The sequence below is a fragment of the Actinoplanes sp. NPDC049598 genome, from assembly GCF_040675435.1.
In the GTDB taxonomy this organism is placed as follows: domain Bacteria; phylum Actinomycetota; class Actinomycetes; order Mycobacteriales; family Micromonosporaceae; genus Actinoplanes.
On record NZ_JBFAOX010000045.1, the window covers coordinates 1 to 51813 of the forward strand.

42 protein-coding genes, 1 pseudogene and 1 riboswitch are annotated in these 51813 nt (G+C 71.2%); of the genes and pseudogenes, 21 read left to right on the forward strand and 22 right to left on the reverse strand.

The genetic code is table 11. The annotated features are described in order from the left end of the window. Positions 1-269 precede the first annotated feature (269 nt). A riboswitch (guanidine-III (ykkC-III) riboswitch) is annotated at positions 270-333 on the forward strand. A gap of 10 nt (positions 334-343) precedes the next feature. Further along, on the forward strand, positions 344-658 hold the full coding sequence (locus AB0J66_RS47785) for a multidrug efflux SMR transporter (RefSeq protein ID WP_364675624.1): 315 nt from the start codon (positions 344-346) through the stop codon (positions 656-658). 306 nt (positions 659-964) lie between these two features. On the opposite strand, the gene AB0J66_RS47790 is transcribed toward AB0J66_RS47785, so the two are convergent. Together AB0J66_RS47790 and AB0J66_RS47795 are read right to left on the reverse strand one after the other, a co-directional pair. Continuing rightward, positions 965-1795 (reverse strand): helix-turn-helix domain-containing protein, encoded by an 831-nt coding sequence (locus AB0J66_RS47790; protein ID WP_364675627.1) that lies wholly within the window; start codon positions 1793-1795, stop codon positions 965-967. Between the two features lie 69 nt (positions 1796-1864). After that, complete coding sequence (locus AB0J66_RS47795) at positions 1865-4804, reverse strand: glycine--tRNA ligase (RefSeq protein ID WP_364675630.1); 2940 nt, start codon at positions 4802-4804, stop codon at positions 1865-1867. A 45-nt stretch (positions 4805-4849) separates the two neighbouring features. On the opposite strand from AB0J66_RS47795, the gene AB0J66_RS47800 reads away from it, so the two are divergent. From AB0J66_RS47800 to AB0J66_RS47810, 3 genes are all read left to right on the forward strand, one after another. Further along, positions 4850-5992: an acyl-CoA dehydrogenase family protein gene (locus tag AB0J66_RS47800; RefSeq protein WP_364675632.1), complete on the forward strand. Its 1143-nt coding sequence runs from the start codon at positions 4850-4852 to the stop codon at positions 5990-5992. A gap of 10 nt (positions 5993-6002) precedes the next feature. Then, positions 6003-8126 carry an FUSC family protein gene (locus AB0J66_RS47805; protein WP_364675635.1) on the forward strand — a complete coding sequence of 708 codons (2124 nt, stop codon included), beginning with the start codon at positions 6003-6005 and terminating at the stop codon, positions 8124-8126. Positions 8127-8260: 134 nt separating this feature from the next. After that, on the forward strand, positions 8261-8881 hold the full coding sequence (locus tag AB0J66_RS47810; protein ID WP_364675638.1) for a hypothetical protein: 621 nt from the start codon (positions 8261-8263) through the stop codon (positions 8879-8881). Here AB0J66_RS47810 and AB0J66_RS47815 read toward each other — a convergent pair. Then, positions 8874-10382, reverse strand: coding sequence for a sensor domain-containing diguanylate cyclase (locus tag AB0J66_RS47815; protein ID WP_364675641.1), 1509 nt, complete (start codon positions 10380-10382; stop codon positions 8874-8876). The two genes, AB0J66_RS47810 and AB0J66_RS47815, sit on opposite strands and share 8 nt — an antisense overlap. Before the next feature lie 230 nt (positions 10383-10612). Between AB0J66_RS47815 and AB0J66_RS47820 the strand changes: the two genes are divergently transcribed. Next, positions 10613-13054: a LamG-like jellyroll fold domain-containing protein gene (locus AB0J66_RS47820; RefSeq protein WP_364675643.1), complete on the forward strand. Its 2442-nt coding sequence runs from the start codon at positions 10613-10615 to the stop codon at positions 13052-13054. Positions 13055-13061: 7 nt separating this feature from the next. Here the strand turns inward: AB0J66_RS47820 and AB0J66_RS47825 are convergent, their stop codons facing one another. The 3 genes from AB0J66_RS47825 to AB0J66_RS47835 form a co-directional block, all read right to left on the reverse strand. Beyond that, positions 13062-16358 (reverse strand): hypothetical protein, encoded by a 3297-nt coding sequence (locus tag AB0J66_RS47825; RefSeq protein ID WP_364675646.1) that lies wholly within the window; start codon positions 16356-16358, stop codon positions 13062-13064. 144 nt (positions 16359-16502) lie between these two features. Continuing rightward, on the reverse strand, positions 16503-17264 hold the full coding sequence (locus AB0J66_RS47830) for a protein phosphatase 2C domain-containing protein (RefSeq protein ID WP_364675649.1): 762 nt from the start codon (positions 17262-17264) through the stop codon (positions 16503-16505). Between the two features lie 102 nt (positions 17265-17366). Then, the gene (locus AB0J66_RS47835) at positions 17367-19139 is read right to left on the reverse strand and encodes a glycoside hydrolase family 6 protein (protein ID WP_364675652.1); all 1773 of its coding nucleotides are present in this window, start codon (positions 19137-19139) and stop codon (positions 17367-17369) included. A gap of 179 nt (positions 19140-19318) precedes the next feature. On the opposite strand from AB0J66_RS47835, the gene AB0J66_RS47840 reads away from it, so the two are divergent. Continuing rightward, positions 19319-19933, forward strand: coding sequence for a hypothetical protein (locus AB0J66_RS47840; protein WP_364675654.1), 615 nt, complete (start codon positions 19319-19321; stop codon positions 19931-19933). 63 nt (positions 19934-19996) lie between these two features. Here AB0J66_RS47840 and AB0J66_RS47845 read toward each other — a convergent pair whose 3' ends face one another. After that, the gene (locus AB0J66_RS47845; RefSeq protein ID WP_364675657.1) at positions 19997-20629 is read right to left on the reverse strand and encodes a hypothetical protein; all 633 of its coding nucleotides are present in this window, start codon (positions 20627-20629) and stop codon (positions 19997-19999) included. 55 nt (positions 20630-20684) lie between these two features. On the opposite strand from AB0J66_RS47845, the gene AB0J66_RS47850 reads away from it, so the two are divergent. Next, positions 20685-20882, forward strand: coding sequence for a hypothetical protein (locus AB0J66_RS47850; protein WP_364675659.1), 198 nt, complete (start codon positions 20685-20687; stop codon positions 20880-20882). Positions 20883-20952: 70 nt separating this feature from the next. On the opposite strand, the gene AB0J66_RS47855 is transcribed toward AB0J66_RS47850, so the two are convergent. Beyond that, positions 20953-21462, reverse strand: coding sequence for a hypothetical protein (locus tag AB0J66_RS47855; RefSeq protein WP_364675662.1), 510 nt, complete (start codon positions 21460-21462; stop codon positions 20953-20955). Positions 21463-21552: 90 nt separating this feature from the next. Further along, on the reverse strand, positions 21553-22335 hold the full coding sequence (locus AB0J66_RS47860; protein ID WP_364675665.1) for a hypothetical protein: 783 nt from the start codon (positions 22333-22335) through the stop codon (positions 21553-21555). Positions 22336-22738: 403 nt separating this feature from the next. On the opposite strand from AB0J66_RS47860, the gene AB0J66_RS47865 reads away from it, so the two are divergent. The 4 genes and pseudogenes from AB0J66_RS47865 to AB0J66_RS47880 form a co-directional block, all read left to right on the forward strand. Next, positions 22739-24331 carry a translation initiation factor III gene (locus AB0J66_RS47865; protein ID WP_364675668.1) on the forward strand — a complete coding sequence of 531 codons (1593 nt, stop codon included), beginning with the start codon at positions 22739-22741 and terminating at the stop codon, positions 24329-24331. Beyond that, positions 24328-25797: an NADH-ubiquinone oxidoreductase-F iron-sulfur binding region domain-containing protein gene (locus tag AB0J66_RS47870; RefSeq protein ID WP_364675671.1), complete on the forward strand. Its 1470-nt coding sequence runs from the start codon at positions 24328-24330 to the stop codon at positions 25795-25797. The genes AB0J66_RS47865 and AB0J66_RS47870 overlap by 4 nt, the downstream gene beginning before the upstream one ends. Then, complete coding sequence (locus AB0J66_RS47875; RefSeq protein ID WP_364675673.1) at positions 25794-26309, forward strand: thioredoxin-like domain-containing protein; 516 nt, start codon at positions 25794-25796, stop codon at positions 26307-26309. The genes AB0J66_RS47870 and AB0J66_RS47875 overlap by 4 nt, the downstream gene beginning before the upstream one ends. A 37-nt stretch (positions 26310-26346) precedes the next feature. After that, positions 26347-26940: pseudogene (locus tag AB0J66_RS47880) on the forward strand (cytochrome c biogenesis protein CcdA); the annotation flags it as partial. A gap of 222 nt (positions 26941-27162) precedes the next feature. Here AB0J66_RS47880 and AB0J66_RS47885 read toward each other — a convergent pair. Next, positions 27163-27408: a PspC domain-containing protein gene (locus AB0J66_RS47885; protein WP_364675721.1), complete on the reverse strand. Its 246-nt coding sequence runs from the start codon at positions 27406-27408 to the stop codon at positions 27163-27165. Positions 27409-27576: 168 nt separating this feature from the next. Here AB0J66_RS47885 and AB0J66_RS47890 point away from each other — a divergent pair, with 168 nt between their 5' ends. Then, on the forward strand, positions 27577-28302 hold the full coding sequence (locus AB0J66_RS47890; protein ID WP_364675675.1) for a helix-turn-helix domain-containing protein: 726 nt from the start codon (positions 27577-27579) through the stop codon (positions 28300-28302). Continuing rightward, on the forward strand, positions 28299-29654 hold the full coding sequence (locus tag AB0J66_RS47895; RefSeq protein ID WP_364675677.1) for an MFS transporter: 1356 nt from the start codon (positions 28299-28301) through the stop codon (positions 29652-29654). The genes AB0J66_RS47890 and AB0J66_RS47895 overlap by 4 nt, the downstream gene beginning before the upstream one ends. Here the strand turns inward: AB0J66_RS47895 and AB0J66_RS47900 are convergent. Further along, positions 29641-30360, reverse strand: coding sequence for a protein phosphatase 2C domain-containing protein (locus AB0J66_RS47900; RefSeq protein WP_364675680.1), 720 nt, complete (start codon positions 30358-30360; stop codon positions 29641-29643). The two genes, AB0J66_RS47895 and AB0J66_RS47900, sit on opposite strands and share 14 nt — an antisense overlap. 189 nt (positions 30361-30549) lie before the next feature. On the opposite strand from AB0J66_RS47900, the gene AB0J66_RS47905 reads away from it, so the two are divergent. Beyond that, a complete protein-coding gene (locus AB0J66_RS47905; RefSeq protein WP_364675681.1) occupies positions 30550-32940 on the forward strand; it encodes a Tex family protein in 2391 nt (796 codons plus the stop codon). On the opposite strand, the gene AB0J66_RS47910 is transcribed toward AB0J66_RS47905, so the two are convergent. Then, positions 32930-34612: a serine/threonine-protein kinase gene (locus AB0J66_RS47910; RefSeq protein WP_364675684.1), complete on the reverse strand. Its 1683-nt coding sequence runs from the start codon at positions 34610-34612 to the stop codon at positions 32930-32932. The genes AB0J66_RS47905 and AB0J66_RS47910 overlap by 11 nt on opposite strands. 55 nt (positions 34613-34667) lie before the next feature. On the opposite strand from AB0J66_RS47910, the gene AB0J66_RS47915 reads away from it, so the two are divergent. The 4 genes from AB0J66_RS47915 to AB0J66_RS47930 all read left to right on the forward strand — a co-directional run bounded on the left by AB0J66_RS47915 (position 34668) and on the right by AB0J66_RS47930 (position 37374). Then, positions 34668-35204 carry a GNAT family protein gene (locus AB0J66_RS47915; protein ID WP_364675686.1) on the forward strand — a complete coding sequence of 179 codons (537 nt, stop codon included), beginning with the start codon at positions 34668-34670 and terminating at the stop codon, positions 35202-35204. 58 nt (positions 35205-35262) lie between these two features. Then, entirely contained in the window at positions 35263-36246 is a 984-nt protein-coding gene (locus AB0J66_RS47920; RefSeq protein ID WP_364675688.1) for a hypothetical protein, read from the forward strand. Positions 36247-36403: 157 nt separating this feature from the next. Beyond that, positions 36404-36781, forward strand: coding sequence for a VOC family protein (locus AB0J66_RS47925; protein WP_364675690.1), 378 nt, complete (start codon positions 36404-36406; stop codon positions 36779-36781). An 83-nt stretch (positions 36782-36864) separates the two neighbouring features. Then, positions 36865-37374, forward strand: a complete 510-nt coding sequence (locus tag AB0J66_RS47930) for a PepSY domain-containing protein (protein ID WP_364675693.1) — start codon at positions 36865-36867, stop codon at positions 37372-37374. 347 nt (positions 37375-37721) lie between these two features. Here AB0J66_RS47930 and AB0J66_RS47935 read toward each other — a convergent pair whose 3' ends face one another. Next, a complete protein-coding gene (locus AB0J66_RS47935; RefSeq protein ID WP_364675695.1) occupies positions 37722-38972 on the reverse strand; it encodes a HAMP domain-containing sensor histidine kinase in 1251 nt (416 codons plus the stop codon). Beyond that, positions 38969-39652: a response regulator transcription factor gene (locus tag AB0J66_RS47940; RefSeq protein WP_364675698.1), complete on the reverse strand. Its 684-nt coding sequence runs from the start codon at positions 39650-39652 to the stop codon at positions 38969-38971. The genes AB0J66_RS47935 and AB0J66_RS47940 overlap by 4 nt, the downstream gene beginning before the upstream one ends. A 100-nt stretch (positions 39653-39752) precedes the next feature. On the opposite strand from AB0J66_RS47940, the gene AB0J66_RS47945 reads away from it, so the two are divergent. Beyond that, positions 39753-40169 (forward strand): hypothetical protein, encoded by a 417-nt coding sequence (locus tag AB0J66_RS47945; RefSeq protein WP_364675700.1) that lies wholly within the window; start codon positions 39753-39755, stop codon positions 40167-40169. On the opposite strand, the gene AB0J66_RS47950 is transcribed toward AB0J66_RS47945, so the two are convergent. From AB0J66_RS47950 to AB0J66_RS47975, 6 genes are all read right to left on the reverse strand, one after another. After that, the gene (locus AB0J66_RS47950) at positions 40166-41170 is read right to left on the reverse strand and encodes a hypothetical protein (protein ID WP_364675703.1); all 1005 of its coding nucleotides are present in this window, start codon (positions 41168-41170) and stop codon (positions 40166-40168) included. The genes AB0J66_RS47945 and AB0J66_RS47950 overlap by 4 nt on opposite strands. Positions 41171-41241: 71 nt before the next feature. Continuing rightward, complete coding sequence (glgB, locus tag AB0J66_RS47955) at positions 41242-43347, reverse strand: 1,4-alpha-glucan branching protein GlgB (RefSeq protein WP_364675724.1); 2106 nt, start codon at positions 43345-43347, stop codon at positions 41242-41244. A gap of 72 nt (positions 43348-43419) precedes the next feature. Then, complete coding sequence (locus AB0J66_RS47960; protein ID WP_364675704.1) at positions 43420-44730, reverse strand: maltokinase; 1311 nt, start codon at positions 44728-44730, stop codon at positions 43420-43422. Continuing rightward, on the reverse strand, positions 44727-46490 hold the full coding sequence (gene treS / locus AB0J66_RS47965; protein ID WP_364675706.1) for a maltose alpha-D-glucosyltransferase: 1764 nt from the start codon (positions 46488-46490) through the stop codon (positions 44727-44729). The genes AB0J66_RS47960 and treS overlap by 4 nt, the downstream gene beginning before the upstream one ends. A 40-nt stretch (positions 46491-46530) precedes the next feature. Then, complete coding sequence (locus tag AB0J66_RS47970) at positions 46531-48498, reverse strand: alpha-1,4-glucan--maltose-1-phosphate maltosyltransferase (protein WP_364675708.1); 1968 nt, start codon at positions 48496-48498, stop codon at positions 46531-46533. A gap of 128 nt (positions 48499-48626) precedes the next feature. After that, entirely contained in the window at positions 48627-49361 is a 735-nt protein-coding gene (locus AB0J66_RS47975; protein WP_364675710.1) for a fused MFS/spermidine synthase, read from the reverse strand. 128 nt (positions 49362-49489) lie between these two features. On the opposite strand from AB0J66_RS47975, the gene AB0J66_RS47980 reads away from it, so the two are divergent. Continuing rightward, a complete protein-coding gene (locus AB0J66_RS47980; protein ID WP_364675712.1) occupies positions 49490-50065 on the forward strand; it encodes a hypothetical protein in 576 nt (191 codons plus the stop codon). A gap of 44 nt (positions 50066-50109) precedes the next feature. Here the strand turns inward: AB0J66_RS47980 and AB0J66_RS47985 are convergent, their stop codons facing one another. Together AB0J66_RS47985 and ppgK are read right to left on the reverse strand one after the other, a co-directional pair. Then, positions 50110-50571 carry a PPOX class F420-dependent oxidoreductase gene (locus tag AB0J66_RS47985; protein ID WP_364675715.1) on the reverse strand — a complete coding sequence of 154 codons (462 nt, stop codon included), beginning with the start codon at positions 50569-50571 and terminating at the stop codon, positions 50110-50112. Further along, complete coding sequence (gene ppgK, locus AB0J66_RS47990) at positions 50571-51365, reverse strand: polyphosphate--glucose phosphotransferase (protein WP_364675717.1); 795 nt, start codon at positions 51363-51365, stop codon at positions 50571-50573. The genes AB0J66_RS47985 and ppgK overlap by 1 nt, the downstream gene beginning before the upstream one ends. Positions 51366-51580: 215 nt before the next feature. Here ppgK and AB0J66_RS47995 point away from each other — a divergent pair. Next, positions 51581-51813: sigma factor (locus tag AB0J66_RS47995; RefSeq protein WP_364675719.1), on the forward strand; the 233-nt coding region annotated here is incomplete at its 3' end.

Here is a 51813-nt window from a genome sequence, read left to right on the forward strand (position 1 = left end):
GTGCTGAATGCCTTCGCCATCACCTTCGGTGACCGCTGGCCGGCCGCCGAAACCTACTAACCAAGCGCCGGAAACACCGATCTTGGTACGGACCCACTTGAACACGTTCAACCATGACCGAGGTTGAGCCGGGGCCGGGTTGGTGCCGGGGCCGGGGCGGGGTTGAGCCGGCGCTGGGGCCGTCGGGGCGGAGTTGAGGTGGGCGGGTGGAGAGATGAAGCACCACCGCGGGTGTTGCCGCTAAGGGGCGGGGTTTGCCACGATTCAGGGGTGAGCCCGGCGGGGCTCCCGGACGAGGGGTGCCGTACCCGGTGTGCGCAAAGACGGTGCCAGGGAGATTGTCATGTCCTGGCTCGTTCTCGTCATGTCCGGTGTTCTTGAGGCCGTCTGGGCGACTGCCCTCGGTAAGTCCGAAGGCTTCAGCCGGCCGGTTCCCACGATCGTCTTCGGGGTGGCCATTGTCGCCAGCATGGGTGGGCTTGCCTACGCCATGCGTGACCTGCCGGTCGGGACCGCCTACGCCGTCTGGGTGGGCATCGGCGCCGTCCTCACTGTGGTTTACGCCATGGCCACCGGCACCGAATCGGCGTCCCTGCTGAAGATCCTGCTCCTGGCGGGCATCATCGCCTGCGTGGCCGGGCTCAAGTTCCTCCACTGACCGGATCGCAGGGTCGGCGGCGAGACGGGCTCGGCGAGCAGGCGGTGCGGGCTTGTGTGCGGTCCACCGAAGGGTGAGCCTGCAGGGCATGGCCGCCCAGGTCCTCCAGCACGATCACGCCGGATCCGTAGTGGGATGACCAGCTCCCGGTAGCGCTGTCCCTCGTGGGCCAGTTCCCGGGGCCCCGCTTGACGATCACCGAGGCGGGGCCGGGCCTGTCCAGGCGGTTCCGCCAGACTTCGGACAGGCCCCAGCCGCGCAACAGCTCACCGCCGGTGATCGTGCCTTCGAGGTCGGGGACCCAGGTCAGGTTGCCTCGACCGGGAGCCACAGTTCCCAGGTGCCGGGGTCGATCACGGCGACGATCTCGGGGCCGGGGCGTAGTCGCCACGGGTTCGAGGGGAACCACTCGGTGGCGGTGGCGGCCCAGGTCTCCTGCAACGAGGTGGTACGGAACACCGCCCACGTCCCGGACGCCACGTCGATGGTGTCGAGATCTTCGGGGACGGGTGTCGCGGCCGTGACGGCGACGCCGTGCAGGTAGGTGAGCGGGCTGCCCTCCGTACGGTCGGGGTCCAGGTCGTCGCTGACCTGGAGCAGACCCGCCGGGTCGGTGTCGCCGAGGTCCTTGAGGCGTTGATGCTCCGAGGCCGGCAGGGCCGTGATGTGCTGCTGGATGTGCGGGTTGACGCCGTGGTGGATCAGCGGGACGCGGGCGGCGTGCCCGGCGAGCCGGAACGCGGGGCGGTGGGCGATGCGGGTGTCCATGGGGGTGCTCCCTTCGACGGTCAGGCGGAACCTGAGCTGGGGTTGTGACCGCAGGGGGCCGCCGTCGCGGCGGACGTCGCCGGGGGAGGCCCCGTGCACGGCCCGGAACGCGCGGCCGAACGCCTCCGCCGAGCTGTAGCCGTAGCGGACGGCGATGCTCAACAGGTCGTCCCGGCCGCGCACCACGTCGGCGGCGGCGACCGTCATGCGGCGCCGGCGGATGTACTCCGACAGCGGCATGCCGGCCAGCGAGGAGAACATCCGGCGCAGGTGGTGCTCGGTGGTGCCGAGCTTCCGGGCCACTTCGCCGACGTCCAGTTCCTCGAGCGATTCGACCAGGACGACCAGTTGATTCAATGCCGCGATCACGGGATCCACTCTGGCCGAGACAGCACGGGCCGCGCCCGATCGGCGCGGCCCGTTGTGATCGGATGAAACCTAGAGGCGGAGCTCGGGCCAGTCGAGCAGGCCCGCGCCCAGGTCGCGGACCGTGGCCAGCAGGCCGAGGCGGGCCGCGCGCAGGGCCGGGTCGTCGGCCATCACGAAGACCTCGTCGAAGAAGCGGGCCAGCGGCGACACGAGCGGGCCGACGGCCGTGGTGAAGGCGACCAGGTCGGGGCCGAAGTCGGCCTTCACCGCCGAGACGGCCTCGTGCAGGGCCAGCTCGGCCGGCTCCTGCAGGACGGCCGGGTCGTAGCCGGCGACGGTCTCGGCGGGCACGATGCGGCGGGCCCGCTGAATGGCCGCGGCCACCGCGACGAAGTCGGCGTTGCCGACAAGAGAGGCGAGTTGGGCGAGCAAGCCGTCCACCACCGACGGACGGTCGTAGTGGATCAGGGCGGCGCGGACCCGGTCGACCGGGGCGCCCTCCTCGACCAGCGCCTGCTCGAGACGCCGGGCCAGGAACTCGCCGGCCGCGGTCAGCACCTCGGCCGAGACGGGCACCGGCTGCTGCTCCGCCGCCGCCGCCAGGCCCGAGGTCAGCGAGAAGTCCGACAGGGCCGGGTGGGCCCGGTGCACGGCGAGCAGGCCCAGCACCGCCCGGCGGACGGCGAACGGGTCGCTGCTACCGGTGGGCAGCCCAACGGTGGCCGCCAGTCCGGCGACCAGATCGAGCCGGTCGGCCAGCGACAGCAACGCCCCCGGGATCGAGGCGGGCAGGGCGTCGCCGGTGTTGCGCGGCAGCTCGGCCTCGTAGACGGCCTCGGCGACGTCGCGCGGCTCACCCGCGTGCAGCGCGTAATCGCGCGCCATCACACCGGCCAGCGAGGTCATCTCGGTGACGAGCTGCGAGCCGAGGTCGAACTTCACGAGGCGGGCGGCTCGGCCCAGAGTGGCCGACGACAGGCCGAGCGACGAGGCGATCGAGGAGGCGAGCGTGGCGATCCGGGCCGAGCGGTCGGCCATCGAGCCCAGCTTGTCGGTGAAAGTGAGCCGGTCCAACCGGGAGCGCATGTCGGCCAGCGACGTTGACCGGTCGGCCCGGTAGAAGAACGCGGCGTCCTCGTAGCGGGCCCGCAGCACGGCCTCGTTGCCGGCCCGGACCAGCTCGACGTCCACCGGCCCGTTGGCCACGGTCACGAACATCGGCAGCAGGGCGCCCGACGAGTCCCGCACCGGCAGGTACCGCTGGTGCTTCTTCATCACGGTGGTCAGCACCGCGTCCGGCAGCGACAGGTAGCTCTCGTCGAACGTGCCCAGCAGCGGCGTCGGCGCCTCGACGAGATAGCTGATCTGCTCGATCAGCGCCGCCTCGCCGGCCACGTCGACCCGGCCCTCCGGATAGACGTGGTCCTGGGCGCCGGTCACGATCAGGTCGTGCCGGTCCTCCGGGTCGGCCACGATGCCGGCCAGCGCGAGCGTCTCCATGAACGTCTCGGCCGACGCGATCTCCACCACAGGCGTCTCGGACGTCCGCAGCAGCCGCGTCTGCCGTCCGGCGGCGAGCGTGCCGAGGGCCACCGGCACCACGTCGTCGCCCCACAGCGCGGTCAGCCAGCGGACGGGCCGGCTGAACGACAGCTGCGGGTCGTTCCACCGCATGTTCTTGGCCCCGCGCAGGCCCGAGACGACCTTCGCGAGCACGGCGGCCAGCACGGTGGCGGCCGCGCCACCGGCTTCGTGCTTCTCCACGACATGGTGCTGTACGCCGTTGACGTCGCCTACGGCCAGCGATTCGACGGGGATGCCCTGGCTGCGGGCGAACCCCTCCACGGCCTTGGCCGGCGCGCCGACCTTGGGGCCCTTCACGGTCCGTACATGGTCGGTCTCACGCGCCGCGACGGAGGCGACCACCGCGACCAGCCGCCGGGGTGTGGCGAAGGTCCGGATCTCATCATGGGCCAGGCGGGTGCCGGCGAGGCCCTCGGTCAGCGCCTTCTGCAGGTAGGCCAGCGCGGCCCGGGCCTCGGACGGCGGCAGCTCCTCGGTGCCGATCTCGAAGACGAGGGTGCGCGGCTGGGTGCGCTCGGCCGGGGTGGAGTACGGCGTGGCCGGCGGCAGCGGCTCGACGAGACCGAGCGGATGGCCCTGCTCGTCGCGGCGGGCCACCCACAGCTTGGCCACGTCACCGGCGAGGCGGCGCATCCGGGCGAACTCGGCGGCCCGGTCGGCGGTGGAGACGGCGCCGCGCGAGTCGAGCACATTGAATGCTTGGGAGCACTTGAGCACGTACGTGTGGGCGGGCACCGGCAGGCCGGCGTCGATCAGCCGCTGGGCCTCGGCCGCGTAGATCTCCAGCAGCTGCCGGTTGGCGGCCACGTCGGCGTCGTCGAGGTAGTACCGCGACATCTCGTACTCGCTCTGGCCGAACACCTCGCCGTAGGAGATGCCGTCGGCGTACTCGATGTCCTTGAAGTGGGTCTTGTCCTGCAGCGCCATGATGATGCGCTCGATGCCGTACGTGATCTCGACCGACACCGGGTCGAGGTTGAGCCCGCCGGCCTGCTGGAAGTAGGTGAACTGGGTGATCTCGAGGCCGTCGAGCCACACCTCCCAGCCCAGGCCCCAGGCGCCGAGCGCGGGGGAGGCCCAGTTGTCCTCGACGAAACGGACGTCGTGCGCGTTCACGTCGATGCCGATGGCGGCCAGGCTGCCCAGGTAGAGCTCCTGCGGGTTGCCCGGGTCGGGCTTGAGGATCACCTGGAGCTGGGTGTGGGTCTGCAGGCGGTTCGGGTTCTCGCCGTAGCGGGAGTCGTCGGGCCGCACGGACGGCTCGGTGTACACGACCCGCCACGGCTCGGGGCCGAGCACGCGCAGGAAGGTCGCCGGGTTCAGCGTCCCCGCACCGACCTCCGTGTTCATCGGCTGGACGGTCAGGCAACCCTGAGCGGTCCAGTACGCGGTCAACCGGGCCAGTGCGTCCTGCATGGTGAGCATGGGTCCGAAGTCTAGGACCCGGCCGATGAGGGTAGGGAGTCAAATATGCTCGACGGTGATCTTTACGCCTTTCAGGACCTGCTACCCGAGGACGAGGCCGCCGTCGTGCGGCGGGTCCACGATTTCCTCGACGCCGAGGTCGTGCCGATCGCGAACGACCACTGGGCCCGCGCCGAGTTCCCGCACCACCTGATCAAGCGGTACGCGGATCTCGACATCGCCGGCCGCCAGGGCTCGAACCTGCTCAACGGCTGGCTCGCGCTGGAGATGGCCCGGGCCGACGCGTCGATGGCCACCTTCTACGGGGTGCACGCCGGTTTGGCCATGGGCAGCATCCGTACCTGTGGGTCGGCCGAGCAGCAGGCCCGCTGGCTGCCCCCGATGGCCGCGTTCGACAAGATCGGGGCGTTCGCGCTGACCGAGCCCACCGGCGGCTCCGACGTGGCGGCCGGCCTGCGCACGACGGCCCGGCGCGACGGGGACGAGTGGGTTCTCGACGGCAACAAGCGCTGGATCGGCAACGCCACGTTCGCCGACCTGATCATGGTCTGGGCCCGCGACGTCGAGGACGACAAGGTCAAGGGCTTCGTCGTCCCGCGGGAGACGCCCGGCCTGACCGCCACCAAGATCGAGAACAAGATCGCCCTGCGTACGGTGCAGAACGCGGACATCGTCCTCGAGGGCGTCCGCGTGCCCGAGGCCGACCGGCTGCAGAACGCGAACTCCTTCAAGGACACCGCGAAAGTGCTGCGGCAGACCCGCAGCGGCGTGGCCTGGGAGGCGGTCGGGGTCATGCTGGCCGCGTACGAGATCGCCCTGAACTACGCCAAGGAGCGCCAGCAGTTCGGCAAGCCGATCGCCTCGTTCCAGCTGATTCAAGACCTGCTGGTACGGATGGTCGGCAACGTGACCGGCTCCCTGGGGATGTGCGTGCGGCTGGCCCAGCTGCAGGACGCCGGGCAGTACCGCGACGAACACTCGGCGCTGGCCAAGGCGTACTGCACGACCCGCATGCGCGAGGTGGTCGGCTGGGCCCGGGAGATCCTGGCCGGCAACGGGATCGTCCTCGATTACGACATCGGGCGCTTCGTGGCCGACTCCGAGGCCCTCTACTCGTACGAGGGCACCCGGGAAATCAATACCTTAATTGTGGGGCGGGCCATCACCGGCGAGAGTTCCTTCGTCTGATAATCCCTGGATGGACTGGTTACGGCGCCGGGATCCCACCTTCACGGTGATCCGGCGGGCGGCCCGCGTCACGCTGGTCGCCTGCCTCGGCTTCTACCTCTGCGAGTACGTCTTCGGCCTACCGGCCATGGCGCCGTACGCGCTCTTCGGCGCCGTGGCCCTCGGGGCGCTCTCCACCATCCCGGGCAGCCCCCGCCAGCGGGCCAAGACGCTGATCGCCGTCCTGCCGGTCGTCTGGCTGCTCGTCACCATCGGCACGCTGCTGTCGGTCAGCAACTGGGCGGCCGCGGCCGGGATGTTCGTGCTCGGCTTCACGGTCAGCTTCGTCGGGGTCGGCGGCCCGCGCCTGGTCGGGCTGGCGGCCGGGATGCAGCTGCTCTACATTCTGCCGTGCTTCCCGCCGTACGACCCGGGCTCGCTGGGGCAGCGGCTGGCCGGCGTGACGATGGCCGTCGTCCTGCTCGCAGTGGCCGAGCTGGTGCTCTGGCCCGATCCCACCCCCACGCCGTACCGCGAGCGCCTCGCCCTGGCCGTCTCCCGGCTGGCCGCCTGCTTCGACGCGCTCGCCGACGACTGGTCGGGCCAGGACGGGCGCTCCCGGCTGGCCGCGCTGCTGCCCGAGGTCACCGAGGCAGCCGAGGCGCTGCGGCCCTCCCACCTGCCGCCCGGCCTGCGCCCGGCCTCGGCGAGCCGGCGCGACCGGGCCCTGAGCGCGGCCGCCGGCACCACCCGGCTGCTGGTCGGGCGGGCCGCGGACCTCTACTTCCAGCCGGACCGGGAAGCGGTCACCCGCCCCGCGTCGGCCCGGCTGCTGCGGGCGGCGGCCGGCTGCACCGACACGGTGGCCGGCTGGCTGTACGGCACGGGGCCGCTGCCCGACACCGACCGGCTGCGGGCCGCCCTGGCCGACTTCCGAAAAGCGCGTACCGAGACCGACCCGAGCGGCCTGCCACCGGAACGGCTCGAGCTCGGCGCCCTCGCCCTGTCGCTCGGCGAGTGGACCAAGACGCTCGTCGTCGCCATCCGGATCGCGGGCGGGGAGCGGCCCACCTCGCTGCTCGAGCCCAGCGCGTTCTGGTACGCGTCGCGGAGCACCCCGTACCTCTGGTGGCACCGCCTCAAGGAGAACCTGACACCCCGCTCGGTCGCCTTCCAGGGCGCGCTGCGGCTGGCGGCGGCGCTGGCCGTGGCCCGGCTCGTGGCCGGTGAGCTCGACCTGTCGCACGGCTTCTGGGTCCTCCTGACGATCATGACGGTGCTCCGGGCGTCGGCCGCGGAGACCCGCTCGGCGCTGAAACCGGCCCTGATCGGCACGATCGCCGGGTCCGTGGTGGCGGCCGGCTTGCTGCTGCTCGGCCTCGACCCCACGGTGTACGCCGTACTCCTGCCGCTCGTGATGCTTCTCGGCCAGTCGGCTGGCCCGCTGCTCGGCCTGGGCTGGTCCCAGGCGCTGTTCACGCTGGTCATCACGCTCGTCTTCGCCCAGGTGACGCCGGTCGACTGGCGCCTGGCCGAGGTCCGCGTGCTCGACGTGGTGATCGGGGCGATCGTCGGCGTGCTGATCGGGTTGTTCGCCTGGCCGCGGGGCGGCGCGGGGGAGCTGCGCCGGGCCGCGGCGAACTTCATGGCGGCCTCGGCCGGCGTCGTCCGCGAAACGGTCGCGGTGATGGCCCGCGGCTCGCATCAGGGAAGCGCGCTGCCCGAGGCCCGGGGCGCGAGCCTGCTGGCCGAGGCGTCGTTCGCCCTCTACCAGAGCGAACGCCACCCGGACTCCCCGGTCGACTGGCAGGCGACGTTGCTGGCCGGCCACCACGCCGTACGCGGCGCGGAGGCCCTGGTCCGCTCGTGCCCGGCCGGCGGCCTGCTGCCATGCGACGCCCAGCTGACCGCGGCGGCCGAGGACGTAGCCACCTGCTTCACCCGGGCCGCATCCTCCCTGCAGCGCGGCGAAGCCCTGCCGGAGGTGCCCCCGCCGGTGCCCGTGCCCTGGCCCAACGACCTCGGCCAGGACCTGTATGTCATAGCCGACCTGCGCGTCTGGCTCACCGGCCTCCGCGACGACCTGGCCGGCCGCCCCGAGCCGAGCGACACCCTGCGCGCCCGCACCACCCGAGTCGCCGACGGCGCCGCCTGACCCCGACCCCGGCCCACCCCTACCCAGCCCAACCCGCCCCTGCGCGCCTGCCAGTCGGCCCTTCCGCGCCCGCCCCTCTCGCCCCAGGCGCTATTTCACGAAATTTCGGGCGGAAGGCTGGCATCGTCGGCGGGGTGAAAGGTCTCAGCCGGGCGCAGGCCACGCGCGGCGTCGAACAACGCCTCGAGGCCACCCTGCACGCGCACGCCGGCCTTCGCCTGGTGCCGATTCCGGCCGCGCTGTTGCGGCCGCCGCCGGGGGAGGGCGCGCGGGTTCTCCGGGGCGGCCACCTGCCCGATCTCGGCGACACCGCGGACGCGATCTACGACGAGATCCGGCACTTCTGGGAGGAGTCGGGCTGCCGGGTCGAGGACGGGCCCGGGCCCGACGGGCGTGTGCTCGTCGTGCACGACCCGGCCGGTTACGTCATCACGCTGACCCACCTGGCCGGTGACGCCGACCCGACCCTGACCGTGGCCTCGCCCCGGGTGCCGGCCGAGATGATCGACCGGGGGCTGCTGGCGGGGCTGCTGGCCGGCATCGCCCTCGGCTGCGGCGGCCCCTGCCTGTTCTCGCTCGGCCCGATGACCGCGTTCCCGTCCCTGGCCGGTCTCTCCGCCCCGTACTGGGGCTGGATCCCGCTCTATCTGTTGATCGGCGCGTGCGCCTGGTTCCCCGAGACGCGCAAGTTCGGCGCCGGCTTCCTGGTCGCCGGCGCCGTCGTCGGCCTGTCGGTGGCCGGCATCTTCAGCTGAGCGGCGACTGCGCCCGGCGTTTGCCGCCACCGAGCTGCTTGGTGTCGCGCTTGGCCTCGTACATCGCCGCGTCGGCCCCCTTCATCAGGGCCTCGTAGTCGGTGGCGTCCTCCGGGTACAGCGCGAAGCCGACGCTGCCGCCCACGGTCACCTGCTTGCCGTCGATGGTGAACGGCTGCCGCAGCCGGTCGCAGATGCGGTCGGCCACGGCCGAGGCCACGGCGTCGTCCGGGTCGCGGGTCAGCAGGATGGCGAATTCGTCGCCCCCGAGGCGCGAGACGACGTCGTCGTCGCGTACGGCACCGAGAAGCCTTTTTGCCACCTGCTGGAGCAAGGCGTCCCCGGCCTGGTGCCCCTCGGTGTCGTTGACCTGCTTGAAGCCGTTGAGGTCGAGCACCATGAGCGCGACCTGACCGCCGTGGCCGGCCGCGTCGGACACCGCGGCCTCGGCCCGTTCGATGAGGTAGGACCGGTTCGGCAGCCCGGTCAGTGAGTCGTGGAACGCCTGGTGGCTCAGCTGTGCGACGTGCGCCTGGGCCGCCTGCCGCATGCCGGCGCTGTCGACGATCAGCGTGCCCTCGACGGACAGCTGCTCGGCGAAGATCCGGTCGCGGAAGGTCCATTCCCGCAGCGCCGAGGAGTCCCCGCACAAGATCATGCCGACGGGTCCCTCGGCCGACATCAACGGCATGGCGATGTACGACTTCAGGCCGATCACGCGTACCGGGCCGCCGGGCAGCACGTTGGCCGTGGCGGCGTCGTTGGTCAGCGAGACCTTTCCGTCCTTGATCGCGTGCCAGATCGGGCTCTGGTCGATCGACTGGCCGAGCGTCGGCGCGAGGGCGCTGTCACCGTCGGGCAGGTTGACCCCGTGCGCGTAGTTGATCATGCCGTTGCCGTCGATCAGGAAGACCGCGGCGTGCTCGGTGCGGAAGCCGTCCGCGGCGGCGCCGGCCAGGACCCGCCCGGCGGCCTCGACGCTGGTCGCGGCCATGCCCTCCTCGAACAGGCGGCGGATGATGGCGGTGTTGTGCGAGACCCACTGCCGCTGCTTCTCGGCCGTGAGGCCCTGCAGCGTGGTGGCGAAGTGCAGGGCGAGCGCGGCCAGCACGTCGGCGCGCAGCGTCTCCAGGGCGCTTCCGGTCAGCAGCAGGACGCCGACGGTCTGCCCGCCGATGCGCAGGCGGATCGGCATCTGCTCGCCGGTGACCTTCGGCGGGGCGCCGGCCGCGAGCCGGAACACCTTGCCGGCGGTGAAGGCGTCGCGCTTGCCCGGCTCGCCGAACTGGGCGGTCGGGAAGAGCATGCCGGTCTCGGCGTCGAGCTCGAAGACGGTGGCGGCGGTGAGACCGGCCGCCCGGATCAGGTGCGGGCGGGTCAGGTCGAGGACGTGCTGGACGGAGGGGGTGTCCTTGGTCATGAACGCGACGAGGTCGGCGAGCAGCGCCTCCTGCGGCTCGTCGACGGTCTCCGGGCCCAGGAGCCGGATTTCGCTGCTCACGCTCATGGTCATATGAGTCGGCGGCCGCGGCGGCCGGTTGAGCCCCGGTGGTGTAACGAACAGGCGTTGTTCGGGTGCACCTGGGTTCCCGCCCCGCCGGGTCCAGCCTTTTCAGGTCTTGCCTCTTCGGGCACACATCGATGTTCATGAGTCCTTGACGCTACCTGTGAAACATTGTTGAAATGTGTTGGCTCATGGCGTAACACGAGCGACCGAAGGGATCTTCGCGCGTGAAAAGACATGCTCTGCTAGCCGCCGCCGTACTTCTCCTCGTAGGCACCGCCGCCGCGCCCGCCAGCGCGGCCCCGACCTGGCATCCCGGCATCCCACCCCTGGCCACCCCGTGGACCAGCAAGGTCGGGCCCACCAACGCCCTGCCCGACTACCCCCGGCCCCAGCTCACCCGTGACAAGTGGCAGAACCTCAACGGGGTGTGGGAGTTCGCCAAGGCCGACGTCAACCAGGCCGTACCGGCGGGGCAGAGCCTCGGCGAGCGCGTGCTGGTTCCGTACCCCATCGAATCCGCCCTGAGCGGCATCCAGCGGCACGAAGACCGCATGTGGTACCGCCGGACCTTCACCGTGCCGGCCAACTGGAAAGTCGGACAGGGCAACCGCCTGCGGCTGAACTTCGGCGCGGTCGACTACGACGCCAAGGTCTACGTCAACGGCACCCAGGTGGCCACGCACCGGGGCGGCTACGACGGCTTCGACGTCGACGTGACCGGCGCGCTGAAGGGCACCGGCCCGCAGGAGCTGATCGTCTGGGCCGAGGACCTGACCGACGCCACCGGGCAGCCGATCGGCAAACAGCGCCGCACGAGCGACCGCGGCATCTTCTACCAGGGCAGCTCCGGCATCTGGCGTACGGTCTGGATGGAGCCGGTGCCCGCCGCCTCGATCACTTCGGTGGACACCACGCCGTCCTTGTCCGCTTTGCAGCTCAAGGTGAACGTGGCCGGCGGCAGCGGGCTCACGGTCAAGGCGGTGGCCCGCGACGGCTCGCGGGTCGTCGGCTCGGTCACGGGGGCGGCGGGGGCCTCTCTGTCGCTGCCGATCGCCAAGCCCAAGCTGTGGACGCCGGACAACCCGTTCCTGTACGACTTGACGGTCACGCTGGTCGACGGCGGCCGTACGGTCGACACGGTCGGCTCGTACTTCGGCCTGCGCACGGTCGGCACCGCCAAGGGCGCCGACGGCAAGCTCCGGATCACCGTGAACGGCAAGATCCTGTTCAACATGGCCAACCTCGACCAGGGTTTCTGGCCCGACGGCCTCTACACCGCGCCGACCGACGCCGCCCTGAAGTGGGATCTGCAGCAGGACAAGGCGATGGGTTTCAACGCGGTCCGCAAGCACATCAAGGTCGAGCCCGACCGCTGGTACTACTGGGCCGACAAGCTGGGCCTGCTGGTCTGGCAGGACATGCCGTCGTCGAACACGGGGCCCATCCCGCCCGAGTGGCGTGACCAGTTCGAGGCCGAGTTGCACGAGATGGTCCGCGAGCACTCGTCGTGGACGTCGATCGTCGCCTGGGTGCCGTTCAACGAGGGCTGGGGCGAGTGGGACCGGGCCGCCACCGGCCGGATCGCCACCAGCGTGCAGGAGCAGGACCCGTCCCGCCTGGTCAACGCGCACAGCGGCGTCAACTGCTGCAACTCCAAGGGCGACTCGGGCGCCGGCGACGTGATCGACTTCCACCAGTACCTCGGCCCGGCCTCCCCGGCCCCGTCCGAGACGAGGGTGTCGATCGACGGCGAGCACGGCGGCTACGGCCTGAAGACGTCGAACCACATGTGGTTCGGCGACGGCCAGGCCTACGAGATGGAGCCGGACTCGGCCACGCTGACCGCGAAGTACGTCGGCAACCAGGAGGACGTGCTGACATCGGCCCAGTACTGCGGCATCAGCGCCGCGATCTACACCCAGTTGTCGGACGTCGAAGGTGAGCTCAACGGCTTCTTCACGTACGACCGCCAGGTCACCAAGATGGACCTCCGCAAGGTCAAGGCCATCAACCAGAAGATCGTCCGCCAGGCCAACGGCAGCGGCGCCTCGGTCCCGCAGCCACCGGCCGGCACCCCCGGCCTGACCGGCATCGCCTTCTGGCCGCTGGACGGCTCCTACGGCTCGCTGACCCCCGCCGGCACTTTCGTCGAGGGCCACAACGGCCAGGGCGTAGCCCTCAACGGCTCCACCGAGTTCCTCGACGCCGGCTCCCCCCTGCTGAACACGGCATCGGATTACTCCGCCGCCGCCTGGGTCAAGCTCGACAAGGCCGACGGCGCCTTCCAGACCGTCATCAGCCAGGACGGCCCCACCAACAGCGACTTCTTCCTCCAGTACTCCGGCGCCGACCAGCGCTTCGCCATGAGCTTCGCCGGCGTCCGCGCCCTCGCTTCGTTCAAGCCCAACCCCGGCCAGTGGTACCACCTGGTCGGCGTCCGCGACACGGTCAAGGGCGAGCTCCGCCTCTACGTCGACGGCAGCCTGGCCGGCTCGGTCAGCGCCTGCCTCCCGCAGGCCGCCCCCACCGGCAACACCGTCATCGGCCGAGGCAAGTACGGCGGCAACCCCGTCGACTACCTGGACGGCACCGTCGACCAGGTCCACCTCTACGACCGAGCCCTCTCCGCCGCTGAGATCACCTCCCTCTACGAATCCGGCAACTGAGGTACCGCTACCGACCCGGCCCCGCCGACGCCGGCGGGGCCGGGACCTCTTCCTGGCCCGCGGTCTTCCAGCGTCTTGTCAGATCCGGAAAATCGGGCCAGCTGACGCTCCTGTCTCGACGGGGATACCGACCCAGCTCAGCAAGTCGAACCCACATTCGGGCCACCGGCTCCGGCTCGTCGGGCTCGAACCCGGGCCGGAGTTGTCCCAGGACCCGTTCGAGTTGGCCCAGTTGCTCGGCGGGAGTCTCGTCCGTGCGATCCAGGAACGTCAGAACGCAGCGCGCCATCGCTGTCATGATCTCGTCGCTCACGCTGTCGGGGTGCAGCTGCTCGTATCGCCGCAACAACGCACAAACGAGATTCATGGTCATGCCGGCGTCTGTGGCCGCGCGATCGAAGAGCAACCGGAGGTAGCTCTGCCGCTGTTCGATGGTGAGCGACGCTGACGCGTCGACACAGCGCAGATAAGCGTCACTCCGATCCGCGGGCGACACGGCCCCGAGCGGAAGGAGCCACGCCTTGAGCAGAAGATGAGCCGCAGACGCGTACCCGCCGTCGCGGGTGTCGGTGAATACGTTCACCGTCGTGGCCAGGGATTCGAGCAGCGGCGCCACCGTGTGCATGAGCACGTCGTCCAGATTTCCGCACTGGAGGTACTCCTTGCGGGCAAGCTGAGCGGCACTGTGCTGCCCGTAGACGTCCATCCGGCCGGTGGCCTCCCGTAGCTCGTAGGTCCAGGCGGGGTCGACCGGCGGGGGAGGAACCTCGCCCTCGGTCAACGTCAGCCGGAAGCTGCGCTGGTCGCCCGCCCAGGTTCGTTCCAGGTCGAGGACCTTGCTGATCCCCGACCATTCGTCGCTGGTGAGTTGCGAGCGCCAGAGCAGGACCTCCTGATGCCAGGCGCCGACCGGATGGGCGACGGGCCCGAGCAGGTCGCTCGCTTCGAGCCGGCCCGACAGGCAGGTGGCCAGCAGGACCAGGTTCGCGCTGTAGGCGGCGTGCCGGGCTGGGACGGACTGCCGGCGCGGCCGATAGGCGTCGTAGGCCCGGCCTGGGCGCGGGTGGTGCGCGGCCCGGAAGAGCCGGAGCACCAGGTCGGTGAGGGCGGCGCGCTGGTCCTGAGGGAGGGCACCGGTGTTCTCGGCCAGGAAGGAGAGGATCGGCAGGCGATTGGAGAGCGGCGCGAACGACAGCAGCGCGTGCAGACGGTCGTCGTCGGCGGGGGCGGCGCTCAGGGAGAACTCCGACACGGCCTCGCGGGCGACGATCTCGCGCAGGGCGCGCCAGACGATCCAGGCGACCAGGTACTCGCCGAAGGTGGCGTGCAGGAACTCGTAGGTCCGCAGGTCGCCGCCGTCGCGGGACGCCTGCGAACGATGGATGAAGAAGAAGCGGCCGAGTGCCTTCTCGGCCGCGCTGAGCGGGGCCCGCATGTCCGAGTGGTTCGTCGGTGGTGGGGTCACCAGCAGCGCGGCCAGGTCGCCTTCCAGCTCCGGCTCGGTGATCCACTGGGCGCCGCGGTTGAACATGGCCAGGCCCACTACGGCGAGGCGGTGCAGCTCCTCGTCGACGGCGCGGGCCAGGCCGCGATCGTCGAGATCGGGACGGTGTTTTGTCACCTCGCGGGTGGCGAAGTTGCGCAGCAGCCGGCCGTACAGCTCGCCCTGCCCCAGGTCGCCGGTGAGGCGTTGCAGCGCGTTGCCGTCGGCGTCGTAGAGGGCCAGCATCAGCAGCAGGAGGGGCTGGCCGGCCAGCTCGCGATGGCGCAGCACCGCCGGTGCGGCCAGCGAGGCCAGTCCACGGGTCGCGAGCCAGCCGGCGTTGGCCTCGTTCCAGACCCGCAGCCAGGCCTCGACGCGGGCGTCGTCGAAGGGCTCGAGGCGCAGCGCCACCGTGTCCTCCGGAGCCCGGGCCCGGTCGGCCACGCTGGTGCGGCTGGTCACCAGCACGGCCAGCGGGCGGCCCTGGCCGGCCTCGCGCTGTTGGAAGCGGGCGATGCGGATCAGGTAGTCGGTCTGGCTGACGCCGGTCGCCTGCAACAGCTCATCGAAGCCGTCGAGGATGACGACCGGCAGGGTGTCGGGGCCCGAGCGGACCAGCGCCGGCCACTCGACTCGCTCGCCGGTGGCGGCGCGGACCGCCCACTCGATCTGATCCTGCAGCTCGGCGTCGGCCTGGACGTCGCGCAGCACGACCCGGATCGGCAGGAAGTCGGCTGCGGGCAGGCGAGCGGCCATGACCTTGGTGAGCACCGACTTGCCGGAGCCGGGCTGGCCCAGAACCAGCAGCGGCGCCGTGACGGCCGCGGGCGACGTCAGCTGACCGGCCAGGAACTCGTCGAGGTCGGCCCGGACCGGCTGCGCCGACCACCATTTCTCGTCGCTGGGCGGCACCCCGGGCGCCACCCGGGCCACCCGGAACAACGGCTGCACATACGCCTCGGCCAGCGTCGGGATGCGCAACCCGGCCGGTGCGTCGGACGACTCGACGATCGGCCGATCGAGGGCCGCGCGATAGGCGTTGGCGATCGCCGCGCGGCGGTCGTCGGGATGCCGGCCGGTGGAGATGTCGGTGAGCAGGCGCTGCATGCCGGACATCGCCGTGGCGAGCCCGGCCACCTCGGCCTGGGTCGCGGCATGACGGCGGCCGGCCGACCAGAGGCCCACCTCGGGGAAGTCCACCGCGAGCTGCCGGAGAAGTTGCTCGTATCGATCGACGGCGCGCCCCGGGACTGCGCCGACCACCTCGATGGCGCGGTCCCACAAGGTCGCCGGCAGTCGATCAACGATGGCCAGTCCCTTGACGAAGGTTGAGGTCGACACGGCGAGGACCTGGTAGAACGCTGATAGCCGGCTCCGGAAGACCTCGTCGGGCTCGCGGGGCGACGGCAGCGGGACGGGAAGGGCCACGCTGTCGTGGGCCAGCGCCTTCCCAGCGCCGCCGGCGGCGAGCGACTCCTGCTCGGCGCGGGTGAGCTCGAGGTCGGCGAAGCGGAACGGCAGGTCGGCCTCGGCCAGCTCTTCGAAGAACGCGGTCACCACGAGGATCGAGTGGGCCGCCTCGATGCGCTTCGTGCGCCCGTGCCGGGAGAGCCCCGAGCGCTGCTCGGCGGCGCCGCGGACCAGCTCGCGGCTGAGGCGGGTGAACTCGGCCTTGGCGTCGAACAAAGCGAGGACGGCCGGGAAGGCGGGCACGGCGGCCAGCAAGAGGCCGCCGGTGACGGCGTCCAGGGCGGTGACCAGCTTGCTGTCCACGCCGCCGAGCAGGCGGGCGGCGTCGGCATAGCTGAGCGTCCTGGCCATCTGTGAACTCCCTCGCGAGGTAACCGAGGGGTCCATCATGGTGCAGCCGCTCCGGCCGCGCGTCCACCCAGGGTCTGACAAACCGAGGTCTGACGACAGAGGGCGATGCGAGCAGAAAGATGCTCGCAGCAAGAAGGTCAGCAGTCAGACCGTGCGCTCCACGCGGATCACGACCGCCGTGGCGTTGTCGGCGCCGCCGGCGGTGAGGGTGTCGTCGAGGAGGGTGGCGGCTGCGGCGGCCGGGTCGTCGGCGGAGAGGACGCGAGTCAGGTGTTCGTAGGTGAGCTGGTCGGAGACGCCGTCGGTGCAGAGCAGGTATACGTCGCCGGGGCGCAGCGAGACGTTCAGCAGGTCGGGTTCGGGGGCGTCGGGGTGGCCGGCGTAACGGGTCAGGCGGTAACGCGCGGCTGCCGCCTCCTCCGAGTCGGCGGCGAACCAGCCGTGCAGCACGCCGACCCAGGCGATCGTGTGGTCGGTGGTGAGCAGTTCGAGCAGGCCGTCGCGCAGGCGGTAGGCGCGCGAGTCGCCGAGCTGGACGAGCCAGGCGTCGGCGTCGGCGCTGCCGGCGGCCGCGAAGGCGGTCAGGGTGCTGCCGGTCAGCTGGGGCAGGTTGCTGCCCGCTCGGCGTACGGCCTCCTGGGCCTCGGCGACCGCGGTTCGCAGCGCGGCGGGCTCGGGGGAGAAGGAGGCCTCGTGCAGGGAGCGGAGGAAGACCTCGACCGCCGTGCTGCCGGCCACGGTGCTGCCGGGGCCGTCGCCCATGCCGTCCGCCACCACGGCCAGCGGGTCGCCGGGATCCAGGTGCAGGACGTCGTAGTTGTCGGCGTAGCGGTTGCCGACGACGGAGCCGGCCGCCGCGGTGAGGCGGCGGCCGGTGACGGTCCAGGCGACCTTGGTGATTTCCACACGTTCTTTCTTATCGGACTCGGCCGCCCAAGCGTGCGTAAAACACCGGGCCCCGCTCCTCGTGGGTTAGAGCGGGGCCCGGCGGTCTTTGCTACCCGGTGGTCACAGGGCCGGGTAGGCGTTCGCCATCAGCTCGCGGAACTGGGCCGAGAACCAGGCGCCGGAGATGGGGGCGTTGGGCAGGGCGCCGCTCATGCTGTTGCCGTTGCGGGCGTTGCCGGTGTAGGTCGGGTCGCACATCCGGTCGAAGCCCTTGCCCTCGTCGTTCGGGATGAGGGAGCTGGAGCCGTCCGACTCGCCCGGGGGCTTGACCCAGACGTAGGCGTCGATGCCGGTGGCCGGGGCCGCGGTCGGGCGCTCGCCGAGGCCGGCGCCGGACTGGTTGCACCAGTTGCCGGCGTGGATCCGGCGGTCGATGCGGGAGGCGTCGACGAAGGTGTTCACGTCGGTCGAGGTGCTGGCCGCCGTGGGCCGCTGCGAGCCGCCCCAGCCGTTGCGGGAGGTGTCGATCAGCATGCCGATGTTGGAGTTGAAGCCGACCGAGACCAGCTTGGTGCGGAACGCCTGGGCGAAGCTGAGCTCGTCGGTGTACTGGTTCCAGTCGATCCACTTGGACTGCCGGACGCTCTGGCCGCCGACCGTGGTGGTGGGCTGCACGAACGGCTCACGCAGGGCCGAGTAGTTCGCCGTGTTGGTGATGAAGCCGGTGACGTTGTTGACGCTGCCGGAGGCCTGCGCGGCCTGCAGCATGATGTCGGCGGTGGGGCCGAAGTTCGAGTCCCAGCCGATCCAGCCGTGGTGCGCCGCGTCGACGTAGTTGTAGGTGTTGCTGAGGGCGCCCAGCTTGTTCAGGGCGTAACCGATGCCCTGGACGTAACCGCCGTTGGCCTTCATCGTGTCGCAGGTCGCGGTGCCGCCGGCCTGGCCGGAGGTGTTGGTGACCAGGTTGGGCAGCGAGTCGATCTCGACGATGTTGATGATGCGCAGGTTCTTGTACTTCGCGTCGGCCTGGATCGCGGCGATCGGGTCGATGTACTCGGCCTTGTAACGCGGCAGGTCGTTCGGCCCGAGCTCGCCGTTGGAGGCGAGCGCGGCGCAGTCACGGCCGGGCAGGTTGTAGATCACGAACTGGATGTAGCCGGCGCCCTGCGCGAGAGCGGCGTCCAGGTGGTCACGGACGCCCATCGAGCCGTTGGAGCTGCTGTCGTCGGTGCCCTCGATGGCGGCGATCCGGTCGAGCCAGACCGCGGTCGGGTTGCTGGAGACCCGGCTGCCGCCGGGCTCGGCGTCGGCCTTGGCCTTCCACTCCGGGTTCACGTAGCCCTTGGCCCCGACGTACGGGTTGTCGACCTTGCTGCCGTTGTTGGGCGGCGGGGTCGTGACCGGGGGCGTGGTGGCCGGCGGGGTGGTGACGGGCGGAGTCGTGACCGGGGGCGTGGTGGCCGGCGGCGTGGTGGGTCCCGCGGTGCCGGTGCACACCGTGCCGTTGAGCGAGAAGCTCGCCGGGTTGGTGTTGGTGCCCGAGTAGTTGGCGTTGAAGCCGAAGTTGACGCTCGCGTTGGTGCCGATCGACGGGGACCAGGAGGGGTTGGTCGCCGTGACGTTCTGCCCGGACTGGGTGACGGTGGCGCTCCAGCCCTGGGTGATCTGCTGGTTGCCCGGGAAGGCCCAGGTGACACGCCAGCCGCCGGAGATCGGGTCGCCGAGGTTGGTCACGGTCACGGCTCCGGTGAAGCCCGTGCTCCAACTGTTGGCGGTGTAGTCGACCCGGCAGCCGGCCGCCGCGCTCGCGCTGGTCGCGACGGCTACGCCGAGACCGGAGACGAGCGTTGCTGCGGCGGCCGCGGTCAGGCCGCGGATGAGGACAGGTCTCATGTGGTGGCTCCTCGAGACATGCGGTGGCGGGGATGAGCCGGAGGCATCGAGGGGCATCGCTTTCCGGCTGCCCCGACAGCATGGCATGGGAGCGCTCCCACCGCAATGTTCAAGTTATAGATCAGAAACCATGCGTTAACACGTGCGGTGAGCTGGAGCGGATGGCGTATAACGGGTGCGTGCAGGTTTTCGAGGTCGTGGACGCGCTGGGCGAGGTTCCGAATGCTGAGGTCGCTGTGCGTCGCGGTCTGCTCACCGTGCACATTGCCGCGATCGGGGACACGGTTCAGCTCGATCCGGACGACATCCTCGACGCGCAGTCCGTCTTCGTGCCCACGAAGGCGCCGGCGGTGCAGCTCGACGTGCGGCGTGGGCGCAAGTCGCTGCCGCTGATCGTGACCGTGGACGACGTGGTCTTCAACCCGGCCTACGCCGACGACGTGGTCCAGCCGGGCGCGCACCGGCGGCTGCCGGCGATGCCGGGCCTGATCGCCTACTCGGAGATGCACCGCGACGTGCGGGCGCTGGGCAAGGCGGTCGACGACCGGACGCTCGACCTCGACCCGGAGACGCTCGCGGCCACGCTGCTCGCCCACCGCTGCTTCATCGCCGGGGCGGTTCAGGTCGGGCTCTGGCCGGTGCGGGTGGCCGCCTGGTGGGAATATTCGCATGCGCGCGTCGGCGGGCCGTCCGGGGTGGCTCCGCTGCGCGCCGATCCGATCTGGGACGAGCTGATGCTGGACGTCCAGGAGGCGCGCCGCCGGACCGAGTCCCAGTCGCAGTTGCAGTTCTGACGCGCCGCGTCCCGGCCGCGGCAACCGCGTCCCGGCCGCGACAACCGCGCCGGTCGGGCGGCCTCAGCTCGCGGCGGGGGTGGGGGAGCGCCAGCCGATGTTGATGCGGGGTGGGCGTGCGGGTTTCTCGCCGGTCATCAGGGCGTCCAGGCGTTCGTTCAGTTTGGTCAGGGCTTCGGCTGTGCGGGGGTCGGCGCCGTAGCGGCTGCGCTGGTCGTGCAGGGTGTCGGTCAGTTCGCGCAGGAGCTGGGCGGCGGCCGGCTCGGTTTTCTCGAAGGCGGTCAGGGCCTCGTCGATCTCGTGCTGGGCGGCGGTGAAGGCCGAGGTCAGCAGGGCGTCCAGGCGCTGCTCGGTCAGGCCGGTCAGGGTGGACAGCGGGCCGCCGGGCTTCGGTTTCCAGGTGGCCAGCAGCTCGACCGGGTGGGCCTTCTCGTCGCGGTCGATCAGTTTGCGGTGCGGGACGCAGAGCAGCAGCAGGTTGTCGAACGAGTCGCGTTGCGCGTCGGTCAGGCCGGGGGTGTGGCGGGGGCCGTCCGGGTCGGTGCCGCGGATGCGTACCGGCTCGATGTTGACCTCGGGCTCGGCGCCCAGGAAGACCATGACGGGGGTGCGGCAGCCGGGGAAGTCACAGCTGCCCTGGGAAAGCGCGACGAGGGCGGCACGCGCCGCCGGGGTCATGCGCGAGGTTTCGTCCACGGTTCCCTCCGAACAGCGGGTGGTTGAAGCCGGTCCAACCGGGGTAAAGACCCACATGGCATTTCACGAGATGATCTGCGAAGCCGAGAACGCCAACGAGGTGCTCTTCGTCTGCACCGACGACTCGTGCGGCCGCCGCGTGGTGGTCGGCAAGTCCCGGCCCCGCCTGACGGTCATCGACCGTGGCGACTTCTCGGCCCGGCACGTGGGCTCCCTCGGCGGCATCACCATCGAAGGCGTCGATGTGACCTGAGGGTGGAACGGAGAAGACCGGCCGGCGGATCCGGACGCCGTTGTCCGGGCCGCGCCGGCCGGCCGGGTTCCTACTCCGGGTCCTCGACCTTGATGATCGGGCCCTCGGCGTACCCCATCATGTCGTAGCCGACGGGCCCGAGGTCCGAGTCGAGGAACGTCGTGACGACGATCTTGTAGACGCCGGACTGGGTCGTGTTGCCCGGGTCGCCCTCGGGCAGCGTGAAGGCCGGCACGGTCAGCCGGCCCGTGTACCGCTCGTCCTGGCCGAAGAACGGGCCGCGGACCGGTACCCGTACCTCTCCGAGCGAGACCTCGTCGCCGGGGCCCTGGGCCTCGGCGAAGGCCGTGACCACCCAGTCCTGCGTCCGGACGGACAGGGCCGTCAGCCACAGCGGCACGAGGTTGCCGAAGACGCGCCACTGCACCTCGATGTCGAACGGTTTCGCCCGGTTGACGACAAGGTTGGACTTGCCGAGCGTGGGCCGTTCGGTGATGCCGACGATGCCGAGGAACTCACCTTCGATGGCGGGGTCGGTCGGGCCGGTGGGCGGGATGTTGGGATCGAAACGATCGGTCATGGTGATGCCCCCTTGCATCTCCTGATATCGATGCCGAACCTAAACCCGCCGGCCGCCCCGGGTCAGCCGGATCAGCGACACGATCGACAACTACCTGCGGCGCGGCGCGGTGTAGAAACCGGTCGGCAGTTCGGCCAGCGCGGCGTTGCGGCGGTTGCGGGCGCGCAGCCGCAGCAGCATGCCCACGCCCAGGAAGACCATCAGGGCGCCGATGATCAGGCCGATGCCCAGCACGCTCGTGCTGCTGGAGGCCGGCACCAGGGCGCCCGCCGAGGGTTCCCCGGGGTCCTCGGTGACGACGTCCTCGGCGACGGGGGCGTCCTCCGTGGCGCTGGGTTTCGGTGACGGCGTGGGAGAGGCGGACGGTGCGGTGCTGGCGGCCACCGGGCTGACCACCCGGGCCTGCGAGCCGGACGTGCTCAGCACCCGGCCGGTCGCGTCGAGCGCGCGGGCCGTGAAGGTCACCTCGCCGTCGTCCGGTCCGGTGAAGGCGACCGCCCACTGCCCGGTCACGGTGCGGTCCCGGCAGAGCTGACCGGGGTCGGCCTGCCGGTCGACGATCTGCGCCGCGTCGTTCTCGATGGCCGTCCGTACGCCGAACTCCTGATTGTTCTCGACCCTTGTGACCCGGACCTGGTCGAGGCTGACGCCCTTGGTCTCCACGGTGAGCGCCCACCGCACCTTCAGGCAGCGCCGGCCCTCCCGCTCGGTCGAGATCACCGCGGTCAGCGTCTTGGCCGCCTTGCCGATGGTGAACGTCGCGGGCGCCTGGTCCATCTTGACCGAGAAGCCGTCGACGTCGGCGCGCGCGGGCGTGGCGAACACGCCGATCGCGACCAGCGCGACGGCGCCCCCTGTCGCCAGGTGTCGCATGCCGATCATCTCCTTCCGTACGGGCGTCGATGCGCCCGCACGCAGGAGGGTTCGCAGGACAGCGCCGAAAGGTTCACCGGGTGGGCCGGGTCACTCCGTACGAGAACCTTAAGTTTTCCTTAGGTCTTGGTTTCTCCGGCGTGTCTGAGCAGCTCAGAGCCGCTTTGCCGAAAGTGACTGGAAAGTAGCCGACAAAATCGCCGCCCGGTGTTCATCCGAACCCGCGCCCCGCACGTAGATGGGGGATGGGCAGGGACCGGCGCGACACCAGCCGCTGCCCGAGACCAAGAGCACGGGGCACTCCCCACGGGTGCCGGCGTCCCACCGCCCACGGGACGTGACCGCTGCGGAGAACGAGGAGTCAATGGCCAGGACGAGCAACAAAGAGCGATCCGCCAATCGTGTGGCCGTCGATGTCGGAGCTACCGGTACGAAACCCGCGTCCCGCGGCGCGGTGCTCGTGCTCACCGTGAGTGTGCTCGCGGCGATCTGGGCGGTGGCGATGATGACCGCCCCCGGGCGGGTCGGCTACTACTACTTCTTCATCTACGCCGAGTTCTACATGGGCGTGGTGGCGCTGGTGTCGCTCTCCATCACCATCATGATCGGCCTGGTCGCCACCGACCGGCTCGTGCTGTCGATCCGGCAACGGGTGCTGTTGCAGTCGGCCCACCGCACCACCGGCGTGATCGCCGTGGCCGCGCTCTTCGTCCACGTCTGGACCAAGGTCGTGGAGTCGCACATCAGCATCATCGACGCCTTCATCCCGTTCCTGGCGGCCGGCAACAAGCTCTACATCGGCCTCGGCACCATCTCCGGCTGGATCATGGTGCTGGTCATGTGGACGGGCATCGCCCGGGCCCGGTTCGTCGGCCACGGCAAGCCGTGGATGTGGCGCTCGATCCACGCGATCTCCTACCTGATGTGGCCGATCGCCCTGGTGCACGGCCTCTCGGCCGGCCGCCCGGCGGCCACCTGGGTCGTCGTCAGCTACATCGTCTGCATCCTCGGCGTGCTGATCGGCCTGGCCGTACGGCTGTCGGTGAGCCTGAACCGCAACAAGGACTTCGCCTCGCAGGCCGGCGGCGCCGTGAAGCCGGTCGGCACCCTGGTCCCGACGAGCTCGCCGGCCCTGCGGAAGCCGGGCCGCCGCGAGCGCGCCCCCGAGCCGGAGCCGCAGACGCTCGGCCCGGTCGCCGTGGTCGACACGTTCCGCCCGGTCAGCCCGCCGCCCGCGCCGCCGATGGAGGACCTGGTGGTCCCGGCCGCCCGCTTCGACGAGCCCACCGGCATGATGGCCCGCCCGGACTTCGAGGACGAGGCGCCGCGGGGCCGCCGCCGGGTGGAGGAGGAGATCGAGTACGACGAGCCGCGCGGCCGCCGCTACGCCGGCGAGGACACCAGCACCCGCATGCGCCGCCCGGACTACGAGGACACCAGCACGCGGATGCGGCGCCCGGACTACGAGGACACGAGCACCCGGATGCGCCGGGACGACCTCGAGGACACGTCGACGCGGATGCGCCGGGTCGAGCGGGACGACCGCGGCTACTACGACGACGAGCCGCCGGCCCCGCGCCAGCGCCGCTACGCCGACGAGGACGAGATGCCGGCGCCGCGGGCCTCCCGTCGCCGCGGTGACATGCCGCTGTACGACGGCGGCCGCGACGACTACGACGAGGTGCCCCGGCAGCGCGGCCGGTACGCCGAGGACGACGCCCCGCCGCCGCGGCGCTCCCGGGCCCGCGACGACCGCGGCTACGAGGTCGACCGGGCCGACTCGGGCCGGCACAGCCGCAGCGGTTTCGTCGAGTTCTCGGGCGACGACGAGACGCCGACCCTGGTCGACATGGCGACCCGCCGGGCCCGGCGCGACGAGCAGGAACCCGTACGCGTCCAGGCGGGCCGGGGGGCCCGTCGCGACGGCCGCGGCCGGGGGGACGACGAGGCAGCTGACGACGCGTACTGGTCGCAGCTGCGAGGGGAAGCGAATTGAGCGCGTCGCAGGTTCCGCCGGTCACCGCGATCGGCACGCCGCGGATCACCGCGGGCTTCGACGAGTACGGTCGCCTCGACCTGCTCGCCCACCAGGAGGTGCACGGCGGTTTCGCCGCGCTCTCCTCGGGCGAGCTGATCGGCCTGGCCGACCGGATCGAGCTGCGCGGGCGTGGCGGCGCGGGTTTCCCGTTCGCCCGCAAGGTCCGCGCGGTGCTCGACTCGTGCCGCCGGCAGGAGCTGCCGCCGGTGATCGTGGTCAACGGCACCGAGGGTGAGCCGCCGTCCTGGAAGGACAAGGCGATCCTGACCCGCGCCCCGCACCTGATCCTGGACGGGGCCGCCCTGGCCGCGGCGGCGCTGGACGCCGAGGAGATCGTCATCGGCATCGCCGACGACGGCATCGGCCAGAGCTCGCTGACGGCCGCGCTGGCCGAGCGCCGGATGCCCTGCCCGACCCGGATCGTGACCGTGCCGCACCGCTTCATCTCGGGTGAGGGTGGCGCGCTGGTCCGCGGCATCAACGGCGAGGCGCACATCCCGCCCGGCCGCAAGGTCCGCTCCAGCGACAACGGCGTGATGGGCCTGCCCACGCTGCTGTCCAACGCCGAGACGTACTCGCAGCTGGCCATCGCGGCCCGGCTCGGGCCGTGGGAGTACAACGCGGTCGGCATCCCGGAGGAGCCGGGCACGGTCATGCTGACCGTCGGCGGCTCGTCGTCCAACCCGGCGGTGGTCGAGGCGCCCACCGGCACCCCGCTGATGGACGTGCTGACCATGTGCGGGGCCGACATCGGCCCCGGCCTGCTGGTCGGCGGCTACCACGGCAAGTGGATCACCGCCGAGGCGGCCAAGACGGTGACGATCTCCCGCAAGGGCTTCGCCGCGGTCGGCGGCACGCTCGGCGCGGGCATGCTCATCCCGATCGGCTCCAAGACCTGTCCGCTGGGCGAGGTCTCGCAGGTCGTGCAATATCTGGCCGGCGAGTCGGCCGGTCAGTGCGGCCCGTGCCGGCTCGGCCTGCCCGACCTGGCCCGCGCGGTCACCCTGGTCTCGCTCGGCGGCAACGCGGTCGAGAACGTGCGCCAGGCGGCCGGTGTGGTCAAGGGCCGCGGCGCGTGCAGCCACCCGGACGGCACGGCCCGCTTCGCGCTGTCGGCGCTGGAGGTCTTCGCCAAGGACGTCGAGGCCCACACGAACGGCGAGGGCTGCGGCAAGCAGGTCCGCGGCATCCTCCCGCTGCCGTACACGGCCGAGCAGGGCGCCCGCAAGCTCGCGGTGGACTGGTCGCGCTGCGACGGGCACGGCCTGTGCTCGGCGGTCGCCCCCGAGATCATCCGGCTCGACTCGAACGGCTTCCCGGCCTTCCCGCAGACGCCGCTGCCGCCGTGGCTGGAGAACGGCGCCCGCAAGGCGGTCAACGTCTGCCCGGCCCTCGCGCTGCGCCTGACCGAGGCGACGAAGTGAGGCGGCGCGCCGTCCTGGCCGGGGCGGTTCTGCTGCTGGCCGGCTGCGGCGCGCCGGAGCAGGAGACGACCGCGGCCTGGGATCCGCCCGACAGCGACGAGAAGGCGGTCCCGGCCACGCTGGCCTTCGCGGGCAAGACCCTGGACGGCAAGCCGTACGAGGGCAGCATGCTGGCCGGCAAGCCGACGATCCTCTGGTTCTGGGCACCGTGGTGCGCCACCTGCGCCAGCGAGGCCCAGAGCGTGCGCGACCTCGAGGAGCAGTACCGCGGCAAGGTCAACTTTCTCGGCATCGCGGGCCTGGGCGACAACAAGGCGATGCACGAGTTCGTCCGCGACTTCGAGCTGAGCGCGGTCCCGCAACTCGACGACCAGGCCGGCGTCATCTGGAAGAAATTCAAGATCACCGAGCAGAGCCTGTACGTGGTGCTGGACCAGGCCGGCCAGATACGCAAGACCGGCTATCTCGACGATCTGCAGCTGACCGCCGAGGTCAAGGCGCTGGCGGTCTGAGATGGGCGGAGCGCTGCTGCTGGCGCTGACCGCCGGCATGCTCGGCGCGGTCAACCCTTGCGGCTTCGCCCTGCTCCCGGCGTATCTGTCGGTGCTGGTGTCGGCCGGCTCGCCGGTTATCTCCGGCGCGCACGGCCCGTCGTCCCCCGGGCCCGAGAGGGCGGGCCCGTCCGCGGTCGGCGCCGCGATCCTCCGGGCGTTGCGATGCAGCGCGGCCTTGGCCCTGGGCTATGTGGTCGTGTTCGGCGCTTTCGGCCTGGTGCTGGCCCCGATCGCCGGGGTCCTGCAGCCTCGCCTGCCGTGGCTGACGGTCGTGCTGGGGCTGGTCCTGGCCGCGCTCGGCGGATGGCTGCTCTCGGGCCGTTCCCTGCTGGCCCTGACCGTGCGGGCTCCGCGGCTGACCGGCTCGGCCGTGTCTACGGTGCTGTTCGGGATGGCGTACGCGGTGGCCTCGCTGGGCTGCGCGGTCGGGCCGTTCCTGGCGCTGGTCGTGTCGAGCCTGCGCGCCGGGTCGGTCGCCGAGGGGGTGGCGCTCTTCGTGGCGTACGGCCTGGGAATGACCTTGATCGTGGCGGTGACCGCCGTGGCCGTGGCGCTGATGCGGACCGGGGTGATCACGCGGACGCGCCGCCTGCTGGGGGTGGTGCCCCGGCTCGGCGGCGCGATCCTGATCGTCTGCGGTCTCTACGTGGCCTACTACGGCTGGTACGAACTACGGCTGGCCGGTGACTTGCGGCTGGCCGGCACCGACCCGGTGATCAATGCCGCCGCCGGGGTGCAGCGGTGGCTGAGCGATCTCGTGGCCGGTGCGGGCGCGGCGCCGTTCGTGATCCTGCTGGCGCTCGGGGTGCTGTCAGGCCACCGGCGGGTACGCCGAGGCGTAGGCCGGCTTCTCCGACGGCATCACGAGCCACAGGATCGGGTAGACGAGGATCTGGCTGCCCGGGATGGCCAGCAGGACCACCACGAACAGCAGGCGGGCGAGCCAGGGGTCGATGCCGAAGCGGCGGGCGAGGCCGGCGCACACGCCGGCGAGCATCCGGCCCTCCCGCGGACGGGTCAGGCCCTGACGGGACAGGCTGTCGTGCACGGCGTTCATTGATCTCACACTCTCTCGGTGAAGTCTTTTCCGAGGTCCCTTGCTGCCTCGATGTATCCATCGTCGGCGTTTTGAGTGCCTACGAACATCGGGATGTCCCCTGGGCCGACCCTGATCCACCACCCTGAGGGGTTGCTAGAGACATCTTTCTAAAGCATTCTCTAGGGTATGCCCGACGATCCCGGCTCCTCCGCGCGGCTCACCGATCCGCGCAGCCTTCGCGCGTATGCCCATCCGCTGCGCCTGCGCCTCATCGGTCTGCTGCGCTCGGAGGGGCCGATGACGGCCACCCAGGCCGCGGCGGCGCTCGACGACAACGTGCCGAACTGCTCGTTCCACCTGCGCCAGCTCGCCAAGTACGGTCTCGCCGAGCGGGTGCCGGGTGTGGACGCCCGCGAGCGCCCCTGGCGGGCCACCGCCCCCAGCACCTCATGGGCCGACGACTCCGACGACCGCGACATGCGCGCGGCCACCGACCAGCTCAACCGGGTGCTGCTCAGGGATTACACCCAGCGCGCCGAGGCCTACCTGGCCGTCCGCGGCGACGAGCCGGCCGAGTGGCGCGCCGCCGCCGGCTTCGGCGACGCCCTGGTCCATGTCACGGCCGCCGAGCTGCGGGAGCTCACCGGGCAGATGGAGGCCCTGTTCGAGCGCTTCGCCGACCGCATGGCCGACCCCACGGCCCGCCCACCCGGCTCCCGCCTGATCCAGCTCATCCAGATGGCCGTGCCCCGCGAAACCGCATCCGCACCGCCCGGCCCCGCGCCCGCCCATCCTGAGTCCGCGCCAGCCCACCCTGCGTCCCCGCCAGCCAACCCCGCGCCCGCGTCGCCCTCCCGTCCCACGCCCGCGTCGCCCTCCCGCCCCGCGCCCACGCAGGAGGAAGAGTCATGACGGTTACCGGGGAGCCGGCCGAAGAAGTGGCGGCCGATGGGACGGCCGTGGAAGCGCCGGCCGGGCGGCGTGGGGAGTCGGCTGAGGGGCCGGCCGGGCGGCGTGAGGAGTCGGCCGAGGGGGCGGCCGCCGGGGTGCGGGGGCTGCTGCGGCAGGCGGCGTTTCGGCGGTACTGGGCGGCGCAGACGGTGTCGCTGATGGGGGATCAGGTCACGCTCGTCGCCGTTCCGCTGGTGGCTGTGCTTGTCGTCGGGGCCGGGCCGGCGCAGATGGGCTTTCTGACCGCGGCTGCCCTGCTGCCCAACCTGTTTTTGTCCCTGCCGGCCGGGGCGTGGGTCGACAAGCGGCCCGGCAAGCGCCAGATCATGATCGTGGCCGACCTGGCCCGGGCGGTGTTGCTGCTGGCCGTGCCGGTGCTGTGGTGGGCCGACGCCCTCACGTTGCCGTTGTTGGCCGTGGTGGCGTTCGCCGTGGGCACGTTCTCGTTGCTGTTCGAGGTGGCCCACGCCAGCCTGTTCGCCTCGCTGGTGCGCCGTGAGGACTACGTCGACGCCAACCGCCTGCTCAACGGCAGCCGGGCCGCGTCGTTCGTAGTCGGGCCGTCGGTGGCCGGGGCGCTGGTGCAGTGGCTCACCGCGCCGGTCGCCCTGCTCGTCGACGTGGTCAGCTACCTGTGGTCGGCCCTCTTCCTGCGCCGCGTCCGCGTCACCGAGCATGCCCCGGCCGCGGGGGAGAAAAACGGCATGACCGCGGGTGTCGGATTCGTCGCCCGGTCGGCCGTGCTGCGGGCGGTCCTGCTCGGCGCCACTACCCTGAACCTGTTCAACTACATCTTCGCGGCGCTCTTCGTGCTCTACGTGACCACGGCGCTGCACGTCTCGCCGGGCACCCTGGGCCTGGTCATCGGTCTCGGCTCGATCGGCGGCGTGCTCGGCGCGGTCGCCGCCGGACCGCTGACCCGCCGGATCGGCGTCGGGCCGGCCGCGATCACCGGCTTCGTGCTGTTCCCGGCCCCGCTGATCCTGGTGCCGTGGGCCGAGGAGCCGGTGATCCTGGCCGCGCTGGTCACCGCCGAGTTCCTCTCCGCGGCCGGCGTCATGATCCTCGACATCGCGGTCGGCGCCGTCCAGACCGCCGCGACCCCGCCCACGATGCTGGCCGTCGTCTCCGGCTTCAAGCGCACCGTCAACTACGGCATCCGCCCGATCGGCGCCCTGCTCGGTGGGGCTTTGGGCACGTTCATCGGCGTACGCCCGGCCCTGTGGGTCGCCACCGTAGGTGCGCTCCTGGGCGTGCTGTGGGTGCTCTTCTCCCCGGTGCGCTCGATGAAGGAGCTGCCTACGCTTCCGTGACGTCGGCGACGATCACCGTGACGTTGTCGGGGGCGCCGTTCTCCAGGGTGCGGTGCACCAGCTCGGCCGCGGCGGTCTTGCGGTCGGCGTTGTCGAGCAGGGTCTGCCGGATCACGCCGTCCTCGACGTAATCGCTCAGGCCGTCGCTGCACAGCAGGAACCGGTCGCCCGCCTGGACGGGGATCATCCGCCCGGTCGGCCGGAACGGGCCGCCCTGCACGGCCTGGGTGACCAGGGCCCGCTGCGGGTGCCGGCGCGCGTCCTCGGCGCTGAGCACGCCCTGGTCGACCAGGGCCTGGACGTACGTGTCGTCGCGGGTCACCTGTTGCATCTCGCCGTCGCGGACGAGGTAGCAGCGGGAGTCGCCGACGTTGAGCGCGGCCACCCGGTCGCCGGAGAGCATCAGCGCGGTCACCGTAGTGCCCATGCCGTCGCGGGCGTCGTCGTCGGCCACCGCGGCCTCGATCCGGCCGTTGGCGGTCTGCAGCGCGGCCAGCAGGTCCTGCAGGGGCTCGCCGGTGTCCTCGCCGTCGTCGACGACGGCGAGGGCCTGCACGAGGATGTCACTGGCCAGCTCGCCGGCAGGGAGGCCACCCATGCCGTCGGCGACGACGAGGAGGCGGTTGCCGACGAAGACCGCGTCCTCGTTGTTGGAGCGCACCAGGCCCTGATCGGTGGCAGCGACCGCCCGGACAACAAGCGTCATGCCGATAAGACTGCCAAAGGCCGAAACGGATGTCTCTAGTACCTCCCACCTAGCCGAGATGACGATGGCCTAGAGTTGGATGATTTGCCGGTTCTCGGTGGGCTCACGGTGTCCCCCGGGAGCGGTACAGCGGGTGCGTCATGCGGGGTGGGGAGACAGGCGATCCGGGCATCGGAGACAATCGTCGGCGTGACGACAGCGATCCATCAGCGCATTGCCTCCGAGCTCGGTGTCCGCGAGAGCCAGGTGACGGCTGCGGTCGAGCTTCTCGACGGCGGCGCCACCGTGCCGTTCATCGCCCGCTACCGCAAGGAGGTGACCGGCACCCTCGACGACACGCAGCTGCGCACGCTCGAGGAGCGCCTGGGCTACCTGCGGGAGCTGGAGGAGCGCCGGGCCGCCGTGCTCGAGTCGATCCGGCAGCAGGGCAAGCTCGACGACGCGCTGGAGCAGGCCATCCTCGCCGCCGATTCCAAGGCCCGGCTCGAGGACATCTACCTGCCGTTCAAGCCGAAGCGCCGGACCAAGGCGCAGATCGCCCGCGAGGCCGGCCTGGAGCCGCTGGCCGAGCAGTTGCTCGGCGACCCGTCGCTCGACCCGCGGGCCACCGCGGCCGCCTTCGTCGACGCCGAGAAGGGTGTGGCCGACGAGACCGCCGCCCTCGACGGCGCCCGCTCGATCCTGATCGAACGGTTCGCCGAGGACGCCGACCTGATCGGCGAGCTGCGCGAGCGCATGTGGACCCGGGGCCGCCTGGTCGCGAAGGTCAACGAGGGCAAGCAGACCGAGGGCGCCAAGTTCGCCGACTACTTCGACTTCGCCGAGCCGTACGCGAAGCTGCCGTCGCACCGCATCCTCGCCATGTTCCGCGGCGAGAAGGAGGGCGTGCTCGACCTGACGATGGAGCCCGAGCCGGAGGACGAGTCCACCTTCGAGCCGCGCATCGCGGGCCGCTTCAACATCTCCGACCAGGGCCGCCCGGGCGACAAGTGGCTGACCGACACGGTCCGCTGGGCCTGGCGCACCCGCATCCTGATCCACCTCGGGGCCGACCTGCGGGTCCGCCTCTGGCAGGCGGCGGAGGACGAGGCCGTACGCGTGTTCGCGGCCAACCTGCGTGATCTGCTGCTCGCCGCCCCGGCCGGCACCCGCGCCACGATGGGGCTCGACCCGGGGTTCCGTACGGGCGTGAAGGTCGCCGTCGTCGACGGCACCGGCAAGGTCGTGGCGACCGACACGATCTACCCGCACGTCCCGCAGAACAAGTGGGACGAGTCCATCCACCGGCTCGCGGCCCTGGCCAGCAAGCACAACGTCGACCTGATCGCGATCGGCAACGGCACCGCCTCGCGCGAGACCGACAAACTGGCCGCCGAGCTGATCAAGCGGCACCCCGAGGCCAAGCTGACCAAGGTGATGGTCTCCGAGGCCGGCGCGTCGGTCTACTCGGCCTCCGCCTACGCCGCCTCGGAACTGCCGGGCATGGACGTGTCCCTGCGCGGCGCGGTCTCCATCGCCCGCCGCCTGCAGGACCCCCTCGCGGAGCTGGTGAAGATCGACCCGCGCTCGATCGGCGTCGGTCAGTACCAGCACGACCTGTCCGAGGTGAAGCTCTCGCGCTCGCTCGACGCGGTCGTCGAGGACTGTGTGAACGCGGTCGGCGTGGACGTCAACACGGCCTCGGCCCCGCTGCTGACCCGCGTCTCGGGCATCGGCGCCGGCCTGGCCGAGAACATCGTGCTGCACCGCGACCAGAACGGCCCGTTCAAGAACCGCTCCGAGATCAAGAAGGTGGCCCGGCTCGGGCCCAAGGCGTTCGAGCAGTGCGCGGGCTTCCTGCGCATCCCGGGTGGCGACGACCCGCTCGACTCGTCCAGCGTCCACCCGGAGTCGTACCCCGTGGTCCGCACGATCCTGTCCACGGTCGGGGCCGACCTCAAGAGCGTCATCGGCAACACCCAGGTGCTCCGCAAGATCAAGCCGGAGCAGTTCGTGACTGACACCGTCGGCCTGCCGACCGTCACCGACATCCTGGGCGAGCTCGAGAAGCCGGGCCGCGACCCGCGTCCCGGTTTCACCACGGCCACCTTCGCCGAGGGCGTCGAGAAGATCGCCGACCTCAAGCCGGGCATGGTCCTCGAGGGCGTGGTGACCAACGTGGCCGCCTTCGGCGCGTTCGTCGACATCGGCGTCCACCAGGACGGGCTGGTGCACGTGTCGGCGCTGTCCAACACCTTCGTCAAGGACCCGCGGGAGGTCGTGAAGTCGGGCGACGTGGTCAAGGTGCGGGTGGTCGAGGTCGACGAGGCCCGCAAGCGGATCTCGCTGACCATGCGCCTGACCGACGAGCCCGTCCGCAAGCCCCGCGAGGACCGCGGCCCCCAGTCGGGCCAGGGCCAGCCCCGCCAGCAGCGCCAGGGCGGTGGCCAGCAGCGTCAGGGCGGTGGCCAGCAGCGTCAGGGCGGTGGCCAGCGTCAGGGTGGTGGTGGTCAGCAGCGGCCGCGGCAGCAGGACCAGCGCGGCTTCGGCAACGACGCGATGGCCGACGCCCTGCGCCGGGCCGGTCTGACTAAGGACTAGAGCTGATCGCGATGTGGTCGAAGGCCACCCGGAACGGGCCGCTCGGCGGGGCGTCCCGGTCCGGGTAGACCCCGAGCAGCAGCCGGGCCCCGGTGATCTGCCGGTCGGCCAGGGGCGCCGAGCCGGCCACGGTCCCGTCCCGGGTGATGGTCACCTGGCCGTCGTCGACCTTCAGGCCGATCCGGGTCGGCTCGCCGTTCACGGTGATCGGCTTGTCGAGCGGCAGCGTGCGGGTCACCACCACGTCGGTGCCCTTGTGGGTGCCGACATAGATGCTGTTCGTGCACGCCCGTACGAGGTAGCCCTTGTTGGCTCCGAAGTGGAACCAGATCGCCGCGCACGAGTCGGCGCTCAGCAGCCGGACCCCGACCTCGGCGTCGATCTCGTCCGGCAGCTGGTCCTGCGGGCCCGGGCACTTGTAGAGCCGGCGGCTGTCGACCCGGGCCACCAGCGAGCCGTCGGTGAACTGACACGACGAGTGCCCGTCGGGCTCGGTCTTGGCCAGCCAGTACCGGGCCGCGGCCAGATCGTCCTGGATGATCATCGGCTGCTGCGGCCCCGCCACCGGTGGCGTCGTCTCGGCCGGCCTCCGCCCGAAGATCACCATCATCGCGCCCGCGATCACGACCAGCACCAGGAACGCGGCCGCGCTCGGCATGAACCACCGGTGCTTCTTCTCCGGCTCCGGGCTCTCCTCCATGGGCCCCACGGCCGAGATCGGCACCGTGATGATCGAGTCTTCCTCGTAGCCCTTCGGCATCAGCCCGGTCACCGACTGCGCGTTCGCCGCCGCCACCCGCAGGTCCGGCTGGTCGTCCAGGGCGGCCCTGGTCGCGTCGGGCCGTGACGGCCCCGCCACCAGCAGGTCCAGCAGCTCGCGGGCGGTCGGCCGGTTCTTCGGGTCCTTCTCCAGGCTGTACGCGACCAGGTCGCGCAACGGGCCGCTCAGGCCCTCCAGATTCGGCTCGCGGGTCAGGATGCGCCCGGCCGTGGCCGGGGGAGAGTCGCCGCCGAACGGGGTCTTTCCGGTCCCGGCGTACGTCACGACGCTGCCCCACGAGAACACGTCGGCCGCGGCCGTGATCGGCACGTCCTCGTCGCCGAAGCGCTCCGGCGCCATGTAGGCCACCGTGCCGACCATCTGCGACGCCGCGGTGTTGTCGCTCGGCGCCCCCATCGCCCGCGCGATCCCGAAGTCGATCACCTTGGGGCTGCCCGGCGCCAGCAGCACGTTGCGCGGCTTCAGATCGCGGTGGATCACCCCGGCCCCGTGGATGGCGGTCAGCGCGGTCGCCACCCCGATGGCCACGCTGTGCAGGTTGGCCGCGGTCAGCGGGCCCCGCTCCTCGACCACCTCGGCCAGGGTCGGCCCGTCCACGTACTCGCAGACCAGGTACGGATGCTCGGCGTCCGGGTCGGCGTCGAGGACCTCGGCCGTGCAGAACGGCGGCACCTGCCGGACCCGGGCCACCTCGCTGCGGAACCGGCGGCGGAACTCGTCGTCGTGGGCCAGGTCGGCGCGCACGACTTTGACCGCCACCAGCACGCCCGCCGGTGACTTGGCCAAAAAGACGGTGCCCATGCCGCCCTCGCCGAGCCGGCCGACCAGCTCGTAGGAGCCCAGCCGGTCCGGGTCGCGAGGACGCAACGGCTCCGTATGCTCCCCAGGCATGGGAGCACTGTATAGGGCGGCGTCGCTGCGTTTCCCGGCCGGATAACCTCGGTGCATGCTGATCGCGACGGAACGGCTCCTCCTGCGGCGCTTCCGCCCCTCGGACGCCCCGGTCCTGGCCGCGTACCGCTCGGATCCGGCCGTGGCCCGCTACCAGTCCTGGGACGCGCCGTTCCCGCTGCTGCGGGCCGAGACCGCCGTCGCCAACTTCATCGCCTCGGACCCGGACAAGCCCGGCTGGTTCCAGTACGCGATCGAGCGGATCGCCGAGAAGGACCTCATCGGCGACGTGGCGGTCCATCTCCACGACAACCTGAAGCAGGCCGAGGTCGGCTTCACCCTGGCCACGCACCATCAAAAGCAGGGGTACGCGACGGAGGCCGTCCGCGCCGTGCTGGACCGCCTGTTCCGCGTGCAGGGGCTGCACAAGGTGGCGGGGGAGTGCGACGCCCGTAACGTGGCGTCGGCTTCCCTGATGGAGCGGCTCGGCTTCACCCGCGAGGGCCTGCTGCGCCAGCAGACGTACCTCAAGGGCGAGTGGACCGACGACCTGATCTTCGGCCTGCTCGCCTCCGAGTGGCTCCTCGATTGATCAACTTCTGACCGTCCGGCTGTCGAATCGCCCGTCCCCGATCCGTACAGTGCCGTCCGTGAACCAGACCCGTCCGGCCACCGTCCGGATCGCCTTCTACTTCCAGATCGCCGTGGTGGGGATGCTGGTCCTGTTCGTCGGCGCGACCATCGCCCGGGCGATCCACTACGACGGGCTGATCTCCGAGGCCGCCCTCGGCACCGGCGCCGACCCCGGCGACGTGGCCGACGAACGCTCGACCAACATCTCGGACACGCTCTTCCCGGCGATCCCGGCCCTGATCCTGGCCGTCTGGCTCGGCATCACCGCGTTCTTCGTCCGCCGGGGCAACAACACCGCCCGCATCCTCACCCTCGTCGGCATGGGCGCGCCCGCCGTGCTGTTCCTCTTCGGCTGCCTTCTCGGCGGTTTCGGCCTGTTCTTCGTCTTCGGGGCGCTGTTCACGTCGGGTTTCGACGAGGACGAGCCGTACGCCGACGAGCCCTTCCCGGACGACAGCACCGACTTCAGCGGCGGCTCCTTCCCCGGCGATGCCTTCTACGACAAGCTGGCCGACCTCGACTCGACCGGCTGGTCCGTCGCCTTCCAGGTGATCGACTTCGCCACCCTCCTGCTGGCCCTGGCCTGCGCCATCGTCACCGCCGTCCTGCTGCTGGTGGGCCCGTCCAGCCGCTTCTTCCGCCCGGCCCGCCCGTTCCAGCCGCCCTTCGGCTACCCGATGCCGCCCGCGTTTCCGGCGCCGGCGGCCTGGCACCCGTACGCCCCGGTGCCCCACCCGCCGATGCCGTTCCCTCCGCCGCCGATGCCGTTCCCCCAGCCTCCGGCGCCGTTCCCGCAGCCGTCCGATCCGTTCGCCGGGACCTCGCCCTACGCCCCGCCGCCCACCGACTGGTCCGGCGCCGCGCCGGCCTCCCCGCCTTCCGACCAGCCGCCCGCTTCCCCGCCTTCCGACCAGCCGCCTTTTTCTGCGCCTTCCGACCAGCCGAGCCCGCCGCCCGCGTCTCCGCCCGCGGATCCGGCTGGTCCGCCGCCCTCAGCCTGACCCGGGCTTGACGGCTTCCCCGCCACGCCGTCTTCCTGGCCCCCCGCGGCACACTGCGCCTACGCTGACCCGCAGGCTCACCTCATCGTCGAACCGTGGGCTTGCGCCCGTGCTGACTCGCGGGCGTGCGCCTCCGCCGACCTAGTGAGGTGAGGCTGTGCCGATCGGGCGCCTGCACCATCTGATCGTCGACTGTCCCGACCCGGGCGCCTCGGCCCGGTTCTGGAGCGAAGTGCTGGGTCAGCCGGTCACCTACGACGACGGCGACTTCGCGGTCGTCTCGGCCGGCACCACCACTTCCGGATTGGCGTTCCAACGTTCGCCGGACCAACGATCGCCGACCTGGCCGGACCCGGCCGTGCCGCAGCAGATGCACCTCGACGTGATGGTCGACGACCAGGCCGCGGCGGCGGAGCAGGTCTTGGCCCTCGGGGCGCGGGCGTTGCCCGGGGATCACGTGTTCGCGGATCCCGCCGGGCATCCGTTCTGCCTGATCCCGCGGCCGGGCTGGGCGCCGCCGGTCAACGAGCCTTAGCACTCCTTTAACGGCCGCACAGCGTGCCCATAGCCGACCTCCCGCGATGGTGGAACCGTCCGAAACGACTGGGAGGTCAACTGATGAAGAGCACTCGTACCGTCGTCGTGGCCGGCGTCGGCGTCCTGGCGGCCCTGGGCCTCGCCGGCACCGCCCTGGCCACCGCCGGCGGCGAGAGCCCGGCCCGGGCCGCCGCCGTGGCGCTCGCCGAAACGCCGTCGGCCGCGCCGAGCGCCAGCACGAGCCCGGCCCCGGCCGCCCCGACCGGCTCAGCCACCTCGAACAGCCCGACCGGCTCCGCGACCCCGACCGGCCCCGCCACCGCGGACCCGGCCGCGCCGCCCGGGGCCACCGTCGACGCCGGCGCCGCGCGGGAGATCGCCCTGCGCACGGTGCCCGGCGGCCAGATCCACGAGGTCGAGCTGGACGACGACGACAACGACCGCCCGGTCTGGGACATCGACGTTCACGCCGGCACGCAGGAACACGAACTCGAGATCGACCCGGCCGACGGCAAGGTCCTCCAGCACGACACCGAGGCCCGGGACAACGACAACGACAGCGACGACCAGGACGACAACGACGACGACTGATACGCCGCTGCCCGCCCAGCGCCCGGCCACCCGCGATGGGGTGGCCGGGCTTCTGTGCGGGGCCGACCCTCGCGCGGGTGGGCTTCATGGGCCGGGCTTCCGGCGCGGACGGGCCGTCCACCAGGCCGGGCTTGCGGGGGACTTACCCCTTCACGAGGCACCCCGGGGCGGCCGACGTGGGCGGGTCGGTCGCGGCTCGCGCAACGAGAACGCCGGTCAGCCGGAGGGGCAGCGAGGGTGAGGTGCGCGGTGGTGCCGCCGCCGGATCGGTCGGAGCTGGGGCGGCGAGGGCGAGGTAGGCGGTGGTGCCGCCGCCGGGTCAAGGGTGGGGCGGCGAGGAGCGCTGGTCAGGCGGGGGCGCCGGCGAGGGTGAGTTGCACGGTGGCGCCGCCGCCGGGGCGGGTGGCGATGGTGAAGTCGGTGGCCGTCTGGCGGGCGATGTCGAGACCCAGGCCGGTGGAGCCGATCGCGGAGACGCCGCGCCGGGCCACCTCGGGGGTGAAGCCGGGGCCCTCGTCGGCGACCGTCAGCTGAGCTCCGCCCGGGGTGGCGGTCAGCCGCACCTCGAACGCGGTGCCGTCCGGGGTGTGGGCGAAGACGTTGCCGAGCAGCGCGTCCAGCGCCGCCCCGAGCTCGTCGGCGGCCACGGCGACCGGGAGGGGGCCCGGCGGCAGGTCCCGGGTCAGCGTGCGGCCGGTGTCCTCGGCCAGCACGGCCCAGAAGGCCACCCGGTCGCGGACCACCGCCGCGGCGTCGCAGGTGGCCGGGCCGGTGGTCTCGTCGCGGCGGCGGGCCTGCTGGATGAGGGCCGTCACGGCGCGGGCGACCTCGTCGGTGGCGGCCGAGACGCGGGCCGCCTCTTCCGGGTCGCGCAGGGACTCCGTCTCCAGGCGGAGCGCGGTCAGCGGGGTGCGGACCCGGTGGGACAGGTCGGCGATGCGTTCGCGTTCGGTGTTGAGCAGGACCTGGATGCGGTCGGCCAGGTGGTTGAGGGCGCCGGCCACCTCGCGGAGCTCGGCCGGGCCGGACGGGCTGGCCCGGACGGTCAGCTCGGCCCGGGCCAGTCGATGCGAGACGGCGGACAACTCGGTGATCGGGGCCGTGATGGCCCGGGCCAGCCGGTCGGCCACCAGCAGGCTTAGCAGCACCAGGACGAGCCCGAGACCGGTCAGGGTCAGCCAGGCCCGCCCGACACCGCGCCGGAGATCGTCCTCGTCGACCATCGTGCGGACGACCGTGGTGCCGGCCGCGCTGACCACCGGGACCACTATCTCGCGGCCGTCGTCGACCGCCACGGTGAGCGCCTCGCCGCGGGCCGCGGCCAGCCGGACGGCGGGGGAGCGGTCAGCCTCGGCCCCGAGCACGCCGCCGTCGGGCAGGAAGACCGACACGGGCACCGGCTGGGCGGTCACGGCGAGCCGGGTCGCGTCCCGGTCGCCCGAGCCGGCCAGCGGCACCACGGTCCGCAGCACGTCGTCGGCCCGGCTCATCGCCCTGTCCTCGGCGACCTGCCGGACGAGCAGGGCCAGCGGCACCAGGAAGGCGAGCAGCACCAGCACCGTGGTCGCCCCGACCAGCAGCGTCAGCCGGGCTCTCACGCCGGCTCGCTCAGCTTGACGCCCACGCCGCGCACGGTGTGCAGGTAGCGCGGCTCCTGCGCGGTCTCGCCGAGTTTGCGGCGTAGCCACGACAGGTGCACGTCCACGGTCTTGTCGGCCCCGCCGTACGGCACCTGCCACACCTCGGTCAGCAGCTCGCGTTTGGTGACCACCTGACCGGCCCGCAGGGCCAGATGATGCAGTAGGTCGAACTCGCGCGGCGTGAGCTCGACCGCCGTGCCGTCCAGGGTCACCTCGCGGGCCGACGCGTCGATGCGCAGACCACCCACGGCCAGCGCCGCCGGCGCGCCCGCGGTGGTGGCGGCCCGGCGCAGCACGGCCCGGACCCGCGCGTCCAGCTGGGCGGCGGTGAACGGCTTGACCACGTAGTCGTCGGCCCCGGCGTCGAGCAGGCGGACCATCTCGCGTTCCTCGTCGCGGGCGGTCGCCACGATCACCGGCACCGGGCTGATGGCCCGCAGCATGCGCAGCAGCTCCCGCCCGTCGAGGTCGGGCAGGCCCAGGTCGAGCACGATTAGGTCGGGCTTGTCGGCCAGCGCCGCCTGCAGACCGGCCATCGCGGTGGGCGAGGCCGCCACCGCGTGCCCGCGCTCGCGCAGGGCGCGCAGCAGGGTGGACCGGATCGCCGGGTCGTCCTCGATGAGCAGGAGTCTCGCCACGGCTGCACGGTATCCGCCCACCCTGACAAAACGCGGTTCTTAACCGTCCCTTAGCGTGGCCCGGCGCCAGGCTTAGCCCGGCGCCGGGCATAGTGCGGAGATGCGCTTCCTGGATCGGCCCGCCCTGATCGTCGCCGGCTGGACCGCCGCGGCGATCCTGGCCGTGCTCGTCGGCGTGGTCGGCATCGGCCTGGTCGGCTCCGGCCTCACCTCGGACCGCGCCGCCACCGTGCTCGACGAGGACGACGTGGTGCGGGCCCTCGGCTCGGCGCCCACCCCGAGCTCCGGCTCGACCAGGAGCGCGGCGCCCGCCACGGGTGGTCAGACCTTCACCACCCGCGGCGGTACGGTCGTCGCCGACTGCGCCGGCATCATCTCGATGGCCCCGGCGCAGGGCTTCACCGTCCACGACCAGGATGCCCGGGAGGGCGAGTTCCGCCACGGCCGCGACCGCATAGAGGTCGAAGTGCGCTGCGAGAACGGCACCCCCCGGCTGGACGTGACGAACGACGACTAAGGCTGGACGACGATCGGCGCCTTATTGTTGCCGGGTTTGGTCTCGGTTCGTACGCCGCTCGCCTCGACGACGCCGTCGGTGCCCGGCGACGACTTGATCTTCAGGGGCACGCTGTGCCGGGCGATCCCCTGGCCGGAGTTGACGGTGGGGAAGAAGCCCTCGTAGACGCAGCGGACCCGCGCCGACTCGGGCTGCTGCTCGTGATCCGTACCCTCGGTCCAGCAGGACTCGGCGGGCAGGATCGCCGTGCCGCTCGGCGCGGTGATCAGAACGGTCGGCCCCGAGCCGTCGGACGGCCCGTTGTTGTACACCTCGAAGGCCAGGTCGACGGTGTCCCCGGCCTTACCCCGCACCGGGGGAACGGTGACGGCGACGTCACCGCCGTTGGGCGCGGACCAGACCGAGAACTGCGCGGCGGAGTTCGACCCGTCGATCTCGTCGTGCGGGCGGGGCGGCACCGTCGTGAGCGCTTCCTTGAAGGACGGGCCGTCACCGGGCGTGCCGGTGGGATCCGGCGCGGAGGCGACGGAGAAGAACCCGGCATGCTCCTCCGGCCCGGCCAGGTTGCGCCCGAACCGCACGTTGAACAGCGACTTGTCGGACACCGGGTCGTAGAGGGCCAGTTCGGTGTCGGGCCCGAGGTCCAAGGGCACCAGGCAGGTCACCTCGGTCGGGCCGTAGACGAAACCGCCCTGCTCGCGGGCGTTCGGGTACCAGTTCACGTACGTGCAGTCGCGGTAGCGCTCCACGAAGGTCGCCCCGTACGGCACCGTGACCGTGATGCTGAAATCGGACACCGTGGTCTCGCCACGGTTGTGGACGCCGGCGTAGAGCGGCCGGACGTCGCGGGGACCCACGCGGGTGCCCCGGGTGTTGAGGTCGTCGGCCTCGACGACCAGATCGGTGGTGGGTTCGGCGGCGTTGGCGGTGGGTGCGACCAGCAGGACTCCGGTTAGTGCGAGGAGTCCCACCAGAGCCGCCCCCGTGGACTTTCGGCTCATGGATCACTCTCCGTTGACGAACTTGCGCTGAGCGCCGAATGCTAGCCCAGTCCGTCAACGGAGAGTGATCATCAGGCCTCGTGCCGGAGCCAGACCGCGCCCAGCGGCGGGACGCGCAGCGACACCGAGTGGTCGAAGCCGTGCCAGGGCAGGTCGTCGGTGTGGACCTCACCGAGGTTGCCGACGCCCGAGCCCCCGTACAGCTCGCTGTCGGTGTTGATCGCCTCTTCCCAGCGGCCCTGCCGGGGCAGGCCGATGCGGTAGCCCTCCTGCGGGACCGCCGAGAAGTTGACCACGCAGGCCAGGGCGTCGCCGTTGGGGGCGAAGCGGACGAACGAGAACGTGTTGTGCTGCGAGTCCTCGCTGGTGATCCAGCGGAAGCCGCTGGGCTCGGTGTCCTGCGTCCAGATGGCCGGGGTGTCCTTGTAGACCCGGTTCAGATCCTTGACCAGGCTCTTGATGCCGCCGTACTGCGGGTCATCGAGCAGCTGCCAGTCGAGGCCGCGCTCCTCGCTCCACTCGCGCAGGTCGCCCATCTCGGCGCCCATGAAGATGAGCTGCTTGCCGGTGAAGGCCCACATGAAACCGAGCAGGGCGCGCGTGTTGGCCAGTTTCTGCCACAGGTCGCCGGGCATCTTGCCGGTCAGCGAGCCCTTGCCGTGCACGACCTCGTCGTGGCTGATCGGCAGGATGTAGTTCTCGCTCCACGCGTAGACCGTCGCGAAGGTCATCTGGTGGTGGTGCCACTGCCGGTAGATCGGCTCCTTCTCCATGTAGGACAAGGTGTCGTTCATCCAGCCCATGTTCCACTTGAAGCCGAAGCCGAGACCGCCCAGGTGGGTCGGGCGGGTGACGCCGGGCCAGGCCGTCGACTCCTCGGCCACGGTGATCACGCCGGGGTTGTTCTTGTAGACGGTCGCGTTCATCTCCTGCAGGAAGCTGATCGCGTCGAGGTTCTCCCGGCCGCCGTACTGGTTGGGCGTCCACTCGCCGTCCTTGCGCGAGTAGTCCAGGTAGAGCATCGAGGCGACCGCGTCCACCCGCAGGCCGTCGGCGTGGAACTCCTCGCACCAGTAGAGCGCGTTGGCCACGAGGAAGTTGCGGACCTCCTTGCGGCCGAAATCGAAGACGTACGTACCCCAGTCGGGGTGCTCGCCGCGCCGCCAGTCACCGTGCTCGTAGAGCGGGGTGCCGTCGAAGCGGGCCAGGGCCCACTCGTCCTTGGGGAAGTGCGCCGGCACCCAGTCGAGGATGACGCCGATGCCGGCCTGGTGCAGCTTGTCGACCAGGAACCGGAACTCGTCGGGGTTGCCGAAGCGCGAGGTCGGCGCGAAGTAGCCGGTGACCTGGTAGCCCCAGGAGCCGCCGAACGGGTGCTCCATCACCGGCATGAGCTCGACGTGCGTGAAGCCCATCTCGACGACGTACGCCGTCAGCTCGTCGGCGAGCTCCGTGTACGACAGACCCGGCCGCCAGGAGCCCAGGTGGACCTCGTACACGCTGGCGGGCTCCTGATGCCAGGTCTTCGCCGCCCGCGCGGTCATCCACTCCTCGTCGTTCCACTCGTACGACGAGGAGTAGACGACCGAGGCGGTCGCCGGCGGCACCTCGGTGTGCTGAGCCAGCGGGTCGGCGTGCTCGCGCCACACCCCGTCGCGGCCGAGGATGCGGAACTTGTACTTGCTGCCGACGGCCACGTCCGGCACGTAGATCTCCCAGACGCCGCTGCTGCCCAGCGAGCGCATCGGCCAGCCGTCGTACGGGCCCCAGCCCACGCAGTCGCCGATCAGCTGCACGCCGCGCGCCGACGGCGCCCACACCGCGAAGCCGACGCCGGTGCCCTTCGGCTGCGCGCCGAGCACCTTCCACAGCTTCTCGTGCCGGCCCTCGCCGATCAGGTGCAGGTCGAGCTCGCCCAGGGTCGGCAGGTGGCGGTACGGGTCGTCGACCGTCTCACCGTCGACGTCCAGGCGGTAGTCGAGCACCGTGCCGGGCAGCTCGACGGCGAACACGCCATCCGGGTGCACCTTGACCATCTCGGTGCGCTCGCCGTCGACGACCACGGCGACCGCCTTGGCCCCCTTGCGCAGCGTGCGGATCACGGTGTTGCCGCCGCCGGGGTGGGCGCCGAGCGTCCCGTGCGGGTCGTGGGTGTCGCCGGCCACCACGCTGTTCAGGGCGCGCTGGTCGGCGGCGAGCGAGGAGGAGACGGTCTGGCCGGTCACGAGTTGCTCCTTAGAAAGAAAAGATCAGCCGACGAGGCGCGCGATGGACCGCAGGGGGATCCGCAGCCATCCGGGCCGGTGCCGGGCCTCGTACGCGGCCTCGTAGACCGCCTTGTCCAGTTCGTAGGCCGCCAGCAGCGACCCCAGCGAGCGCGGGTCGACGCCGGAGGCGTTGGCGTAGCCGTCGCAGAACGCGGCCCGGTTCCGGTCGATCCACTCGCGGGCCCGGGCGGCCAGCGGCTCGTCGTCGTCCTGGTCGACCAGCAGCTGGTAGGCCGCGTACTCGTACGAGCGCAGCACTCCCGCGACGTCGCGCAGCGGCGAGTCGGGCAGCCGGCGCTCGTCGAGCGGCGCCCCCGGCTCGCCCTCGAAGTCGATCAGCAGCCAGCCCTCGGGCACCCGCAGCACCTGGCCGAGGTGCAGGTCGCCGTGCACGCGCTGGACCTCGACCTGCTCACCGGTGAGCCGGCGGAACTGCTCCTCGATGGCCGGCACGTACTGCTGGATCTCGGAGACCGAGTTGGCCGCGGTGCGCAGCCGGGCCAGCACGGCGTCGACCGGGAACGGCGACGGTCCGGAGCCGAGCTCGCGCGCCAGGTCGGCGTGGACCGAGGCCACGGCCTCGCCCAGCCGGTACGACTCGCCCTGGAAGTCGCCGCCCACCTCGTCGGCGCCGTAGTCGGAGTCGGCGAACAGGTCCCGCGCCGACGCGGTGGCCATCGCCCAGCCCTCGGCGCTGTTGGCCGCGTACTGCGTCACCATGCCCAGCGGGCTGGGCTCGCCGCTCTCGGTCGTCTGGAACGAGCCGAGCAGCTTGGCCACGTGCGCGTTGCCGACCCGGCCGAGGACCCGGTTGAGCTCGATGTCGGGGTTGATCCCGGCCGAGACCCGGCGGAACACCTTGAGGATAGCGTCCTGCTCGAAGATGACGCTGGTGTTGCTCTGCTCGGCGTCGAAGACCCGCGGCCACGAGTCGACCGGGAACTCGGCGCCCGGCTCGGGCTCGAAGATGACGTCGCCCTTGGTGCCGCCCTCGGCGATCAGCGCGAGCAGCTGGCGGGCCTTGTTCGGGTCGTAGAGGGCGTCGTAACCGGTCCGGTCGCCGGCCGTGCCGATCGTGGCGACCTCGCTGTACTCGACGATCGGGCCGGAGTCCCAGGCGACCAGCACCTGGTACCGCTCCGAGCTGCCGTCGGTGTACTCCACGTCGATCAGGACCAGGTCGAGGTCGTCGGTGAGCGCCGTCGAGGACGCCTCCTTGACCGAGGACAGGGTGCGCGACTTACCGGCGTACCACCTTTGCTGCGGCAGCCACTCGGCGAAAGGCAACGTCATTGCTTCTCCTCGGACCCGCACAGCTGGAACCAGTAGAAGCCGTGCCCGGGGAGCGTCAGCAGGTACGGCAGCTGGCCGATGCGCGGGAAGTTCACGTGCCCGGTCAGTTCCACGGGGGTGTACCCGTTCCAGTGCTGCAGGTTCAGCTCGATCGGTTGCGGGAAGCGCGACAGGTTGTTCACGCACAGGACGACGTCGTCGCCGTCCTCGCGCAGGTACGCCAGCACCGACGGGTTCGATCCGCCCAACTCGCGGAACGTGCCGACGGCGAACGCTTCGTGGCGGCGTCGCACCGCCAGCATCGTACGCGTCCAGTTCAGCAACGACGTGGAACTGTCCCGCTGCGCCTCGACATTGACCGCCTGGTACCCGTACACCGGGTCCTGGTTGGCCGGCAGGTAGAGCCGGCCCGGGTTGGCCGTCGAGAAGCCGGCGTTGCGGTCGGGGGTCCACTGCATCGGCGTACGGACGCCGTCGCGGTCACCGAGCCAGATGTTGTCACCCATGCCGATCTCGTCGCCGTAGTACAGCACCGGCGAGCCGGGCAGCGACAGCAGCAGCGCGGTGAACAGCTCCATCTGGTTGCGGTCGTTCTCCAGCAGGGGAGCGAGCCGCCGCCGGATGCCGACGTTGGCCTTCATCCGCGGGTCCTTGGCGTACTCGCCGTACATGTAGTCGCGTTCCTCGTCGGTGACCATCTCGAGGGTGAGCTCGTCGTGGTTCCGCAGGAAGATGCCCCACTGGCAGTTGTCCGGGATGGCCGGCGTCTGGGCCAGGATCTCCGAGATCGGGAAGCGCGACTCCCGGCGGACGGCCATGAAGATCCGCGGCATCAGCGGGAAGTGGAACGCCATGTGGCACTCGTCGCCGCCGGTCTTCGGGTCGCCGAAGTACTCGACCACGTCGGCCGGCCACTGGTTGGCCTCGGCCAGCAGCACCCGGCCCGGGAACTCGTCGTCGATCACCTTGCGGCAGTGCTTGAGGAACGCGTGGGTCTCGGGCAGGTTCTCGCCGTTGGTGCCCTCACGCTCGTACAGGTAGGGGACCGCGTCCAGCCGGAAGCCGTCGATGCCCAGGTCGAGCCAGAAGCGCAGGACGTCGAGCATCGCCTCCTGCACGGCCGGGTTGTCGTAGTTCAGGTCGGGCTGGTGGGAGAAGAACCGGTGCCAGAAGAACTGCCGCCGCACCGGGTCGAACGTCCAGTTGGACTCCTCGGTGTCGACGAAGATGACCCGGGCGTCGGAGTACTTGTCGCTGGTGTCGCTCCAGACGTAGAAGTCGCCGTACGGCCCGTCGGGGTCGCGCCGGGACTCCTGGAACCACAGGTGCTGGTCGCTGGTGTGGTTCATGACCAGGTCGGTGATGACGCGGATGCCGCGCTTGTGGGCCGCCTCGAGCAGGGCCACGAAGTCCTCGACCGTGCCGAACTCGGGCAGGACCTTGTAGAAGTCGCTGATGTCGTAGCCGCCGTCACGCAGCGGCGACTGGTAGAACGGCGGCAGCCACAGGCAGTCCACGCCCAGCCACTGCAGATAGTCGAGGCGCTCGATCAGGCCGCGCAGGTCGCCCGAGCCGTCCGCGCTCGAGTCGTAGAACGCCCGGACCAGGACCTCGTAGAAGACGGCGCGCTGGAACCACGTCCGGTCGGCCGGCAGGGCCCGGGCGTGCCCGAAGTCCTCCGCGTTCGGGTGCTCGACCACGCCGCCCTCGACGTGGCTGCCTTCAGTCGGATCGAGATCGACATCGTTGTTCTGGTCCATCAGGTTCCCCACCTACCCACCCGCAGGTACTTGAATCTTGTTACTGCGCCGGTTGTACGACGAAGACGTGCGCCGGCTCCACGTACGGATCGATGCGTACCGCGTTGTGCTGGCCCCATTCGTACGTCGCGCCGGTGATCTGGTCGACGACCGTGAACTTCTCGTGCCACTCGCGGCCGAGGGCCGGCATGTCGAGCACGGTGTTGCCCCACTGCACGTTCGCCGAGTCGAACGAGACCACGACCAGAACGGTGTTGCCCGTGTCGGGGTCACGCTTGGAGAAGCAGAGCAGGTTGCTGTTGTCGATCTCGTGGAAGCGCAGGTTGCGCAGCCAGTGCAGGGCCGGGTTCTCGGCGCGGATCTGGTTGAGCCGGCCGATGTAGGGCGCCAGCGAGCGGCCCGAGCGCTCGGCCGCGGCCCAGTCCCGCGGCTTGAGCTCGAACTTCTCGTTGTCGATGTACTCCTCGGCGCCGGGCCGGGCCACGTGCTCGAAGAGCTCGAAGCCGGAGTACATGCCCCAGGACGGGGTGAGCATGCTGGCCAGCACCGCCCGGATCTTGAACATCGGCGGGCCGCCGTGCTGCAGCGACTCGTGCAGGATGTCCGGGGTGTTGGGCCAGAAGTTGGGCCGCATCCAGTCCAGCGTGGTGAGCAGCTGCTCCATGTACTGGCGCATCTCCCAGGCCGTGGTGCGCCAGGTGAAGTACGTGTACGACTGGGTGAAGCCGATCTTGCCGAGGCCGTTCATCATGGCCGGCCGGGTGAACGCCTCGGCCAGGAACAGCACGTCCGGGTCGGACTCCTTGACCTTGGCGATCAGCCACTGCCAGAAGTTGAGCGCCTTGGTGTGCGGGTTGTCGACCCGGAAGATCTTGATGCCGTTGTTCACCCAGTGCATGACCACGCGGTAGACCTCGTCGCGCAGGCCCTTGTAGTCGTTGTCCCAGTTCAGCGGGTAGATGTCCTGGTACTTCTTGGGCGGGTTCTCGGCGAAGGCGATGGTGCCGTCGGCCCGGGTGGTGAAGAACTCGGGGTGCTCGCGCACCCACGGGTGGTCGGGGGCGGCCTGCAGCGCCAGGTCCATGGCGACTTCCATGCCGTGCTCGTGGGCCACGCCGATGAAGCGGCGGAAGTCCTCGAGGGTGCCCAGCTGCGGGTGGATCGCGTCGTGGCCGCCCTCGTCGGAGCCGATCGCCCAGGGCGAGCCGACGTCCTCGGGCCGGGCCACCAGGGTGTTGTTGCGGCCCTTACGGTTGATCTTGCCGATCGGGTGGATCGGCGGCAGGTAGAGCACGTCGAAGCCGAGCGCGGCCACGGCCGGGATCCGCTCGGCGGCGGTGGCGAACGTGCCGTGCTTGATCGGGGTCGCCTCGGGGCCGATCTCGGCGCCCTCGGAGCGCGGGAAGAACTCGTACCACGACGAGTAGAGGGCGCGCTTGCGGTCGACCCAGATCGCGTACGACCGGGTGGTGGTGACGAGCTGGCGCACCGGGTTGTGCCAGAGCAGCTCCTCCAGGTCCAGCGCGGGGGAGACCCGGGCGAACAGCGAGCGCTGCTCGTCGCGCAGGGCCGCCGCCGCCTCCCGGACGCGCTCCTCGTCGTGGCCCGGCACGATCTTGGCGGCCAGGTCGAGGACCTCGGCCCCCTCGTAGATGTCGTTGGCCAGGTCCTCCAGGCCCTGCCCGGCGCCGATCTTCTTCACCACGGCGTCGCGCCACGTCCGGTACGGGTCGTCGAACGCCTCCACCGTGAACGTCCACCGGCCGACCCGGTCGGGGCGAATGGTGGCGTGCCACTGGTCGAGACCCGGCTCGCCGGGGCGCATGCGGGTGAACGGCTCGGTCTCGCCGTCGGGACCACGCCATACCACGTTCACCCCGAGCGTGTGGTGTCCTTCGCGATAGGACACCGCGGAGACCGGCACGAGCTCGCCGACAACCGCTTTCGCCGGGTAGCGGCCACAGGACACCGAGGGCGTGACGTCCTCGATGGGGAAACGACCGGTCATGATCTCCACCGTAGTCAGAAGGGCGCGGGCGGGTTCGGCGAAACGAGACCGCCGTCAGGGCATACTTCTCCGCTGTGGAGGCGCCGCAAACGGTCACCAGCCGATGCGCCCAACCTACCGGAGGCGGATCACGCGAGTTCATCCAGGCGAGGTCTCGCGCCCCCGATGAATTCCGCCAAATCGGTTCCGCGAACGGTCCTCTCATGCTTACCGACTTTGATCATCGGGACGTTACCGGCGAGCAAAATCAAATTTCCCGCCCGTCGTCCTTTGACCACCGCCGCGTCGCCGTAGAGAGCGACGACGTCGCCGAACACCTCCCGGACGGTTGCGGCCTGCACCCGTGAGTGCGCCAGCGGTGGCACGTCGGTCAGGTTCATCGCCAGCAGGCCGTCGCTGGTCAGGGCCCGGCGCGCGGCGGCCGCGAACCCCGTCGACCCCACGCTCGCCGGCGCCCACGCCCCCTCGAACACGTCCACGATGATCAAGTCGTAGCCCCGGCGCCTCTCCACCTCGTCGCGGGCGTCACCGACGGTCACCTCGATCTGCTCCGGGAACGGCAGGAACCGCGACACCAGCGTGACCAGTCCGGCATCCCGCTCCACGACATGCTGCACGGCGTCGGGCCGGCGGTGGTGCAGCAGGCGGGCCAGCGTCAGCGCCCCACCACCCAGATGCAAGACCCTTGGCGGTACGCGCCGGAGCACGCGCCCCATCTGCTGGAAGTACGGAAACTCGAGATGCCCGGGATCGCCGAGATCCACGTATGACTGCGCGATGCCGTCGACGAGCAGGGTCCAGCCCTGCGGACGGGCCGGATCGGGCCGCAACTCGGCCGTCCCGTGGTCGATCGCCGCGTGCACGGGAGTGCGTTGGTTGCCGGCCGGTCCCACTCCGGTCACCCTACTCAGACCGCCCCCTTCCGTCGCCGAGGAGTACCCCGTGACGCCGCACCGCCCCGGTGCAGCGCCCTAACGGAGGAGTACCCCACGTGGCCGGACCGTCTGTCGAGCTGTCGCCCGTCATCGCGGCCAGCACGCACTGGCTCGCGCGGGCCTACCCCGCCGGTAGCCCCGACACCATCGCCCACACCCTGTCCGAGCTGCAGGCCCGGCAGGCCACGACGGTCGCCGCCTGGCTGCGCTACCCCACCGAGGTGGACGCGGCCCTGGTCGCGATCGCCGGCCCCGGCGGCTCGGCGGTGCTGGACTGGCGCGTGGGCAGCGAGCCCGAGGACGAAGAGGCCGAGGAAGAGGGCTGGCGCACCTGGGTCGACGAGGTCGTGGTGAGCTGGGCCGCCTGCCTGCTGGCCGACCCGGCGCTGGCCCGCCGGGCCGTGGACGCGGTCGCCGCGGCCGTCCCGCTGGCCGACGACCGGCCGCTGCCGTTCCCGCGCCGCGCCGGGGGCACGCCGAACGAGTTCCGCCGGCTGCTCGAGCCCGACCAGCGCGACCGCGACGCCGCGGTGCTGCTGCGCCACCCGGACCTGCTCGAGCCGATCGCCGAGATGCACCGCGACACCCTGCTCTACCTGCTGGGTGCCGAACAAACGACGCAAGCGGCCTGAACTGATCGAGCCCGCGCCCCTCTCCCGGGGCGCGGGCTCTGTTTCTAGGCCAGGCGGGCCGGGAAGCCGCCCGTGGCGATCGGGCCCCACCGGTCGATCGTGATCCGGATGAGTGATTTGCCCTGGTCACGCATGGCTTGGCGGTACTCGTCCCAGTTCGGGTGCTCGCCGGAGATCACGCGGAAATACTCGACCAGCGGCTCCACCGACTCCGGCAGGTCGAGGACCTCGGCGGTCCCGTCCACCTGCACCCACGGCCCGTTCCACTCGTCGGACTCCACCAGCACCGACACCAGCGGATTGCGGCGCAGGTTGTAGACCTTGGCCCGCTCCGGGTACGTCGAGATGACGATGCGCCCCTCGGTGTCGACCCCGCACGTGTTGGGCGAGGCCTGCGGCCGCCCGTCACGCCGGGTCGTCATCAGGATCGCCTTGTGCCGCGGCCGCAGGAACTCCAGCAGCTCCTCCCGGCCGACCTCGGTGTTGGTGGCGATCGTGCGCGCCATCAGCCCGCCACCTTCGCCCCGGCCTCGTGCGGCGTCACCCCGTCGGGGGCGGCCGCCTCGGCGTCGGTCTCGGCGGTCACGGCCGCCCCGATGATGCCCGCGTTGTTGAGCAGCGTGGCCGGGACCATGGGCGTACGGATGTCGATCAGCGGCAGGAACCGGTCGGCCTTCTTGCTGACCCCGCCGCCGATGATGAACAGCCGCGGCGACAGCAGCATCTCGACGTGCCGCAGGTAGTTGCCGACCCGGCCGGCCCATTTCTCCCAGCTCAGATCCTCCGACTCACGGGCGCGGTCCGAGGCCCGGGACTCCGCGTCGTGCCCGTCGAGCTCGAGGTGGCCGAACTCGGTGTTCGGGATCAGCGTGCCGTCGAGGAACAGGGCGCTGCCGATCCCCGTACCGAAGGTCAGCATCATGACCAGGCCCGCCTGGTCCTTGCCGGCGCCGAAGGCGACCTCGGCCGCACCCGCCGCGTCGGCGTCGTTGAGCACGCTGACCGGCACGCCCAGCCGGTCGCTGAACAGCTGGGCGGCGGGCGCGTCGAGCCAGGACTTGTCCACGTTCGCCGCGGTGCGGGTGACGCCGTCGACGACCACGCCCGGGAAGGTGATCCCGACCCGGTCGAACCCGTCGAACTGGGCCGCCACCTGCGCCACCGCCTCGACCACGCTGGTCACGTCGGAAGGCTGCGGTGTGGGCACGCGGAACCGCTCCGCGAGCAGCTCGCCCCGGACGGTGTCGACCGGCGCGCCCTTGACCCCGGAGCCGCCGATGTCGATGCCGAGAATGGCCATCCCTGTTTCCCGTCTGGAGACTTGTCGTGTTGCCCGTTGTTTACCACGGGGGACCGACATTAAATCCCCGGGCCGTACGTGAGTGACAAGCTCTTGTCGCGCGTCACTCATCCTTTCGGCTAGGCAGCACCCCCCACATCGGTTAGCGTGGAGTAACTGAACGGTCGCCGCTAGCGGGCACGGCTCTCTGCCCGTTGTGATGGAGGACCACCCCGATGACCCTGTCGTACGCCGATCAGGCACCCGAGACAACAGCCGCCGCCGCCATGCTGGACGCCCTCTCGGCGCTCCCCGCCGGCGACCCGAGCCGCCCGCAGGCCCGCAACCGGGCCATCGAGGCCTGGCTGCCGCTGGCCCGTCACCTCGCCAACCGCTACTCCGGCCGCGGCGAGCCCACCGACGACCTGGTGCAGACGGCCAACGTCGGCCTCATCAAGGCCATCGACAA

Bases quoted from the DNA above. Each gene is read 5' to 3' on its own strand.
- AB0J66_RS47825 (WP_364675646.1), bottom strand. From the start codon at position 16,358: ATGGCCAGGACGCTCAGCTATGCCGACGCCGCCCGCCTGCTCGGCGGC.
- AB0J66_RS47985 (WP_364675715.1), bottom strand. From the start codon at position 50,571: ATGGCGCGCACGATCGCCACCAACACCGAGGTCGGCCGGGAGGAGCTG.
- AB0J66_RS47895 (WP_364675677.1), top strand. From the start codon at position 28,299: ATGACGGTTACCGGGGAGCCGGCCGAAGAAGTGGCGGCCGATGGGACG.
- AB0J66_RS47835 (WP_364675652.1), bottom strand. From the start codon at position 19,139: ATGAGACCTGTCCTCATCCGCGGCCTGACCGCGGCCGCCGCAGCAACG.
- AB0J66_RS47860 (WP_364675665.1), bottom strand. From the start codon at position 22,335: ATGCGACACCTGGCGACAGGGGGCGCCGTCGCGCTGGTCGCGATCGGC.
- AB0J66_RS47900 (WP_364675680.1), bottom strand. From the start codon at position 30,360: ATGACGCTTGTTGTCCGGGCGGTCGCTGCCACCGATCAGGGCCTGGTG.
- AB0J66_RS47890 (WP_364675675.1), top strand. From the start codon at position 27,577: ATGCCCGACGATCCCGGCTCCTCCGCGCGGCTCACCGATCCGCGCAGC.
- AB0J66_RS47800 (WP_364675632.1), top strand. From the start codon at position 4,850: ATGCTCGACGGTGATCTTTACGCCTTTCAGGACCTGCTACCCGAGGAC.
- AB0J66_RS47850 (WP_364675659.1), top strand. From the start codon at position 20,685: ATGGCATTTCACGAGATGATCTGCGAAGCCGAGAACGCCAACGAGGTG.
- AB0J66_RS47855 (WP_364675662.1), bottom strand. From the start codon at position 21,462: ATGACCGATCGTTTCGATCCCAACATCCCGCCCACCGGCCCGACCGAC.
- AB0J66_RS47885 (WP_364675721.1), bottom strand. From the start codon at position 27,408: ATGAACGCCGTGCACGACAGCCTGTCCCGTCAGGGCCTGACCCGTCCG.
- treS (WP_364675706.1), bottom strand. From the start codon at position 46,490: ATGGACCAGAACAACGATGTCGATCTCGATCCGACTGAAGGCAGCCAC.
- AB0J66_RS47950 (WP_364675703.1), bottom strand. From the start codon at position 41,170: ATGAGCCGAAAGTCCACGGGGGCGGCTCTGGTGGGACTCCTCGCACTA.
- AB0J66_RS47805 (WP_364675635.1), top strand. From the start codon at position 6,003: ATGGACTGGTTACGGCGCCGGGATCCCACCTTCACGGTGATCCGGCGG.
- AB0J66_RS47960 (WP_364675704.1), bottom strand. From the start codon at position 44,730: ATGACGTTGCCTTTCGCCGAGTGGCTGCCGCAGCAAAGGTGGTACGCC.
- ppgK (WP_364675717.1), bottom strand. From the start codon at position 51,365: ATGGCCATTCTCGGCATCGACATCGGCGGCTCCGGGGTCAAGGGCGCG.
- AB0J66_RS47795 (WP_364675630.1), bottom strand. From the start codon at position 4,804: ATGCTCACCATGCAGGACGCACTGGCCCGGTTGACCGCGTACTGGACC.
- AB0J66_RS47970 (WP_364675708.1), bottom strand. From the start codon at position 48,498: ATGACCGGTCGTTTCCCCATCGAGGACGTCACGCCCTCGGTGTCCTGT.
- AB0J66_RS47915 (WP_364675686.1), top strand. From the start codon at position 34,668: ATGCTGATCGCGACGGAACGGCTCCTCCTGCGGCGCTTCCGCCCCTCG.
- AB0J66_RS47910 (WP_364675684.1), bottom strand. From the start codon at position 34,612: ATGCCTGGGGAGCATACGGAGCCGTTGCGTCCTCGCGACCCGGACCGG.
- AB0J66_RS47945 (WP_364675700.1), top strand. From the start codon at position 39,753: ATGCGCTTCCTGGATCGGCCCGCCCTGATCGTCGCCGGCTGGACCGCC.
- AB0J66_RS47930 (WP_364675693.1), top strand. From the start codon at position 36,865: ATGAAGAGCACTCGTACCGTCGTCGTGGCCGGCGTCGGCGTCCTGGCG.
- AB0J66_RS47785 (WP_364675624.1), top strand. From the start codon at position 344: ATGTCCTGGCTCGTTCTCGTCATGTCCGGTGTTCTTGAGGCCGTCTGG.